Annotated in this window: 41 protein-coding genes and 1 riboswitch; of the genes, 19 read left to right on the forward strand and 22 right to left on the reverse strand. The window is 55.3% G+C overall.

Annotated elements, in window-relative coordinates; translation table 11 throughout:
- Window positions 1-235 precede the first annotated feature (235 nt).
- Window positions 236-922 carry a DUF4294 domain-containing protein gene (locus NG653_RS13980; protein WP_252742340.1) on the reverse strand — a complete coding sequence of 229 codons (687 nt, stop codon included), beginning with the start codon at window positions 920-922 and terminating at the stop codon, window positions 236-238.
- Window positions 923-1023: 101 nt separating this feature from the next.
- Between NG653_RS13980 and NG653_RS13985 the strand changes: the two genes are divergently transcribed.
- Window positions 1024-2112 (forward strand): M42 family metallopeptidase, encoded by a 1089-nt coding sequence (locus NG653_RS13985; protein WP_252742341.1) that lies wholly within the window; start codon window positions 1024-1026, stop codon window positions 2110-2112.
- A gap of 26 nt (window positions 2113-2138) precedes the next feature.
- The gene (locus NG653_RS13990; protein WP_252742342.1) at window positions 2139-2687 is read left to right on the forward strand and encodes an NUDIX hydrolase; all 549 of its coding nucleotides are present in this window, start codon (window positions 2139-2141) and stop codon (window positions 2685-2687) included.
- On the opposite strand, the gene hisS is transcribed toward NG653_RS13990, so the two are convergent.
- The 5 genes from hisS to rpsF form a co-directional block, all read right to left on the reverse strand.
- Complete coding sequence (gene hisS, locus NG653_RS13995) at window positions 2676-4058, reverse strand: histidine--tRNA ligase (RefSeq protein WP_252742343.1); 1383 nt, start codon at window positions 4056-4058, stop codon at window positions 2676-2678. The two genes, NG653_RS13990 and hisS, sit on opposite strands and share 12 nt — an antisense overlap.
- Before the next feature lie 58 nt (window positions 4059-4116).
- Entirely contained in the window at window positions 4117-4590 is a 474-nt protein-coding gene (locus NG653_RS14000) for a DUF6495 family protein (RefSeq protein WP_252742344.1), read from the reverse strand.
- Window positions 4591-4657: 67 nt separating this feature from the next.
- A complete protein-coding gene (rplI, locus tag NG653_RS14005; RefSeq protein WP_252742345.1) occupies window positions 4658-5110 on the reverse strand; it encodes a 50S ribosomal protein L9 in 453 nt (150 codons plus the stop codon).
- A gap of 12 nt (window positions 5111-5122) precedes the next feature.
- Window positions 5123-5419 carry a 30S ribosomal protein S18 gene (gene rpsR, locus NG653_RS14010; protein WP_252742346.1) on the reverse strand — a complete coding sequence of 99 codons (297 nt, stop codon included), beginning with the start codon at window positions 5417-5419 and terminating at the stop codon, window positions 5123-5125.
- Between the two features lie 3 nt (window positions 5420-5422).
- Window positions 5423-5761, reverse strand: coding sequence for a 30S ribosomal protein S6 (gene rpsF, locus NG653_RS14015; protein WP_252742347.1), 339 nt, complete (start codon window positions 5759-5761; stop codon window positions 5423-5425).
- A 258-nt stretch (window positions 5762-6019) separates the two neighbouring features.
- Between rpsF and NG653_RS14020 the strand changes: the two genes are divergently transcribed.
- On the forward strand, window positions 6020-6712 hold the full coding sequence (locus tag NG653_RS14020) for a LytR/AlgR family response regulator transcription factor (RefSeq protein WP_252742348.1): 693 nt from the start codon (window positions 6020-6022) through the stop codon (window positions 6710-6712).
- Here the strand turns inward: NG653_RS14020 and priA are convergent, their stop codons facing one another.
- The 3 genes from priA to nadC all read right to left on the reverse strand — a co-directional run bounded on the left by priA (window position 6713) and on the right by nadC (window position 11071).
- A complete protein-coding gene (gene priA / locus NG653_RS14025) occupies window positions 6713-9169 on the reverse strand; it encodes a replication restart helicase PriA (protein WP_252742349.1) in 2457 nt (818 codons plus the stop codon).
- Window positions 9170-9241: 72 nt separating this feature from the next.
- Window positions 9242-10213 carry a YihY/virulence factor BrkB family protein gene (locus NG653_RS14030; RefSeq protein ID WP_252742350.1) on the reverse strand — a complete coding sequence of 324 codons (972 nt, stop codon included), beginning with the start codon at window positions 10211-10213 and terminating at the stop codon, window positions 9242-9244.
- Window positions 10214-11071: a carboxylating nicotinate-nucleotide diphosphorylase gene (gene nadC / locus NG653_RS14035; protein ID WP_252742351.1), complete on the reverse strand. Its 858-nt coding sequence runs from the start codon at window positions 11069-11071 to the stop codon at window positions 10214-10216.
- Window positions 11072-11180: 109 nt separating this feature from the next.
- Here nadC and rlmH point away from each other — a divergent pair, with 109 nt between their 5' ends.
- Entirely contained in the window at window positions 11181-11654 is a 474-nt protein-coding gene (gene rlmH, locus NG653_RS14040; protein WP_252742352.1) for a 23S rRNA (pseudouridine(1915)-N(3))-methyltransferase RlmH, read from the forward strand.
- Between the two features lie 11 nt (window positions 11655-11665).
- Here rlmH and serA read toward each other — a convergent pair whose 3' ends face one another.
- The 3 genes from serA to NG653_RS14055 form a co-directional block, all read right to left on the reverse strand.
- Window positions 11666-13549 (reverse strand): phosphoglycerate dehydrogenase, encoded by a 1884-nt coding sequence (gene serA, locus NG653_RS14045; RefSeq protein WP_252742353.1) that lies wholly within the window; start codon window positions 13547-13549, stop codon window positions 11666-11668.
- Window positions 13550-13790: 241 nt separating this feature from the next.
- Window positions 13791-14273 (reverse strand): hypothetical protein, encoded by a 483-nt coding sequence (locus tag NG653_RS14050; protein ID WP_252742354.1) that lies wholly within the window; start codon window positions 14271-14273, stop codon window positions 13791-13793.
- A 145-nt stretch (window positions 14274-14418) separates the two neighbouring features.
- Entirely contained in the window at window positions 14419-14892 is a 474-nt protein-coding gene (locus NG653_RS14055; RefSeq protein ID WP_252742355.1) for a methyltransferase family protein, read from the reverse strand.
- 50 nt (window positions 14893-14942) lie between these two features.
- On the opposite strand from NG653_RS14055, the gene NG653_RS14060 reads away from it, so the two are divergent.
- From NG653_RS14060 to NG653_RS14080, 5 genes are all read left to right on the forward strand, one after another.
- Complete coding sequence (locus NG653_RS14060; RefSeq protein ID WP_252742356.1) at window positions 14943-15539, forward strand: non-canonical purine NTP diphosphatase; 597 nt, start codon at window positions 14943-14945, stop codon at window positions 15537-15539.
- Between the two features lie 136 nt (window positions 15540-15675).
- Window positions 15676-17421: a DEAD/DEAH box helicase gene (locus tag NG653_RS14065; protein ID WP_252742357.1), complete on the forward strand. Its 1746-nt coding sequence runs from the start codon at window positions 15676-15678 to the stop codon at window positions 17419-17421.
- Between the two features lie 78 nt (window positions 17422-17499).
- Window positions 17500-18279 (forward strand): carboxypeptidase-like regulatory domain-containing protein, encoded by a 780-nt coding sequence (locus NG653_RS14070; protein WP_252742358.1) that lies wholly within the window; start codon window positions 17500-17502, stop codon window positions 18277-18279.
- A 50-nt stretch (window positions 18280-18329) separates the two neighbouring features.
- On the forward strand, window positions 18330-20027 hold the full coding sequence (locus tag NG653_RS14075; RefSeq protein ID WP_252742359.1) for an alpha-amylase family glycosyl hydrolase: 1698 nt from the start codon (window positions 18330-18332) through the stop codon (window positions 20025-20027).
- Between the two features lie 344 nt (window positions 20028-20371).
- On the forward strand, window positions 20372-21775 hold the full coding sequence (locus tag NG653_RS14080) for a hypothetical protein (protein ID WP_252742360.1): 1404 nt from the start codon (window positions 20372-20374) through the stop codon (window positions 21773-21775).
- A 13-nt stretch (window positions 21776-21788) separates the two neighbouring features.
- Here the strand turns inward: NG653_RS14080 and NG653_RS14085 are convergent, their stop codons facing one another.
- Together NG653_RS14085 and NG653_RS14090 are read right to left on the reverse strand one after the other, a co-directional pair.
- On the reverse strand, window positions 21789-22169 hold the full coding sequence (locus NG653_RS14085) for a VOC family protein (RefSeq protein ID WP_252742361.1): 381 nt from the start codon (window positions 22167-22169) through the stop codon (window positions 21789-21791).
- Window positions 22170-22239: 70 nt separating this feature from the next.
- A complete protein-coding gene (locus NG653_RS14090; RefSeq protein ID WP_252742362.1) occupies window positions 22240-22911 on the reverse strand; it encodes a TrmH family RNA methyltransferase in 672 nt (223 codons plus the stop codon).
- 106 nt (window positions 22912-23017) lie between these two features.
- Between NG653_RS14090 and NG653_RS14095 the strand changes: the two genes are divergently transcribed.
- On the forward strand, window positions 23018-23731 hold the full coding sequence (locus NG653_RS14095) for an SIR2 family NAD-dependent protein deacylase (protein ID WP_252742363.1): 714 nt from the start codon (window positions 23018-23020) through the stop codon (window positions 23729-23731).
- Here NG653_RS14095 and NG653_RS14100 read toward each other — a convergent pair.
- Window positions 23673-24146: a heme-binding domain-containing protein gene (locus NG653_RS14100; protein WP_252742364.1), complete on the reverse strand. Its 474-nt coding sequence runs from the start codon at window positions 24144-24146 to the stop codon at window positions 23673-23675. The genes NG653_RS14095 and NG653_RS14100 overlap by 59 nt on opposite strands.
- A gap of 30 nt (window positions 24147-24176) precedes the next feature.
- Here NG653_RS14100 and NG653_RS14105 point away from each other — a divergent pair, with 30 nt between their 5' ends.
- Together NG653_RS14105 and purB are read left to right on the forward strand one after the other, a co-directional pair.
- Window positions 24177-24746: an adenylosuccinate lyase gene (locus tag NG653_RS14105; protein WP_252742365.1), complete on the forward strand. Its 570-nt coding sequence runs from the start codon at window positions 24177-24179 to the stop codon at window positions 24744-24746.
- A gap of 72 nt (window positions 24747-24818) precedes the next feature.
- Window positions 24819-26162 (forward strand): adenylosuccinate lyase, encoded by a 1344-nt coding sequence (gene purB / locus NG653_RS14110; RefSeq protein ID WP_252742366.1) that lies wholly within the window; start codon window positions 24819-24821, stop codon window positions 26160-26162.
- 267 nt (window positions 26163-26429) lie between these two features.
- Here purB and NG653_RS14115 read toward each other — a convergent pair whose 3' ends face one another.
- From NG653_RS14115 to NG653_RS14130, 4 genes are all read right to left on the reverse strand, one after another.
- Window positions 26430-26981, reverse strand: a complete 552-nt coding sequence (locus NG653_RS14115; protein WP_252742367.1) for a GFO_1091 family lipoprotein — start codon at window positions 26979-26981, stop codon at window positions 26430-26432.
- Window positions 26982-27048: 67 nt separating this feature from the next.
- Window positions 27049-27600: a GFO_1090 family protein gene (locus tag NG653_RS14120; protein WP_252742368.1), complete on the reverse strand. Its 552-nt coding sequence runs from the start codon at window positions 27598-27600 to the stop codon at window positions 27049-27051.
- Window positions 27601-27610: 10 nt separating this feature from the next.
- Window positions 27611-28030, reverse strand: a complete 420-nt coding sequence (locus NG653_RS14125; RefSeq protein WP_252742369.1) for a PG0215 family putative anti-sigma factor — start codon at window positions 28028-28030, stop codon at window positions 27611-27613.
- Window positions 28017-28526, reverse strand: coding sequence for a GFO_1088 family ECF-type sigma factor (locus tag NG653_RS14130; RefSeq protein WP_252742370.1), 510 nt, complete (start codon window positions 28524-28526; stop codon window positions 28017-28019). The genes NG653_RS14125 and NG653_RS14130 overlap by 14 nt, the downstream gene beginning before the upstream one ends.
- Window positions 28527-28764: 238 nt before the next feature.
- On the opposite strand from NG653_RS14130, the gene NG653_RS14135 reads away from it, so the two are divergent.
- Window positions 28765-30273, forward strand: coding sequence for a GFO_1087 family putative carboxy terminal peptidase (locus NG653_RS14135; protein ID WP_252742371.1), 1509 nt, complete (start codon window positions 28765-28767; stop codon window positions 30271-30273).
- Between the two features lie 29 nt (window positions 30274-30302).
- Here NG653_RS14135 and NG653_RS14140 read toward each other — a convergent pair whose 3' ends face one another.
- Window positions 30303-32165, reverse strand: a complete 1863-nt coding sequence (locus tag NG653_RS14140) for a TonB-dependent receptor plug domain-containing protein (protein WP_252742372.1) — start codon at window positions 32163-32165, stop codon at window positions 30303-30305.
- A gap of 68 nt (window positions 32166-32233) precedes the next feature.
- A riboswitch (cobalamin riboswitch) is annotated at window positions 32234-32456 on the reverse strand.
- Between the two features lie 20 nt (window positions 32457-32476).
- On the opposite strand from NG653_RS14140, the gene NG653_RS14145 reads away from it, so the two are divergent.
- The 5 genes from NG653_RS14145 (at window position 32477) to NG653_RS14165 (ending at window position 37421) form a co-directional block, all read left to right on the forward strand.
- Window positions 32477-33670 carry an ABC transporter substrate-binding protein gene (locus NG653_RS14145; RefSeq protein ID WP_252742373.1) on the forward strand — a complete coding sequence of 398 codons (1194 nt, stop codon included), beginning with the start codon at window positions 32477-32479 and terminating at the stop codon, window positions 33668-33670.
- Between the two features lie 26 nt (window positions 33671-33696).
- A complete protein-coding gene (locus NG653_RS14150) occupies window positions 33697-34698 on the forward strand; it encodes an iron chelate uptake ABC transporter family permease subunit (protein ID WP_252742374.1) in 1002 nt (333 codons plus the stop codon).
- A gap of 84 nt (window positions 34699-34782) precedes the next feature.
- Window positions 34783-35583, forward strand: a complete 801-nt coding sequence (locus NG653_RS14155; RefSeq protein ID WP_252742375.1) for an ABC transporter ATP-binding protein — start codon at window positions 34783-34785, stop codon at window positions 35581-35583.
- Window positions 35584-35644: 61 nt separating this feature from the next.
- A complete protein-coding gene (locus tag NG653_RS14160) occupies window positions 35645-36988 on the forward strand; it encodes a DNA recombination protein RmuC (RefSeq protein ID WP_252742376.1) in 1344 nt (447 codons plus the stop codon).
- 25 nt (window positions 36989-37013) lie between these two features.
- Window positions 37014-37421: a 6-phosphogluconate dehydrogenase gene (locus NG653_RS14165; protein ID WP_252742377.1), complete on the forward strand. Its 408-nt coding sequence runs from the start codon at window positions 37014-37016 to the stop codon at window positions 37419-37421.
- Here the strand turns inward: NG653_RS14165 and pgl are convergent.
- Both pgl and zwf read right to left on the reverse strand, forming a co-directional pair.
- Complete coding sequence (gene pgl / locus NG653_RS14170) at window positions 37418-38131, reverse strand: 6-phosphogluconolactonase (RefSeq protein WP_252742378.1); 714 nt, start codon at window positions 38129-38131, stop codon at window positions 37418-37420. The genes NG653_RS14165 and pgl overlap by 4 nt on opposite strands.
- Before the next feature lie 3 nt (window positions 38132-38134).
- Window positions 38135-39661: a glucose-6-phosphate dehydrogenase gene (gene zwf, locus NG653_RS14175; RefSeq protein WP_252742379.1), complete on the reverse strand. Its 1527-nt coding sequence runs from the start codon at window positions 39659-39661 to the stop codon at window positions 38135-38137.
- Between the two features lie 130 nt (window positions 39662-39791).
- Here zwf and gnd point away from each other — a divergent pair, with 130 nt between their 5' ends.
- The gene (gene gnd / locus NG653_RS14180) at window positions 39792-41225 is read left to right on the forward strand and encodes an NADP-dependent phosphogluconate dehydrogenase (protein WP_252742380.1); all 1434 of its coding nucleotides are present in this window, start codon (window positions 39792-39794) and stop codon (window positions 41223-41225) included.
- Window positions 41226-41607: the final 382 nt, after the last annotated feature.

Genomic DNA, 41607 nt, shown 5'->3' on the forward strand with positions numbered 1-41607 from the left:
TATGTCAATGAACTCCTTAATCCACGCTCCTGAAAAACCCCGCTCAATAACCCACAGTTCCTCTCAAAAGCGGGTGCAAATATAAGAGGGTTTTTTAGATATCCAACCAAAAAATGAGGATATTTTTTTTTCTTTTTTTGACACAAATGCTAACTTTATAGTCCTTAGTTTTTTGTCAAAAAACACCTCAGAAAAAGGACCCTAAATATAGTGCAAAACCTGTATTAACTCCAAGTTAATTTCCAGATTTTTTTTTCTGGTTCCACCGATCGGAAAGGGTTGCGTAATCGTACCCAAGGACGGACGGCTGGCGTTCCAGCTGCCCGGCTGCAAAAGCCCTTTGGAGGATATCCTCTATCAGATAGTCTTCGTGGACATCTTCCGGATGGAATTCTTCCTTGATGCTGATCTTGAACATACGGGCGGTAGTCTGATACCAGAACGCCCGCCAACCGCTTCGAAGCTCCTTAACCAGGTCGAAGGCCGTTTCCCCGGTCTGCCGGTAAATGAGCTTTACAAGGATCTGCCCTTCGGTACGGGTAAGCTTCTTGAGCTCTGCAGAAAACTCTTCCTCTATATAGCGCTGAACTACCTTGGTGTAGTCCTTGCGTTTTCGCCCTGATTCAATCCTGGCCAGCCTTTCATTGAGGGAGACCAGCCTTTCCGCCGCCAACTTGGCATAGGGATAAACCTTCAAGGTCTTCCGCCTGAGGATATAATACCGGAGCTTCTCGTCATAGGAATCAAACTTCAGCTTTCCAAAAAGGAACACCTCCTCGAGTTCGATGGAGCTTCTGAAAATAGAATCGCCTTCAATGATGATCATCTTTTCCTGCAGGGAATCCAGAGGCACTTCGGGCAACTGGGCAAAAACCCCCGGGGACAGGAAAAACAACAACACGATCAAACGGTGACCCGCCATGCGAAATTCGGATTTTATGCCCCCCAAAAGTACGGATAACCCGATTGAAAGGCTATTAAATAAAAGTGAATATTACTTAAGTTTGCATCAAACCAAAACTGATGAATACCTCAAAAATCCTTACTGAGGAATCCCTGGGATTCTTTGAAAAATACCTGAACAACGCCTCCCCCACCGGCTATGAATGGGAGGGTCAAAAAATCTGGATGTCATACCTGAAACCCTATGTGGACCATTTTATCACCGACACGTACGGGACAGCCGTGGGGGTCATCAACCCCGATGCCCCTTACCGGGTCGTGATAGAAGGTCACTCCGATGAAATTTCATGGTATGTGAATTACATCACCGATGAAGGGTTGATCTACGTGATCCGCAACGGGGGAAGCGACCATCAGATCGCCCCCTCCAAATGGGTGAATATCCATACCGACAACGGAATTGTGAAAGGGGTTTTCGGGTGGCCGGCCATCCATACCCGCGACAAGTCCAAGGAAGAACCCCCAAAGCTCGAAAACATTTTCATAGATATCGGGGCGAAGGATAAAAAGGAAGTGGAGAAAATGGGGGTGCACGTCGGGTGCGTCATCACCTATCCCGACACCTTCCAGGTCCTGAACAAAGACAAGTTTGTCTGCCGCGCCATCGATAACCGGGTCGGGGGGTTCATGATTGCCCAGGTGGCACGCCTGCTCCATGAAAACAAAATCAAACTCCCGTTTGGCCTGTATGTCACCAATTCGGTACAGGAAGAGATCGGCCTGAGGGGCGCTGAGATGATCACGCAGCGGATCAAACCCCATGTGGCCCTCATCACCGATGTCTGCCACGATACCACAACCCCGATGATCGAAAAAAAGAGCGAAGGGCATATCGAAATCGGGGCCGGGCCGGTGGTCTCCTATGCCCCGGCAGTTCAACACAAACTCAGGGAACGCATCCTGCAGACGGCCCGGGCCCATAAAATACCCTACCAGCGCCTTTCGGCCTCCCGGAGTACGGGAACAGATACAGATGCCTTCGCCTACAGCAACGGGGGGGTTGCAAGCGCCCTGATTTCCCTGCCCCTGAGGTATATGCATACCACGGTGGAAATGGTACACCGCGATGACGTGGCCAATGTTATCCGACTGATCTATGAGACCCTCCTGACTATAAAGGAAGGGGAAACCTTTAGTTATTTTGACTAAACCTTCTTAAAAAACCGCCTGCTTCAATGGAGGAACACCTGGAAATCTGGGACCCTTCGGGGGTCCCTACCGGAAAAACTGCCCCGAAATCGGAAGTACACCGGGAAGGCTGGTTCCACCCCACGGTGCATATCTGGTTCTACACCCCCACAGGAAAGGTGCTCCTCCAAAAACGGGGCCCTGGGAAGGAGACGTTCCCGGGGCTCTGGGATGTCTCGGTAGCCGGCCATGTGCAGGCGGGGGAAACTCCCATGGAAGCCGCTATCAGGGAGGTAAAGGAAGAAATAGGGCTGGAAATTGCCCCTACAGCCTTAGCCTTCCTGGGGCGGTTTAAATCGGAACAGGCCCACCCGGGCGGCATCGTGGACCGGGAATTCCAGTACAGTTACCTGAGCCAACTGACGGTGCCCCTGGACGCCCTGGTACCGCAGGCCGGGGAAGTGGAAGCCCTGGAAGTGAAACCCCTGATCCAATTTGCGGAAGAGGCCTGGGGGCTGGCGCGGCCTGGCCATTACGTGCCCCACTCCGGGGCGTATTACGGGGAGGTGGTCAGGGCGATAAAATCACGGCTTTAAGAGCCTGGAAAAAGACTCCCATTGCTCCAGGTCATAGGCCTGCTGTTCCCCGGTAGCCATATCCTTTACCATAAACGTGCCGGCCTGAAGTTCTTCGTTCCCGATCAGAACCACATAAGGGACCTTCTTGCGGTCTGCGTATTTGAATTGTTTGGGGATCTTGGCCTGATCAGGGTACAGGTCGGCCCGGATGCCGCGGCTGCGAAGCCGCAGGACCAGCCTCAGGGCGGCCCGGGCTTCCTCCTTCCCAAAATTCAGGCAGAAAACTTCCACCGCCTGTTCCAGGGAAGCAGGGAACAGGTCCAGTGCTTCCATGACAAGGTAAATCCGGTCGAGGCCAAAGGAAATACCCACCCCGCTCACCCCGGGGAGCCCGAAGATACCGGTGAGGTCATCATACCTTCCCCCACCCCCAATGGAACCCATGGGAACGGTCTCCGGGGCGGCCACCTCAAAGATCGCCCCCGTGTAATAGTTCAACCCGCGGGCCAGGGTAATGTCTACTTTGCAGGAAGCACTTTCCAGTCCAAGAGCCTCCGTAAGCGATAAGATTTCCTCGAGTTCAGCGACCCCTTCCATGCCGGTGGTGGATCGGGAAAGCAATTCCCTGAGGGCAGAAAACTGTTTTGACGCCGTGCCCCCCAGTTCGAACAGGGGCGCTGCTTTTTCTATCGCCTCTGCCGGGATCCCTTTTTCGAGCATTTCGGCCTCCACCTTCTCCCTTCCGATCTTATCGAGTTTATCCAGGGCCACGGTGAAGTCGGTCAGGTGGTTTCCCGCCCCTATGGTTTCCGCGATCCCCGAGAGGATTTTCCGGTGGTTTATTTTTATGGTCACCCCACCAAGGCCCAGGGCGGTAAAAACCCGGTCGTAGAGCTGGATGAATTCCAGTTCCTGTATGATCCCCCCTGCGCCAACCACATCGGCATCGCACTGGTAGAATTCACGAAACCTTCCGCGCTGTGGCCGGTCCGCACGCCAAACAGGCTGCACCTGATACCTTTTGAAGGGGAAATCGATTTCGTTCTGGTGCATGACCACATAGCGCGCAAAGGGGACGGTAAGGTCGTACCTGAGGGCCTTTTCGCTGATCAGGGGAGTCAATTCCCTGACGTCTTGCAGGCTTTTGGAACCGGGGGATACTTTTTTCAGGAAATCCCCGGAATTCAGGACTTTGAAAATAAGGCGATCGCCCTCCTCCCCGTACTTACCCATGAGGGTATCGTAGTTTTCCATGGCCGGAGTCTCGATGGGCTGGAACCCGAAAAGTTCAAATTGCTGCCGGATGATTCCAATGATGTAATTACGGCGGGCTACTTCGTGAGGGCTGAAATCCCTTGTCCCTTTGGGTATGGAAGGTTTTTGTGCCATGGTTCGCTGGGTAGTTGTGCAAATATAGCGGAAAGGGATGGTCCGGGGAGTCCTGCGGCTAGATTTCCAGGATTTCCTCAAACCAGCGGAAAAGCTCCCCTTTGGTAATACCCCCCCCTTGCTCGATCAGGCCGAATTTGTCCTGGTTGGGGTCAGCGGAATAAGCTTTTGAAGCGGTAAGGTACTCCACCCAATCGGACTGCCAGTTTTTTTTGAACCAGGCAAAGCCTTCCTCCTGCTGCAAATCCACCTCAGGGTTGTGCACGCGTACTGAGATGAGCTTCATTTCTTTTTCTGCACAATAAAACAGGTGCATATGCTGGGCGCTGATGTTTTCCAGGTATGTTACCCGGCTGAGGACCCCTTCCCAGATCAGGTCGCTGAACACATCGATCTCTGCCTCCGCCACTTCTGGCTTTGATGCCTTAAGGGCCTGCCATTCTGCTGCGGTAATGGACTGGGTAGCCAGGAAATTAATGAATTCCGGATGAAGTTCCTCCAGCTGTTCCCGGGTGAGCCTTCTGTATTTCATAGGATAGCGGTATCAAAAAAAATCCACCCTGCCGGCAGGGTGGATTTTCAGTTGTATCAGGGGCCGCTTATTTTTTTTCGGCGACCACTTCAAATCCGAACTCTACCTGCACCTCGCGGTGAAGGCGAATTTCAGCCTCATAGGGTCCGGCGCGTTTGATAGCCCCGCCCTTGATGAGGATGTATTTCTTGTCGATTTCATGTCCTTCCTTTTCCAGGGCCGCCGCCAGGTCGATGTTGGTTACCGAACCGAAGAGTTTGTCGGCTTCCCCGACTTTAGCCTCGATTTTTATTTCCAGCGTCTTCAGGGCCTCGGCCACTTTCCGGGCAGCTTCGACCACCTGTTTTTCCTTGTGGGCTTTTTGCCGCAGGTTTTCCGCCAGCACCTTGCGGGCAGAAGGCGTAGCCAGGATTGCCAGCCCCTGGGGAATCAGGTAGTTGCGGCCGTAGCCATTCTTTACAGATACCACGTCGTCCTTGAACCCAAGGTTTTCGACGTCTTGCTTTAAGATCAATTCCATGTTTCCCTCAGTTTATTTTAGTAAATCTCCCACGTAAGGCATCAGGGCCAGGTGGCGGGACCTTTTTATCGCCTGGGCAACTTTCCGCTGGTATTTCAGGGAAGTACCCGTGAGCCTGCGGGGCAGGATTTTACCTTGTTCGTTAACCAGCTTCATCAGGAAATCCGGGTCTTTGTAGTCGATATACTTGATTCCCGACTTCTTGAACCGGCAGTATTTTTTCTGCTTGCTGGTTTCTATGTTCAGCGGGGTTAGATACCGGATCTCCCCGTCTTTTTTGCCTTTTGCCTGTTGTTGTAGAGTGGCCATGTCTTACGCTTTTGCTTTTAGTTTGTTCCTACGTTTCTCCGCCCATTCGACGGCATGCTTGTCCAGTTTAACAGTAAGAAACCGCATAATGCGCTCATCTCGTTTGAATTCCTGCTCATAGGGGCCTATGGCTTCCCCGGGGGCGGTGAATTCAAAGAGGTGGTAGAATCCACTCTTTTTGTGTTGAATGGGATAGGCCAGTTTTTTCAGGCCCCAGTCTTCCTTAGACACCATTTTGGCGCCGTGTTTTTTCAGGAAATCCTCGAATTTCTTTACTGTTTCCTCTATCTGGGTCTCAGATAGAACGGGATTTAAAATGAAAACAGTTTCGTAATGGTTCATAAAATGAAGTGTTTAAAAAGGAGCGCAAAAGTAATAAATCTTTAATGCATTTACAAGAAATGGAAAAAAAGATCGTTATAGCTACAAGCATGCAAAAAACAGAGCTTAGCCTACAACCCAAAAATAGTGTTCAATTTAAATTAGTCTATGGTCATCGTCAACAGTACAGTTATTGACACCATGTTCACAACTTTACTTGTAGTTCATCGTGGTAATTAGGTACTTTGCCGATGATTTAACCCCACAAATCAACCATTTATGAAACTTAGGAGTATTGTCGTTGATGACTCATCAATGCAGCGAATGGCAGTCGCTAAATTGGTGAACAATCACCCAAATCTTGCTTTGGTCGCTGAGTATAGCAATGCTATCGAGGCGAAAAATGGCATCAAGAACAACGAAATCGACCTTATTTTCCTGGATGTCGAAATGCCCATCATCAGTGGCTTCGACCTTCTGGAATCTCTGGAAAACCCACCCCAGGTGATCCTGATTACCGGAAAACCGGACTACGCCCTGAAGGCCTTTGACTACGACGTTACCGATTACCTTCACAAACCCATCACCATGGCCCGCTTCGACGCTTCCGTAAAGCGTGCGGTAGCCAAGTTCGAACAAATGCACAAGGTGCACGAAGATGAGGAACATATTTTCGTGAAGAGCAACCTGAAGAAGCGCAAAGTGGTCCTCAGCGACATCAAATGGGTGGAGGCCCTTGGGGATTATATCAAGCTCGTTACTGACGAGGCCAACATCGTGATCCTCTCCACCATGAAGGCCTTTGAAAACCAGCTTCCCGCCGACAAGTTCCTCCGGATCCACAAATCTTACATCGTAAACCTGGAGCGCATCGAAAAATACAACAGCAAGAATGTAGAAGTAGGCGGGCGTTCCATCCCCCTGAGCCGGAACAAAAAATCGGAACTGGCGGAAGCCCTCAGCAACGTCTAATCAAATATAGTCTACATTATAGATCACACGAATACTTCTAAACCGGGAAATAGCATCGAAGGATTGTTCTATCCTTTTGATGCTATTTTTCGTTTTGGGCAGGGACTGGCCCGGTGGAATCTTTAATAAAATCTGCTTGTGGTACTGGTTCCTAATCCGGGCCACCGGAGGAAATTCAGGGCCCAGGACCTCCCTGTCGAACAGCATCCGCAAGGATTTGGCAAACCAGGATGCCCCTTCCTCCACCCTGCCCCATTCCCGGTGACGCAGGGTAATTTTGATCAGGCGCACCACGGGCGGGTAGCGGAACTGCTCACGCTCATAGAGCTGTTCCCCGAACATCCCCTGATAATCGCCTGTGGAAACCTGCTTCAGGATCTGGTGATGGGGATTGTAGGTCTGGATCAGTACCTTTCCCCTCGGGGCGGTACGGCCGGCCCGGCCTGCCACCTGGGTCAGGAGTTGAAAACACCGCTCGTGCGCCCTGAAATGGGGAAAATTGAGCAGGGAATCCGCATTCATGATCCCGACAAGGCCCACATTCCCAAAATCCAGGCCCTTGGTCACCATCTGGGTACCCACCAGGATGTCCACTTCCCGGGCCTCAAACTGTTCAATAATCCGTTCGAAGGCATACTTGCCGCGCGTGGTGTCGAGATCCATGCGGGCACTGGTGGCCCCGGGAAACAGTTCCTTTAATTCCTCTTCCACCTGTTCCGTGCCAAAGCCCTTGGTATCGAGGGTGGCATTTCCACAGGCCTGGCACCGGGCTTCCAGGGCGCGGTGATAGCCACAGTAATGGCAGCGAAGCTGCTGGAGGCCCTGATGGAAGGTCAGGGTTACATCGCAATGGGGACACCCCGGGGAATGCCCGCAGCTGAGGCATTCCACAACAGGAGCATAACCACGGCGGTTTTGAAAAAGGATCACCTGCCTGCCTTCCTGCAGGGCCAGGCTGATGCCTTCGCGGAGCCGCTGCGAAAAATGCCCTTTCATCTGCTTTTTCCGGTAGGCCTGCGAAAGGTCGACCAGCTCGATTTCGGGGAGGAGCACCCCGCCAAACCGCCTTTGCATCCGGGCGTAGCCGAATTTCCCCTTTTGGGCGTTATAATAGGTTTCCACACTGGGGGTTGCGGAACCCAGAACAACCGGGGCCCCGGCCATTGAAGCGAGCATAATGGCAGCATCCCTGGCGTGGTACCTGGGGGCCGGATCAAATTGTTTATAGGAGTTCTCGTGTTCTTCATCCACGATCACCAACCCGAGCCTCGCGAAAGGCAAAAACAGGGCCGACCTGGCGCCCAGGATAACCGCTGCCTTCTCGCCGCCCCGCTGCACATGTTGCCAGAGTTCGGCCCGTTCCTGCTGGCTTTGGCGCGAATGGAAAACCGCTACCCGGGCCCCGAAAAGGGCCTGGAGTCGATGCGTCAGCTGGGCGGTAAGGGCAATTTCCGGGACCAGGTACAACACTTGTTTGCCCCGGTCGAGGCATTCCCGGATCAGATGGTGGTAAACCTCTGTTTTACCCGAGGAGGTTACCCCGTGCAGCAATACCGGTTTCCCCTGCCCGAAGGCCTGCCTCACGGACGCCAGGGCCTCCTCCTGCTCTTCATTCAGGGCTGCGGGTTCCCCGGTTTCAGCGGGTCCTCCGTAAGAAATCCTGTCCTGCTGCAATTCGTATTCCTGCAGGATACCCTTGTCGATCATGGCGCGGATCACAGAGCGGGAAGTCCCTGCCCGATCTTCCATTTCACGACTGCGGACGGGCTTGTCCCTGCCCTGCTGCAGCTGGAACAGCTGCAGGATAACCTGGGTTTGTTTTGGGGCCCTGGTGAGGGATTCCAGCAACCTTTCCAGGGCTGGATCGCTTTCATACGTGGGGTGAAGGCGAACAAAGCGCGCTTTCTTCGGCTGGTAATCTTCCCGAAGGGCCTCCTGAAGGTCTATGGCGCCTTTCCGCAGCAGGCGATGCAACAGGGGGAGGACATTTTTGCGATCGGTCAGCTCGCTGATCTGCGAAACCTTAAGGACCCCCTGGTGTTCCAGGGCTTCCATCACCAGGGCCTCCTCCTCCGTCAGGCTATCGCCATCTTCCGCGACATCGGGGTTCCTGACCACGCGGGTCTCGCTTTCCAGGAGGAACGCCCCGGGGACTGCTGTTCGAAAAACTTCCCCCAGGGTGCACATATAGTAGGAAGCGATCCATTTCCACAAGCGCAGTTGAAGTTCCCCGACCAGCGGGGTTTCATCCAGCACCTGGTAGACTTCCCTGGCCTCGTACGCCACCGGCGGGGAATGATGAAGGCTGACCACAAGGCCGGTGTACAATTTGGCCTTGCCGAAAGGGATGGCCACCCGCATCCCGGGCTGCAAAATTCCAAACTGCCCCGGGGTAACCGAATAGGTGAAATTCCGCTCCAGGGGGATGGGCAACAATACCTCTATAAAATACTCCATCCGGCGCAGTTTTGATAAGCCCCGACTGCCTCCCGCCCCGCGGCAGAGCCATGGCCTGAAAATGAACATGCCCTAGTCATTCCTCCGGATACTTTTATGCAGGTAGGCCAGGGTGGCATTCAATTCAAACCCAAGCAGGAGGATATTGGAATTCAACCAGATATAGATCATAAAGATCAACAACCCGCCCAGGGCACCATAGAATTCATTGTACCGGGCAAAATTTTCGATGTAGATCCCAAACAGGTAGGAATTCAGCAGGATCAGCAGGGTGGTCATCAGCGCCCCATAGGAGAAGAACCGGGCCTTTTTCCCTTCCATGGTCCCGAAATAGTAAAGGATGGCCGTGGTCAGGTACGTCAGCAAAACAAAGAAGGCCAGCTTCCCGATCCGGGCCACGGCGAGCTGGCCTGCATCGAGGGCCGGCCCCCCGTCAGCCCGGGCATATTCCTGCAGGTACCCCAGCACATAAACCTCAAAATACAGGTAGAAAACAGCGCCGACCACCAGCAGGAGCGACAGGATGAGGCCGACCATGAGGGCGTAGGCATATTGCCTGAAAAAATTCCGGGTGAACTCAATGTGGTAGCTGGATTCAAACCCCCCGAATATGGCATTTACACCATTGGTCATCAGCACAATGGAGATGAGGAAGGAGGACGAAAGCCAACCCCCGTGTTTCTGGTCCTTGATCTGCTGGAAGACCTCCATAAAGTACTCCCCGGTGGCCTTGGGCAGCATGGTATCCAGGAAATGCAGGAATTGCACCTCAAAATCACCTTCTCCGATATGGATATACGGGATCAGGTATGGGATCAGGGTGACCAGGAAAATAATAAGAGGAAAAAGGGCTAAAAACAGGCTGAAGGCGATAGCACTGGCCCTGGTAGACAGGGCCCCCCGGATAATCCCCCGCAGGTAGAGTACAATAAGGTCAAAGAGGGACATCCCTTCAAACCCTTTGAGCCTCGCCCGTTTTAGAAGCTTAACCAGCCATCGGACCAGGGGAATCTCCTCTAATTTTTTTCCCAGGGAACCTTCCATCTAAAACGCCTTTAGGCTGAGGTCCATATTGGCCACGGAATGCGTGAGGGCCCCAGAAGAAATATAGGTAACCCCGCATTCCGCGTAGCTGCGCAGGGTCTTTTCGGTAATGCCGCCCGAGGATTCTGTCTGGCAGCGGCCTCCGATCAGTGCCACGGCCTCGCGGGTCTCCTTCAGGGTAAAATTATCGAGGAGGATACGATGCACCCCTTCCGACTTCAGGATTTCGGCCACCTCCTGCAAATCCCTCGCCTCTACGATAATCTTCAGGTCCAAACCCTTTTGGTCCAGATAAGCCCTTGTCTTGGCAATGGCCCGGGAAATCCCTCCGGCGAAATCGATGTGGTTGTCTTTAAGCATAATCATGTCATACAGGGCAAACCGGTGGTTTTCGCCGCCCCCAATCCGCACGGCCCATTTCTCAAGGGCCCTGATGCCCGGGGTGGTTTTGCGCGTATCGAGGATTTTGGTCCCTGTGCCCTCGACCAGATCCACATACTTCCGCGTTTTGGTCGCTATGGCGCTCATCCGCTGCATGGCATTGAGCACCAGCCTTTCGGCCTTCAGGATACTCAGGGAAGGGCCTTCCACCTCAAAGGCCACCTGCCCGCGTGTAACCGGGCTTCCGTCGGGGAGGAACACCTCCATGCGCAGCTGCGGATCTACCGTTTTAAATACCTGCCTGGCAAAATCCACCCCGGCCAGGATACCGGTATCCTTGACCAAAAGCCGGGCCCGGCCCATCGCCCCGTCAGGGATACAGGCCAGGGAACTATGGTCGCCTTCCCCGACATCCTCCCGCAGGGCGTTGGCAATAATGAGGTCAATTTCTTCCTGGAATTTTTCAGCAGAGATCATAGTGCTAAGGTACTAAAATGTTTGCTCAAAGCCCTGTAAATCGAAACCATATACCCCTTGCGAAGGCCAGTATCACGGCTGTTTGCCCCCAATGACTTACTTTTGGGGAATGAAGCTGCGATTACTGGCCATGGGAAAAACGGTTCCCGGCCCCATGGAGGAGTTGGTGGATGACTATTCCAGGCGCCTGGGCCGATATATCCCATTTGAATTGGAATGCCTGCCGGAAATTAAAACTACCGGCTCCCTACCCGTTGATGCCCTCAGGGAGAAGGAGGCAGACCAGTTGCTCAAAAAGATTTCCCCGACCGATGTGGTCTGGCTGCTCGATGAACGCGGGAAGGCCTACCGGTCTGTTGAATTCGCTGCACACCTTCAAAAATGCATGAACTCAGGGCCGCGAAACCTCGTTTTGGTCATCGGGGGCGCCTACGGCTTTTCCCCCCGGATGTATGGGCGCGCCCAGGAGAAAATCAGCCTCTCTAAGATGACCTTCAACCACCAGATGGTCAGGCTCTTTGCCATTGAACAACTCTACCGGGCCTTCTCTATCCTGAAGGGAGACCCCTACCACAACGAATAACCGGGTTTGGCCTAGTAAAGAACCCTGAATTTTATGGTGTGCTCAATGTCTTTGAGGGCACGGGTAACTTCCTTGTTATAATCGCGGTCCAAATCGGTGATGACATAGCCAACCTCGTTGTCGGTGGACAGGTACTGGCCCGTGATGTTCATGTCATAGGAGGCCAGGATTTTGTTGATATGCGCCATGATGCCCGGGACGTTGTCGTGGATATGCAGGAAGCGGTGGGCATTTTGCTGCTTGGGAAGGCGGATGTTCGGAAAATTGACCGCATCCACGGTGCTTCCTGAGTTGATGTATTCCATGATCTTGTTGGGGACAAAATCTGCAATATCGCGTTGGGCTTCCTCTGTACTCCCACCGATGTGCGGGGTGAGGATAAGGTTGTCCAGTCCCTGCAGGGGGGTGTGAAAGGGCCCGTTGGAAACCGGCTCCTCGGGATAGACATCCACTGCAGCCCCGGCAAGCCACCCCGTTTCCAGGGCTTCCTTAAGGGCGGGAATATCCACCACAAAGCCCCGCGAAAGGTTAATCAGGTAGCTGCCCTGCCGCATCTGCCTGAGCTCACGGGCGCCAATCAGATTGCGGTTGTGGGGGTTGTCGTCGACGTGCAGGGAAACCACGTCGGCAACATTCAGTAAATCTTCCAGGGTATTGCATCGGACAGCATTGCCCAGGGCCAGTTTGTCTTCCACATCGTAGTAATAGACCCGCATCCCCATGGCCTCCGACAGCACCGACAACTGCTTCCCGATATTGCCGTATCCCACAATGCCCAAATTCTTGCCGCGGATTTCCCTGGCATTGGCAGCCGTTTTATTCCAGAAGCCCGTGTGGAGCTCTGTGGAGCGGGGAAAAATACTGCGCATCAGCATGATAATCTCCCCCACCGCCAGTTCCACCACGGAACGGGTATTGCTATAGGGGGCGTTGAAGACCACCACCCCTTTCTTGCGGGCATGGTTCAGGTCAATCTGGGTGGTACCGATACAAAAGGCCCCGATCACCATAAGTTTGTTCGCGGCTTCCAGGACCCCGCGGGTTACCTGGGTTTTGGAGCGTATGCCGAGCACATGCACCCCCCTGATCTTTTCGATCAGTTCCTCCTCGGTGAGGCTATGGGCTACCAGTTCCACCGAAAACCCGTCTTCGGAGAGGTTTTCAAAGGCTGCCGGGTGGATGTTTTCCAATAACAGGATTTTGATCCGGTTTTTGGGATAGGACAGGTTTCTGGGTAAGTCGTTCACGAATAGGAATTCATCGAGGTTAGGGGTAATATGGTCTGCGTGCCGCGCCGCTTTCTCGCGGTGCACATTCTCGGTGTAGGCAAAAAACTTATGGGCTATGCCGGCCTCCCGCATCACATAGTCGGAGTAGCCATCCCCAATGACCTGGAGTTCCCCTTCCAGCCCCAGGGACTTCAGGCACTCGATCTTGCCATTGTGACGGGCCAGGACATTCTCGCGGTCAAACCCGACAATGTTCCCCTGGGCATCGTATTCAAAAGTGTTGGCAAAAACCCGTTCCCCGGGGACATTGTACTCCTCAACGATAGGGACGATAAACTCGCGGAACCCGGCGGAAATCACATAGATCTGCGGGGCAAACCGCTCAAAGAACTCGCGGTTGTCGGCTATGGACCTGGATATTTTTTTCCGAAGTTCGGCGATCAGGAGTGGCAGGTGGTCGCGATGGGCTTTGAGCAACCGGATTCGCCGCTCCAGGGACTCGGTAAAGGAAATATCCCCATCGATCCCCAGGTTGGTAATATGCTGGATTTCCCGGATGATCTCCGGCCGGTCCGGGCGGTCCTTCAGGGTGATTTCCGCAAGGACGTCCAGGGCCTCCACCCGGGTGAGGGTACTGTCAAAATCGAAGATGTATTTACGTTCCACGGCCAGGCGACTCCTTCTGTTTGAGGCCCCGAAGATAGAAAGAAATAAAAACCGGTCGAAACAGAGTTTTTAAAAGAAATAAACAGGGGCTCCCCATGGAGGGATGCTGTTCTGCAGCTTTGCGGCACGGGGATTCACAGGGGGATTTACCCTCCTGCTGAGGAGGCCGGATGCCCGACGATTCAACATAAAAAAACCGGCATCCCGAGGAAAGCCGGTTCAGATTATTTAGCGATCGGGATCAGAAGGCGTTCGCGCCGATATTGGCCTGGGCGATAACGGTTCCGTCTGTCGGGCTTTCATAAATGTTCAGGTGGCCGTCAAAGGTCATCATGCCGACGAAGGAAATCGCCGTTCCGTTGTCCAGTTGGGTGACCACCGTCTCGCTGATTTCACATTCGCATTCGTTCAGCGTGATGGCAATGGACCCGCCTTCCTCTAGGGTCCCAAAATTTACCGTGGCGGGATGGATGCCCTGGGAGGCATTTTCCAGTTTAATGTAAATGGTTGTGGATCCATCCTCATTGGGGATGAAAGAAGCCACCCCGGTCACCCCGGAATTATTTACGGTCAACAGGTCATAATCCACCCTTTCCGGATCATTCGGGATCCCCGCATCCGGGTTGGGGTTGTTGGGGTTGTTCACATCTGCATCTTCACTGTTGCTGCAACCCATGGTGAATACCAACAAGGCGAGGCTAAGGGATGTAAGAAAATACCGCATGGGGAAACTTGTTAAAGTTAGATAAGTTGTTTGATTTCCTTACAAAAGTATCATAAATGGGTCAGCGACTCCAAAACTTGTCGACCAAATACCAAAAACAGGGCTTCAACCCGAGTTGTTCACCTTCCGTTGCGGGTTCCCGCACTCAGAACCACCTTCGTACCAATTTGCAGTACTGCCGGTAGGCCGGGCCGAATTTCTGGTCCAGGATCCGTTCTTCAGGCCCGATCTGGAACCGGTTCATATAGGCGACAAAAAGGGCCGCCAGCAGGGTGTTGAAGGCATTGCCCAGGTACAGGCCCCAGGAAAGGAGCACCATGAGCAGCGCCAGGTACATCGGGTTCCGGCTAAGGTCATAGACCCCGCGCTCCACCAGGGTTTTGGTGCGTTCAGGGTGATGGGGGCTCAGCGAATTGCCAGCCCTGAGGACCTGTACCACAGCCAGCGCCCCGGTAAGGCCTCCAAGGCCCAGCATGGACCACATCAGGGCCTCCCTACCGGTAAAATCGAACTGCCCCACGGGCAAAAAGCGCCCCAGCAGGAACATAGCCGCGGCAAAAAGTCCAAAAACCAGGGCGGGCGGTACCCGGAGTTCGAGTTTTTCCAACAGTTGGCTCATAGGCTTCAAATGTACTACTTTTGGACTGCTTTCGCAGCAGGCCGGTACCCATGCAGAAAATTGTCTTTGCTTCGCACAACCCCAATAAAGTTGCCGAAATCAGGCAAATGCTCCCCCCGGGGGTTGAGGTCCTTTCCCTGGATGATATCGGTTGTACCCAAGACATCCCGGAAACCGCTGATACACTTGAGGGAAATGCGTATCTGAAGGCCTCCTATGTAAAGGAGCACTACGGATTCGATTGTTTTGCCGACGACACCGGCCTGGAGGTGGACGCCCTGGACGGGGCCCCGGGGGTATGGTCTGCCCGCTTTGCCGGCCCGGGAGGCGATGCGAGGGCCAACATGGAAAAATTGCTGCAACTCCTGGAAGGAAAAACCAACCGGAAAGCGCGTTTCAGGACCGTAATTGCCCTGGCCCTGGGGGAAAGCTACCACTATTTTGAAGGCGTGGCTGAAGGGGAAATCCTCGAACGGCGCACCGGGGATGGGGGGTTTGGGTACGACCCTGTTTTCAGGCCCCACGGACACACCGGCAGCTTCGCCCAGATGACCCCGCAGGAGAAGAACCTCATCAGCCACAGGGGACTGGCCTTCCGCAAGTTCAAAGCGTTTATGGATGAAATAGTTCCCCGCAAAGGCGGCTAATTCGTTTATTTCCGGTATCTTTGCACCGCATTTGTCTTTCTTTCCTGAATCCAGTGGCAAACCGGCACCTGATGCAAGCTCATGAAATCACAAGCCACTTGCTTCACTAATTTCCTATCATTGTTCACCAAGTTTTATGACAACATTTGAATCACTGGGGCTGTCAGCTCCCCTATGGGAAGCCGCGCGCTCCCTCGGATATGTAGAACCCACCTCCATCCAGGCCGAGGTTATCCCCCTGTTGCTGGAAACAGACACCGACCTGGTAGCCCTGGCCCAGACCGGCACGGGGAAAACGGCTGCCTTCGGGTTTCCGCTTCTCCAGAAAACGGACCCCGAACGGCGGGTCACCCAGGCGCTCATCCTCTCCCCTACCCGGGAACTCTGCATGCAGATTACCCAGGAATTGAAGAATTACTCCAAAAACCTCAAGGGCCTCGGAATTACCGCAGTCTATGGGGGCGCAAGCATACGGTACCAGGCCGACCAGATCCGCAGGAACCCACAGGTGATCGTGGCAACGCCAGGCCGGATCAAGGATATGATCGGCCGGGGGATGATCGACCTCTCCAACCTTTCCTATTGCGTATTGGATGAAGCTGATGAGATGCTCAATATGGGCTTCTACGACGACATCAAAGACATCCTTTCCCATTCGCCGGGGGATAAGTCCACCTGGCTGTTTTCGGCCACCATGCCCAGGGAGGTAGCCCGGATTTCCAGCGAATTCATGCACCACCCGAAAGAAGTCACGGTAGGGACGAAAAACAAGGCCGTCGACACTGTACGCCACGAGTATTTCACCGTTTCCGGCAGGGATCGCTACCCGGCCCTGCGCCGCCTGGTGGATGCCCATCCGGGCCTGTTCTGCGTGATCTTCTGCCGCACCAAGCGCGATACCCAGAAAGTGGCCGAAAAGCTGATTGAAGACGGGTATAGCGCCGGGGCCCTCCATGGCGACCTGAGCCAGAACCAAAGGGACCTGGTTATGGGTGCATTTCGCAAAAAACAAACCCAGCTCCTGGTGGCAACCGATGTGGCTGCACGTGGCATTGATGTGGAAGACATCACCCACGTGATCCATTACCAGCTCCCTGATGAGATCGAAACCTACACACACCGAAGCGGCCGTACCGGAAGGGCCGGCAAGTCAGGGGTTTCCATGGCCATCCTTACCCGTTCGGAACTCAGGAGGGTGCGCCAGCTCGAAAAGATGATCGGGCAGCCATTCCAGCAAAAACAGTTACCCGATGGGATGGATATCTGTGAGATCCAACTCTACCACCTGGCATCCAAAATAAGAGACACCGACATCAACCCCGATGTGGAAGGCTTTTTGCCTGCTATTCGGGACGTCCTTGAAGGCCTCAGCCGCGATGAACTGATTCAGAAAATTGTCTCCGTGGAGTTCAGCAGGTTTTACGACTTCTACAACAAGGCCCAAAAATTTGGGCAGGAGCCTTCGGCCGCGCCTATGGACCTGCCGGAATCCGGAGGTGGAACTACCCGGTATTTCATTAACCTCGGGGAAAAAGACGGTTTTGACTGGATGAGCCTGAAGGATATGCTTCGTTCCAGCATCGGCCTGGGCAAGGAAGATATTTTCCATGTGGACGTGATGGATACTTTTTCCTTTTTCACCACCGACGCAGTCATGGCACCCCTGGTCCTGGAGACCTTTGAAGGGTTTAAGCTGTCAGGAAGGCCTGTGCATATTGAAATATCCAGTGCGCCGTCCGGCGCCTCCAAACGGGGCGGGAAAAAAGGCCGTAAAGGTACCGGGCCCTACACGGGCGGGTTTCGGAAATCCGGTAAAGCCACGGGCTTTAAGAAAGGGAAGAAAACCAAAAAGACAGGGAAGGCCCGCAAGGGATCCTATTAGTTAAGGCTATCCCAAAAATTTGGAAATGACCTGGTTTTTTTGCTTTCTTCGTTGGCCTTGCTTTGGCGGATAGAACGCATGTCTCGACTCTTATTTTTACTGGCCCTCCTGGTTGCCGTGCCTTCATTGGCCCAGGAAACCGGAGGCGAAGCCCTGGATGGCACCTTCAGGGCGGTAGTGGTGAATGCCCAGACCGACAGGCCCCTGGAAAGCGTGCATGTGGTTAACCTGAACCAGGTGGTGGGTACGATTACCGACCAGAATGGGGAATTTTCGATCCGGGCAGCGGTCAATGACACCCTGTATTTTTCTTACCTCGGGTTTAAGTCCCAGAAAATCAGGGTAACCAATGACATGTTCCGGTTCGAGGACACCGAAATTGCCCTTACCGAGCTTGCCTATGCCCTGGAAGAAGTGATCGTCAGGCCCTATCAGCTCACGGGTTACCTCGAGATAGACGTCAAAAACCTCCCCATCAATACCGGCTACCAGTACAGCATTTCGGGCCTTCCGGTCAGTTATGAGGCGGGCAATAAGACCCCCGGGGCAGTGACCAAGGTTTTGGGGGCCATCATGAACCCGGCAGACCTGTTGCGAAACCTTTTCGGCAGGCAGCCCAACCAGATGCGGAAATTGCGAAAAATCAAGGAAGACGACCGCATCCGGGACCTGCTCGCTTCGAAATTCGACCGGGAAACCCTCATGGAGCTCCTGCAGCTCGAAAAGGTCGACATTGAAGATATCCTGACCAATTGCAACTATTCCAACTCCTTTATCAAAACGGCCAACGACCTCCAGATCCTCGATGCCCTGAGCAGTTGCTATGAGGAATTCAAGGTGTTGAACCGCGAAAAATAAATTTTCGATTTCAAGGGGCATTTTTTAGTTTTAGGGAAAATCTCCGACCGATGAACAAACCCCTGGTTTTGTTGCTGACCTGCCTGTTGCTTGCCAGTTGCAGGACAGACCCGAAAACCGCTTCCCGCCTTAATCCCGAACCCTCAAATACCCCTGTGGTAAAAAACGATACCATCCCTTTCCTTTGGGATGCGGCCAACGTCTATTTCCTGCTGACCGACCGTTTCCACAATGGGAACCCCGGGAATGACGTGAATTTTGGACGCACCAACCCCACAGGTCCCTTACGCGGGTTTATGGGAGGCGACCTGGCGGGGATCACCCAAAAGATCGAATCGGGGTATTTTACAGACCTGGGGGTCAACGCTATCTGGTTTACCCCGGTGGTCGAACAAATCCACGGGGATACGGACGAAGGGACGGGAAACAGTTATGGGTACCATGGCTACTGGGCGAGGGACTGGACAGCCCTGGATCCGAATTTCGGCACCTACGAAGACCTGAAAAACCTGGTGGAGGCCGCCCACAAACGGGGGATCCGCATCCTGATGGACGTGGTCCTCAACCATACCGGGCCGGTAACTGAGGCTGATCCGGCATGGCCGGAGGATTGGGTTCGGCTTGAGCCTACCTGCGGGTTTACCACATATGAAAATACGACAGCCTGCACCCTGGTGGACAACCTTCCCGACATCTACACCGAGTCGGACCAACCGGTGGAATTGCCAGATGCCCTCCTCGCCAAATGGAAGGCGGAAGGAAGACTGAGCAACGAGCTGGACGAACTTCAGGGCTTTTTCGAGCGCACCGGATATCCACGGGCCCCGCGCTTTTATCTCATCAAATGGCTTACCGATTATGTAAATGACCTTGGGATCGACGGGTTCCGGGTGGATACCGCGAAGCATGCCGATGAAAAAGCCTGGGCCGAACTTTACCGGGAAGCCGCCCACGCCTTCGAATCCTGGAAAAAAAGGAATCCCGCGAAGGTCCTGGACGACAATCCCTTCTTCATGGTTGGAGAAGTGTACAATTATGGGATTTCCGGGGGAAGGGACTTCGATTTCGGGGACAGGAAGGTGGATTATTTCTCCCATGGATTCCACAGCCTGATCAATTTCGAGCTCAAGGAAGATGCCCATAAAGATTACGAGCAGATATTCGGCAAATACCATAAATTACTCAACACCCAACTGAAAGGAAAGGGTGTTTTAAACTACCTGAGTTCCCACGATGACGGGTCGCCCTTTGACCCGGACCGCCTGCAACCGTACAGGGCGGCCAATGTACTGCTGCTGACCCCGGGAGCCTCTCAGGTCTACTACGGGGACGAAACTGCACGAAGCCTTAAGGCGGAAGGGGCTGTAGGGGACGCCAACCTCAGGTCATTTATGAACTGGGAAGCTGTCGACAGCCTGGAACAAACCAGGAGCATCCTTACGCACTGGCAGAAACTCGGGCAGTTTCGCCAGCGCCATCCCGCGATTGGGGCAGGACGACACAACCGGCTTTCGCGCAAGCCCTATGTCTTCAGTCGTACCTATACCGATGGCGATTACCGCGACAAGGTAGTGGTGGGACTCGACCTGCCCAAAGGAAAGAAAACCCTGGGCGTAAAAGGGTTTTTCGGGGATGGTACGAGCCTGTACGACGCGTACTCAGGCTCAAAGGTTGTCGTGAAAAACGGGCGGGTGGAACTCGATACTCCTTTTGACATTGCGCTGCTTGAACTGGCAGGCACCCAATAGGGGCAAATCAGCCGGATGGGCTGCCCCGCCTGGGGGTAGAAACCCGCCTGTACCAAAAGACAAAGCCGGAACCAAAAGAGAAAAAACCGAAATTTCAACCCTTAGTTCACTGGCCTGTAAACATGGTTTGGACTACCAGCCAACACAGGCCTATCGAATATTGAAATTTAACCCCGGGGCAACGTTGTTGTACCCCGGAAGGTGTACGCCATCTTCAGGCCAAACCACCCCAGGCTCAGGTTGGCCGTCAGGTTTGCCCGGAGCCCGGAACCGGGACATGATGGTTAGCGGCGGATTCCGTATATTTCCCTATTATGTTACGGGAAAGGTCCAAAATATTTCATTTGCTATCAGCCCTGCTGGCCTCCCTACCCATGATCCTCCTGGGGCAGGAAGGGAACTATAAATTCGAGAATTTCGGGAACCAGTCTGTGCTGCTTAACGGCAACGTTACCGGGAGCGTTTCCGACCTGGGGCTCACCTATTACAACCCTGCCCGCCTGGCGCTGATCGAACAACCTGCATTCACCATCGGGGGAAAAGCCTACCAATGGTCCCGGTACCAGTTCGACAACATCCTCCAAACGGAAAAAGGGTTAAGCTCAAATAGTTTCGGTGGCATCCCGGCGACCATTGCCGGCACCTTCAGTGTAAAGCGCCTCCCGAACCACAAATTCGCCTATTCCATCCTGTCAAGGCACCGGTCCGATATACAATTGGGGTATAATTCTGGCCTCCTGAAGGAGGACCCCATACAGATCCTTCCCGATATCCAAGGCAGCTTTACCGACCTCTCCTTTAAAGACCAGCTCCGGGAAGAGTGGTTCGGGGTAACCTGGGCCCATTCCCTCTCGGAACACTTCGCTGTAGGGGCGTCCCTGTTCGGAAGCATCTATGAGATACAGGGCCGGGCCGACATCCTCATCAATGAACAGCGGGAAAACAATTCGGTGATCGCGTACAACAACCGGCTTTCCTACCAGCAAAAAACCCATGGTTTGTTCCTCAGGCTCGGGGCGGCCTGGCAATGGTCAGGTATCGACCTTGGGATGAATGTGAGCCTGCCCTTCACCTCCCTTAGAAACAAGACCTCCTTTACCTACCTGGAATCGCTCAGCGGGTTTTCCGCCGAAGAAGACTTTATTGTAGCCGAAGAATTCGGCGGGTTGAAAGGGCAAAGAAAAACCCCTCTTGGAATTGCCCTGGGGGCAGGGGTTCCCTGGAAAAAAAACAAGTTGCACTTCAATATGGAATGGCATGGGGCCGTGCCATCTTATGAGCGCATTGCATTTCCGGTCCTTAACGGTGAGGCTTCCGTGGGGGAAAACCCTTTTCGGGAACAACTCAGGCAAGTCTTTAATTTTGGCGCCGGGGCCGAGGTATATCTTTCAGAATCCGTTAACCTGATCGGAAGCTTTTCCTCCGATTTTTCGGCCACAGAGCAGGGAACCAACCTTTTCGACCTGATTAACCAGAGCAGCGCTAATGTGAATTTACTCGATGACTTCTGGCACGTGGCCTTAGGAGTGGACCTCGACTTTCCGTGGGGCAACTTCACCCTGGGCAGCAGTTATGCGGCTACCAGCAGCCGGATCGACTCAAGCCCAGAGATCCCGGCAGAAGGCATAAACGCCCAGCCCCGCAATTTCACCACCAATATTTCCTTTGAACGTTGGCGGTTTATCGTAGGGCTGGAGATCCCGCTAATCAGGGATACCCTGAAAAACCTGCCCATCCCGATCCAATAATGCCCGGGGTGGCTTAAACACGCGAATGCAACGCAATGCGGTTTCCCTCTGAATCCCTGAACAGGGCCATAAAACCAATGTCTTCAGAGATCCGGGTCTTCGGCTGCAGGATGTGGCCCCCGGCGGCCTCCACCCGTTCCAGTTCCTGCTGCACATCCACCCTGGAAAAATAGATGACCGGGCCATGGGTTTCGCTGGTCTTGTAGGCTTCGCGGTGCAGGACCAGGGAACCGGAGGCGCCTTCCTTGCCCTGGGCATAGGGGAGCCAGCCCATTACCAGGTCCCCGAAGGGGTGCACTTCGATCTCCAACCGGAATACAGTTTCGTAAAATGCCTTTGCCCGATCCATGTCTGTAACGGGAATTTCCACCCAGCCAATCGGATTTTGCTCCATGGGTTTTGACTTTTTTAGGTTTGATGAGTAGTTGCTGTGGCACAAAGTGCCTGAATTAAGGTACGCATTTTCACGATGCCCCGCGGTAGCGGGCCAGGATTTCATCGACAGCCCGGATGCTCTTGCAGGTCCAGTCAAAGCGTTTCTCGAGGACTTCCTGTTCGCTGAGCTGCCATGGCAGCTCCGAACGATGCAGCTGTTCGCTTAAATGCCGGAGGATGATGGCGGCGGCAACGGAAATATTCAGGCTTTCCGTAAACCCGTGCATCGGGATATGGATGGCCTCATCGGCCTGTGCCAGGACCTCTGCGCTAAGCCCTTCCTTTTCTGTGCCAAATAAGAGGGCTACAGGGCTATCGAGCCGAAAAGCGTCCAGGGGGCAGCTTTCCTCCCGGGGGACTGTGGCTACAATCCGGTAGCCTTTTGCCCTCAGGGCTTCAAGACAAGCCATGTTGTCCTCGTACCGGTGCACATCGACCCACTGCTGGGCCCCCATGGCAATCCGCTTGTCGAGGCGGCGCCCAAAGCGTCCTTCGATCAGGTGGGCGTCCTGTATGCCAAAAACATCACACGAGCGGATCACCGCACTGGCATTATGCATCTGGTACACATCCTCAAGGGCCACCGTAAGGTACCTCGTGCGCCAGGACAGGACCTTCATAAAGCGCTCCCGGCGCTGCGGGGTGAGGTACCCCTCCAGGTAAGCCAACAATTCCGGGTCTGTCCTTGCCATTGCGCTCATTCCGGATTAAATTTAACAAATTTCTTCCCCGAAACGGAAATGCCCGGGTTGTGGTCACCCTTGAGGCCTCTGCAGGGAAGCCGGAAACCGGGGTAAAACAGCGGATATGAAAAAGGTAGTGGTACTTAGCGGTGCGGGAATCAGCGCCGACAGCGGGCTGCGGACTTTCAGGGATGCCGGGGGGCTATGGGAGGGGCACGACGTCATGGAGGTGGCTTCCCCGGAAGGATTTGCCAGGAACCCTGGCCTTGTGCTGGAGTTTTACAACCAGCGCCGCCGGCAACTCCTGGAGGTATCCCCGAACCCGGGCCACCTGGCCCTGGCAGCACTGGAAAAGCATTTTGAGGTCGATGTGGTTACCCAGAATGTAGATGACCTCCACGAGCGGGCGGGGAGCAGCCGCGTCCTCCATTTGCACGGGGAGTTGCTGAAAGCCAGAAGCACCGGGCCCGGCCAGCGGGTATATCCCTGGAGGGGCGATTTGCTGGCCTCAGACCGCTGCGGAGAAGGATACCCCCTGCGCCCGCATATCGTTTGGTTTGGAGAAGCAGTGCCCATGCTGGAACAGGCCGCTGCCCTGGCCATGCAGGCCGATATCCTGATTGTGGTGGGGACCTCCCTGCAGGTGTATCCGGCAGCGGGGCTGGTCCATTACCGGAAGGCAGGCAGCCGCATGTTCCTCGTCGACCCCCGTCCCAACCTTCGGGAGGGTGACCTGGAATCCCTTGAAATCATTGCAGAAAGAGCGGCTACGGGGCTCCCTATTTTGGTGCGTCGCCTAATTGATACAGGGCCCGGGTCTGACGGGCCCACTCCATGACCGCTTCCCGTTGGGCATCGGTAAGGCGTGCTTCCTCATGGGTCCAGGTGTATTCATTGAGGGGCATTTCGGAGGCTTCCACCATTTCGATTACCTCTTCCAGTTTGTGGTCCTTCTTTTTCGCGTTGTAGGAATCCCAGTCCGAAAAATTCAGGTGTTCCTTCCCTTCATCGACGTGGTCGGCCAGCCACCAGGATACCGGGGCTACCTGGTTGTACCAGGGATACACAGTGTTGTTGCTATGGCAGTCGTAACAACTGGTTTCCAAAATTCCCGCAACCTCGCCAGAGGGGTTGGTCTCCGCCAGGAAGGCCTGCAGGTGGGGTTCCGTGGAAACATTCTTTTCAGGCCTGAAGAATTGCATTCCCAGGAATACTGCCAACAAGGCCAGGGCTATTTTTTTACCTAATTTCATACCCGTTAAGTTTTGGCCTAAAGTAGTGCATTGGATCAAAAATCACAATTAAAATTACGCCTTGAAGGTATAAAGGCCACCCGGGCAGACCGCCTGGAAATGGCGGGCTTTTTCCTGGAGAATCCCAAGTTTATAGGCCCCTTGCTCGAAATCTGCCTGGGATGCGACGACGCCGCGGGGAGTCGGGCCTGCTGGGTGCTCGAATTCGTACACCAGGCACAACCGGACCTCCTGTATCCTTTCCTGGGGGAGTTTACCCGGGGGATCAGCGGGCCCCGGCGGGATTCCTCCATCCGGCCCCTGGCCAAAATCAGCGAACAACTCCTGAAGGCTTTCTATGCCAACGCGCCCAGGGATACCAGGCCCCCGCTAACCCCCGAACAGAAGGAGGCGCTGGCCGAAGCCTGCTTCGACTGGCTCCTGACCCCGGGGCAGGTGGCCCCTAAAATTTACAGCATGCATTCGCTGCTTTTGCTGGGAAAAGACTTCGGCTGGATCTGCGGGGAACTCAGGGCCATCCTCGAACAACAATATCCAACCGCATCCCCGGCCTACCAGGCACGGGCGAGAAGGGTACTCAGGGGACTGCAATGTCCCTGAAAGGCCCGGGGCCAACCTACCAGAAAACCCAGGGTTTCCGTATCTTTGGCCTTTTAAATTTACCCGCCGATCATGTCAAACCATACGCTGCTGGCCATTTCCCCCATAGATGGGAGGTACCGCGATAAAGTGAGCTCCCTGGAACACTACTTTTCAGAGGCAGCCCTGATCCGCTACCGGGTACGCGTGGAAGTGGAATATTTCATCGCCCTGTGCCACGTGCCCCTACCCCAGCTCCCTGCCCTGGATGAACCGCTTACCAGGAAGTTACGCGCTCTATACAAAGATTTTTCCCTTGATGATGCCCTGGAGGTAAAATCCATCGAGCAGACCACCAACCACGATGTAAAAGCCGTGGAATATTACCTGAAAAAGCGCTTTGACGCCCTCGGGCTGGGTTCCTGCAAGGAATTCATCCATTTCGGGCTCACTTCCCAGGACATAAACAATACGGCCATCCCCCTATCGTTAAAGGAAGCTATGGAGCAGGTATATGAACCGGCCCTGGAAGCGCTTTGCGAAAAACTGACGGCCCTGGCCCGGGAATGGGCGCAAGTTCCCATGCTGGCGCGCACCCATGGGCAACCGGCCTCCCCTACCCGACTGGGCAAGGAAATCGAGGTCTTCGCCCAGCGGTTGCGCGAACAGCGAAGCCTGTTGGCCATGGTCCCGTTCCCTGCCAAGTTCGGTGGGGCCACGGGAAATTTCAACGCCCACCATGCCGCCTATCCCGAAACCGACTGGAAGGCCTTTGGAATGCGTTTTGTCGAAGGCCAGCTCGGGCTGCATTATTCCTTTCCCACCACGCAAATTGAACATTACGACCACATGGCAGCCCTTTTTGACGGGCTTAAACGGATCAATACCATCCTGATCGACCTGGACCGCGATTTCTGGACCTACATCTCCATGGATTATTTCAAGCAACAGATCAAAAAAGGGGAAGTGGGGTCCTCGGCCATGCCGCACAAGGTGAACCCAATCGATTTTGAGAATTCAGAAGGGAACCTGGGCCTGGCCAATGCCCTCTTTGAACACCTCTCGGCCAAGCTGCCGGTCTCCCGCCTGCAACGCGACCTCACCGACAGTACGGTGCTCAGGAACATCGGGGTCCCCCTTGCCCATACCCTCATCGCCTTGCAGGCCTGCCAGAAAGGCCTGGGCAAACTCCTGCTCAATGAGGCGAAGATCCGGCAGGACCTGGAAGACAACTGGGCCGTGGTGGCCGAAGCCATCCAAACGGTTCTCCGAAGGGAAGGGTACCCGAATCCGTACGAGGCCCTCAAGGGGCTTACCCGAACCAATAGCCGGGTCACCGGGGAATCCATCAGGGCCTTTATCGATGGGCTGGACGTTTCGGAATCCCTTAGAGAAGAGCTCAAATCCTTCCGGCCCGAAACGTATACCGGCATCTGAACCGGGGTTACCCTTCTTTGTGGATTTCCACCGAATGGGGATACGGGATTTCGATACCGGCCTGGTCCGGGGAGGGCCTACAGCCATCCCGGGCGGCGAAATACACGTCCCCATGTTCCCGGGGTTTGCCAGGGATTCCCTGTTTCTGATTTGCATGGCATTTGGAACTTTATGCTTCCGGAAAAGCACTTAGAACGTCTGTCCAACAAAAATCCCATGGGCTTTTATTGAAAGCCCATGGGATTTTTTGTGACGTAAGGGAGAATTTCAACCCTTGAACAGCCCGGAGAGCTCCTTAAAAGCCTCCCCGTCCAGGTCGGATTTCTGAAGGGCCTGCATCAATTGCATCAAATGGGCCGGGTTCATGTCGTCGCCCAGTACCCGGATCAGGGCAAAACCCTGGTCCTTGCTGTCGCCGAAAATGACGACTTCATCGATGGCATCGCCTTCGCCCAGGTACTTCACCACCCCTTTGGCCATTTTGGAATTCAACTTCATCAGTTCCTTGAAATCGGGGTTCCCCAGGATCTCCTTTACCCGGGCACTCTCCTCAAGATAGGCCTGGGCATTTTCCGTGGTTTTGCGAAAGGCAAGGATGTTAAGCTTCTTCAGCGACCCCAGGGCTTCCTTCTGGGTTTCGCTCAGGTTGGCTGCATCGAGCTTTACGATATTTGCCGGCACGTCGAGGGCGAGGAAGTTCGGGTTCTCCGCATTGTCCACATAATACTCCTGCAGGCTCTGCGTGCCCGAGCACCCTGCCAGGAACAACAGGGAAAGGGCAAGACCCCGTATTCCCTTACTTATTTTCAGATCGTTCATCATTGGATTTTTTATGACGCCCGAAAAGGGGGTTTTGGCAGCCCCCTTTCCACGCATCACAGCTCAATTAGTTCTTTTTCTTCTCGGCCTTCTCGAGTTCTTCGGGAAGGTTCATCTTCCGGGTCAGGGAACCGATTTTTGTCAGGTCGATATCCCCGGTAAGGGTCAGCAATACGGTTTCGATCTTGCGGTTGTCGATCTCCACATTGCCGCCATTCTGTATCCCGGTGACCAGCATCAGCAATTCGCTCACGTGGTCGCTGTCCTTGCCGTTGCGGATATAGAATTTCACATTGGCTTCCTTGTCCTTCACCCGCATCAGCTCCTCCAGAGAAGCCGACTTGAGGTATTTGTCCACCGTGGCCTGCATGTCGGCGGATATGCCCTTGTCTTCCGTAACAAAGACCTTCAGCCCGCTCAGGCTCTTGGCGATCTCCATGAATTCCCGGGCTTCCGGGTCATCCACATCCACATCCATCTTGATCAGCAACTCGAACATGTTCTTGTTGACGATCACGGAACTGACCTGGTCCATATCCTCGTATTTGTCAAAGATGGATTGGGCGGCCCCGGCCAGGGGGGTCAGTACTAACAGGGCAATAGCGATATACTTTTTCATCATTTTTGTTTTAATCGTTGTTTAACAGTTTCTTTTTTGTTTGTTCAAACTGGCCCAGGTAGGCGACTTTTTCCGTCCCCCGGTCCAGGTTCTGCGCGATGAGCCCAAGGGCCTTTCGGGTTTCCTGATACGCAATTTCCGCTTCGCGCTGGTCGCGGGCCTGCTTCCCGAAATAGAGGCCGATCATGAGCACGGCTGCCGCTGCAATGGAAACCCACCCGTAGCTTCTGCTTCTGGTTTTTAGTGGGACCTGCTTGGTATAGCGCTCCTTTCCGGCCTCGGAAAAATAAGAGAACATGGGGGCGTACGCTTCATGGTACGGGGCAACCGGCCCTTTCGCAAAGTAATCCCTGAGTTCCCGTTCCTCGGCTTCCGTCGCGGTCGCCTCGAAATACTTTTCCAGTAGTTGATTTATCTTATCCAATTCCATAGCGATGTTTTTCTATAAGTTTTTCCCTGACGGCTTTTCGTGCCCTGGAAAGGGTTACGCGAACCGCTGTGGGTTTCATGTCGAGCAAGGCTTCGATCTCCTCGAATTCATAATCTTCAACGTCCCTGAGCTGAAGCACCATACGCTGTTGCTCGGGAAGCTCGTCCATAATCTGCCGCACCCATCCAAGGCTGTCTTTTGCTTCCACTTCCTTTTGGAGGGAAGCCGACGGGTCGGAATAATTGCTGTGAACCAGCTTAAGGTTGCCCGACTGCTTTGATTTGAGCCGGTCGAGGCAAAAATTCCGGGTCATCGTCATCGCGAAAGCCTCCACGCTGCGATAGGAACCTATTTTGTTTTTGGCCGACCACAGTTTGAGCATTACTTCCTGGGTGGCATCTTCCGCTTCTTCCGTGGAAATCAGCAGCCGTTTTGCCAGTCGGAAAACCTTGTCTTTAAACGGCGTGACCAATTCCATGAATTCGGAGGGTGTCATTATGGGCTTTGCTGTTAGGGTTGCCACCTGTTCATCTTCTGTTTATACCATCAAGACGAAATGAGGTTAAATTTGTTACAAATAATTTTTTTTTCCTGTAAGGGTATCTAATTTAGGGCTTTTAAAAGGAAAGAAAACCGCCCACCGGGGCGGGAATGCATGATTTTCGGCCAGGGTTCTGTTCTCCTGAAATTTTGGAACGATCTTTGTCGAAAGATAGGTATTTAAAAAAAAGCATATGAAAAAGTGGTTCTTGCTGATGGCAGGCCTGGTGGTCCTGTCGTGCAGCAATGATGACAATGGGATTGACGGGCCCAATGGCCCTGACCCCGATCCGTCCGCTGATGTCGTGGTACAGGATTTTATGTGGAAAGCCATGAACCTGTGGTACTTCTGGCAGGGCGAGATCCCCGATTTGGCCGATGAACGGTTCCAATCCGTACAGGAGTATACCGAATTCCTGGAAACGGAAAGCAACCCGGCCGCCTTTTTTGAAAACAAACTCCGGTTTTTCGACGACCGCTTCAGCTTCTATAGTGACGACTACACGGAGCTGACCCAAAGCCTGGCGGGGATTTCCCGCAGCAATGGCCTGGAATTTGGCCTGGTGCAGTTCAGCGGGAGCAATAATGTCTTCGGCTATGTCCGGTATATCCTCCCGGGCTCGGATGCCGCCTCCAAAGATATTTCCCGGGGGGAACTCTTTACCGGGGTAAACGGGGTTACCCTTACGATCGACAACTACCAAAGCCTTCTTTTCGGGGAAAACGCTACCTACACGCTGAATATGGCCGATATCTCGGGCACTGAAATTACCCCGAACGGCAAGGAAGTCACCCTCACCAAGGAAGAGGGGTTTCAGGAGGACCCTATTTTCCGCACCGAAGTCTTTGAGATCGGGGGGCAGACCATCGGCTACCTGATGTATAACGGGTTCCTCAATGAATTCGACCTGGAACTCAATGATGCCTTTGGGTTTTTTCAGTCACGGAATGTCACCGAACTGATTCTGGACCTGAGGTATAATTCCGGGGGGTCGGTAAATACGTCCCGCCTGCTTTCAAGCATGATCTACGGCACCCGGACCGAGGAACTCTACCTGCGCCAGCGCTGGAATGACAAAATTCAGGAAGCCTTTACCCGGGATGATCCGAAGGCCCTGGATGATTTTTTCGCCAGCTCGGTACGGTCCGGAGTGCCCGTCAACACCCTTAACCTGAGCCGCGTCTATATCCTGACTACGCGCAGCACGGCTTCAGCAAGCGAGTTAGTGATCAATGGACTCAATCCGTATATGGACGTTATAAAAATCGGCACCACCACACGGGGCAAGAATGAATTCTCCCTGACCATGGTAGACGACCCAAACCGTCCCGGCGCCCCCTTTATCTATACCCCTGAGCGGGTGAACAGCATCAACCCCGAAAACACCTGGGCCATCCAACCCCTGGTGGGGCGTAATGAAAATGTCCTGGAATTCTCCGACTATACCGCCGGGTTTGCCCCGGATATCGAATTGGCGGAAGACCTGGAAAACCTTGGCGTTTTGGGGGACCCGAACGAGCCGTTGCTGGCCCGGGCCCTGCAGGAGATCACCGGGGTAGCCGGAAAACGCACCCTGGATGCGGTAGGGATGCCGGCAGAGCCATTTACCCACAGCGGGATGTTCAAGCCCATGAAAGACAATATGGTCCTCGACAAAGAGATCGAGCTTCCGGCCTCCCTGCAGAAAGCCCTCTTCCAATAATCCTATTAACCTCCTTCGGGAGGTTTTTTTTATAGCTTGAGCGACCAGCCCACCAGCATATTGCGTCCGGGGGTGGCAAAACCCAGCACCTCGGTATAGGATTCCCCCAGCAGGTTGGATACCTGCAGGAAGCCTTCGAGCCGACCGGGGCAGATCTGGTAATCGACCCGCGCATCCACCAGGGAAAAAGCCGGGAGTTCCACGGGGGTAAAGCTCGTAAAATCCGTATCGGTGCGCGTACCGGTATAGGCGTACCGCACCAGGGCGGAGGCCCTTTTGGAAATAGGTGCCCGGGCAGTCAGGTTGAGTTTGTGCCGCGGGATGCGGATCGCCTCGCCCCCTTCCCGGTCCGTAAAGGCATAATTCACCTGCAGGCGGGCCCCCGCCGACCATTCCCAGTCCAGCTCCCCTTCCAGGCCGCGAACGGCCACTGCTTCCGAGCTGTTGAAGTACACAAAATCTGCATTGTTGAAAATCACGGTATTTTGCTCGGAGCGGTTATAATACAGGACACTAAGGCGCACCCCCCTGTCGAGGGTGAGTTCCAGCCCGCCCTCCAGGGTGCGGTTCGTTTCGGGTTCCAGGTCGGGGTTCGCCCCAAAGGCCCCGAATAACTGCGTGAGGGAAGGGGTAATGTAGGCCGTGGCCCATGACCCCATGGCCTTCAGGTACCCGCCTTTAAAGCGATGGCTGTATGAAGGGTTCAGGTGGTAGACCCCCCGTGTGCCGTAGGTAGAATGGGAATTAAGTCGGAGCCCGGCATTGAGGTTGCCACCACCCTTTCCGTTCCAGACCAGGTTCAGGTAGGGGTCCACCAGGCTGAACTGTTCCCGGGCTTCCAGGAGGGCCCGGTCCACCAGGACGTTCAGGCCCACCAGGCCATGGAGCTGCGCAGCCAGCCGGCGCTTGTACACCAGGTCCCCGGTCCAGCTTTCCCCTTCGAAAACACCGGGGAAATCACTCTGGTTCTCCGAGCGGTATTCGGTATAGGCCCCGCTGACCTCCACCTGTTGCAGGCTGTCTTTCCATTGCCACTGTAACCCCAGGCGCTGTTGCTGCGTTCGAAAAAAGTACGCGGCATCCACTCCGTTAAAGGCATCGTCATAAGCTGCGCGCATGCGCGTGTGGTTGGCCAGGATGCCCAGGCGGGAGTTCCTGCCCAACTGCCGGCCGGCTGCGAGGTCGGCCGACCAGTTGTTGTAGGGGTCCTCCTCCACCCCGTTTTCCAGGGAAGAAAGCCCGTTGGCGAAACTATGGGAAAAGGCTGCTTTGTAATCCCAGCCCTCCTGCCGGCCCCCGACTTCGGCATAATGGCTGAACTGGCCCAGGTCGGGCCTGGAGGCTCCTACCGGGTTTTGGGTGCCCATACTCCCCTGCACCAGGCCTTGGAGGGGGCTGTTGCCGGCCCTTCGGGTTCGGATGTCGATAACAGCGGTGGCCGCATTGGCCCCGTAAAGCACGCTGGCAGCCCCTTTTATGATCTCCACCGATTCAATAGCCGAAACGGGGAGTAGCCGCAGGTCATACTCCTGGGAAAAAGAGGAGGGGTCCGATACGCGCAGCCCGTCGATGAGCACCAGCACCTGCCGGCCCCGACCCCCGCGGGCAAAGACCCCGAGGACTTCCCCGGGCCTGCCCCGGCTGCCAGATACTTCAAACCCGGACTGCTGGTTCAGGAGCTGGGCCACCGAGGCCCCCTGATAATCGCGGAGTTCTTCCGGCCCGAGCCGGACTACGGTTTTGCCCGATTGCTCGCGCCGCAGGGGGAATCGGGAGTCAATCAGCACGACCTCCTCGAGTTGGCGTACAGGGGTGGAATCAGATGGCTGTTGGCAGTAACAGGTAAACCCTGCACACAGGAAGGCCAGCCAAAGCCTGTGCTTTGTTTCCATACGGAATTCGGTAATCCGGGATGTCTTCAGGCATTGCTGCTTGTTAACCTTTAGTCCCGAAGGTTAAACATTCGACGTTGGATAAGGCAGGTCTCCTGGCTCGCGTCCGGCTGCCTACCTTCCCACGCTCCCCGGGGGGTCGCGCAGTGGTATCGAAGTGGGCAGCAGGCATCCCGACCGCGGGTCGGGATAAAGCTTACAGTTGCGGGAACAGCCCCGGATTTTCACCGGATTCCCTTTTAATGCCCGGGCCCCAGCTGGGGGCGGGCAACCATTGATCCGGGCTAAAAGTATGCAAATTCCGGGTACTTTTGAATCCTGCCCTTAAAAAAGTACTTTTAGGGCCTGAAGGAACCTACATGCTGAACCGGACCCTCCTGCTTTGTCTTTTCGCCCTGTTGCCGGCCTGCAGGGAAACCCCGCCCCATGCCCGGCAGGAACCCCGGGAGTCGATGCAACCCCGCTATGCAAAAGGATTTTCCGCGGAGCATCGCCCCGATGGGGTTTCCATCCTGACCGTTCGCAATCCCTGGCCGGGGGCTTCCAGGGAGTTCCGGTATGCCCTGGTCCCCGGCCAGGAGGTCCCCCGCTATACCGGTATGGCCGATAGCCTCGATGCGGTAATCGGGGTCCCGGTACAACGGGTCGTCCTCACGTCAACCACCCATATTCCTTCTCTTGAAGCCCTGGGCCTGCAGGAGCGCCTGGTGGGCTTCCCCGGCATGGACTATGTCTCTTCCCCCCTGACCCGGCAGCGGATGGCTGATGGGCTTGTGGAAGAACTGGGGGCAAACGAACACCTGAACACCGAAAAGGTCCTTGCCCTGCAGCCCGACCTGGTGATGGGCTTTGGCGTATCCGGGATCCCCCGACACTACCAGGCCATCCAGGCCTCCGGCATCCCTTTGGTACTGAACGGCGACTGGATGGAGGAAGACCCCCTCGGCAAAGCGGAATGGATCCTCCTTTTTGGCCTGCTCTTCGGGCGCGAACAGGAGGCCGAAAAGGTCTTTAAAACCATTGAAACGGAGTATCTGGAGGCACGCAGGCTGGCCAGCGGCTCAGAAAACATGCCCACGGTGCTGAGCGGGTCCCTCTACCGCGACGTCTGGTACCTGCCCGGGGGAAACAGCTGGGCCGCAAGTTTTATCCGCGACTCCCATGCCCGTTACCTCTGGGGCGATACCGGGGAACGGGGAAGCCTTTCCCTTAGCCTGGAAGCCGTCCTGGAGCGCGCCACCGAAGCGGAGTTCTGGATCGCCCCCTCCCAGTTCGTTTCCTACGGGGAAATGGCAGCGGCAAATCCGCATTACCAACAATTCAGGGCGTTCCGGGAACGGAAGGTCCTTACCTATGCCCGCAGCCTGGGCCCCGGGAAAGGGATGCTCTATTTCGAACTGGGGCCCAACCGCCCCGACCTGGTCCTCAAAGACCTCATATACTGGTTCCACCCGGGCCTTTTACCCGACTACGAGCCGGTATTCTTTAAACCGCTAACCGAGTGAAGCCGTCCGGAAAAACCCCTTTGCTCATGGCCCTCCTGTTGGTGATGCTAGGGGTGGCCCTTCTGGCCAACCTCAGCCTGGGGTCGGTGTACATCCCGCTGAAAGCTACCCTGGAAATCCTCGCCGGGGGGGAGGCAGCAAGGGAAAGCTGGGGATACATCATCTGGAACTACCGATTGCCCAAAGCGCTAACCGCCCTGTTGGTCGGCTCCGGACTATCCCTGAGCGGCCTGCTTATGCAAACCCTCTTCAGGAACCCCCTGGCGGGCCCCTTTGTCCTCGGGGTGAGTTCCGGGGCAAGCCTGGGGGCGGCCCTTCTCATCATGGGCGCTTCCCTCCTGGCCGGGGGATCATCGGCCTGGCTGGTCAACGATGTTTCCCTGGCCCTGGCCAGCGGTTTTGGGAGCCTGGTGGTACTGCTAACCGTACTGCTGGTTTCGGCCCGGTTGAAGGATGCCATGGCCCTGCTGATTGTGGGCCTGATGTTTGGGAGCATTACGGCGGCACTGGTAACGGTACTTTCCTATTTCGCCCCGGCCGAGCAACTGCAACAATACATTTTCTGGTCCTACGGGAGCCTGGGGAACCTGGGGTGGGGCCAACTCGGCCTCCTCGGGGTTTTCTGCCTGGTGGGAACCGCAATTGGGCTGGGCCTGGTCAAAGCCCTCAATGCCCTGTTGCTGGGTGAAAAATACGCCCAAAGCCTTGGGATCTCACTTTCCCGGACACGGGCCTGGATCATCCTGGGCACGGGCCTGTTGGCCGGCGGGATCACTGCCTTTGCCGGCCCGATTGCGTTCATCGGCCTGGCGGTGCCGCACCTTACCCGACAGCTCCTCAGAAGCCAGGACCACCGTGTACTTTTGCCAGGGGTGCTCCTTTACGGGGGCATCCTGATGCTGTTCTGCGACCTGGTGGCCCAACTCCCCTTTTCGGCTTACGTGCTTCCGATCAATGCCATTACCTCCCTGGTTGGGGCCCCGGTGGTGATCTGGCTGCTCGTCAGGCGGAGGCGGATGATATTTTAAGCCCCGACGGGACCGGTATTAGGATTTTAGGCCTGCAGCGGCTACTTTCGCAAGATGCCACAGGGCTGCTACCATTCCCCATCCATGAATCAGGAACCCCATCCAAACGAACTCCCCCTTCAGGTGCTGGACCTGCAGATCGGCTACAGGGATAAACGGAGGGAGGTCAGGCTTTCCGGTGCCCTTCGCTTCGGGCTGCCCAGGGGAAGCCTCAATGCGGTGGTCGGGGTTAACGGGGTAGGGAAATCGACCCTGCTGCGGACCCTTTCCGGGATGCACCCCCCCCTCTCCGGGGAGCTCCTGATTGAGGGGACGCCTCTGGAGAAACTCCCCCTCGAAAGGAGGGCCCAGCTGCTGAGCATTGTGCTGACCGAACCCCTGGCCTCCCAGCACCTCCGCGTCAGGGAACTGGTAGGCCTGGGTAGGTATCCCTACACGAACTGGCTGGGCCAGCTAAGCCCCGAAGATTTGAAGGGGGTGGAAGAAGCCCTGCGAAAAATGGAGCTGGAGGCCATTGCAGGGCAACCCTGCCATACCCTGAGCGATGGCCAGCTGCAACGGGCACTGATCGCAAGGGCCCTGGCCCAGGACACGCCCCTGATGCTCCTCGACGAACCCACTACCCACCTCGACCTTTACCACAAGGTAAAAATCCTGAAGCTCCTGAAGGAAATCGCACACAGCACCCGGAAAACCATCCTTTTTTCGACGCATGAGATCGGGCTGGCCATTCAATTGTGCGATCAGATCCTGGTCCTGCAGCCGGCAACCGCCCGTTTCGGGACGCCTTGCGAACTTATTGAAGCGGGCTGTTTCGAAGCCCTGTTTCCGGCCGACACCATCCGTTTCGATGCCGAAAGCGGGTATTTCAGGGTAACGAAGTAAGGTGCCGTTGCTGCTTTTATTCTACGGTCTTCTTCCTATCTTTACACAAAGCATCCAGTTTATGAACGAGTATTGGATTATGGCCCTGCTATCCGCCGTCTTTCTGGCGGGGGGGTTCCTGCTTGGGTCCTATATCGCCCGCCTCAAGATCCAGTCTGCCCAGAGCACCCTGCGGGAGCGGGAACAGCAACTGGGGAAAAACCTGGAGCTGCTCGGAGAGGAACTGCATAAATCCAGGGAACAATGGCAGGCCGTTCAACTGGAAAAGGAGCGCCTGGGCCACGAATTGGTCCGTAAAGAGGCCGAGGTGGAAAAACTCCAGGAAAAACATAGGGAACAAAAGGAGGAAATCCTCCGGTTGCAGGAAACATTTACCAGGGAATTTGAAAACCTGGCCAATAAAATCCTCGAGGAGAAAAGTACCAGGTTCACCGAGCAGAACCAACACAACATAAAAAACATCCTGTTGCCCCTGCAGGAGCGCATCCAGCGATTCGAAAGCAAAGTGGAGGAGACCCGCAAGGAAAACTACGGCATCCACCAGGCCCTGAAGGAGCAGCTGATGAACCTGCAGAGCCAGAACCTCAAAATCACCCGGGAGGCCGAAAACCTGACCCGGGCCCTCAAAGGGGACAGCAAGATGCAGGGGAACTGGGGGGAACTGGTTTTAGAGCGCGTCCTGGAAAAATCGGGCCTTGAAAAAGACCGGGAATATTCGGTGCAGCAAAGCTTCCAGCGCGAGGACGGGGGTCGTTCCATGCCGGATGTAATCATCCACCTGCCCAACGGGAACAAGATGGTTGTGGACTCCAAAGTGTCGCTGACCGATTACGAACGCTTTGTCAACGCCGAGGAAACCCTTCGGGAAACGCACCTGAAAGACCATGTGAACTCCCTCAAAAGGCATGTGGAGCAGCTTTCTGCAAAAAAATACGAGGACCTCTACGAAATGGAGAGCCCCGATTTCGTACTTATGTTCGTCCCCATTGAAACAGCCTTTTCCATCGCCATCAACGCCGAACCGGATTTATACAACCGCGCTTTTGAACGAAACATCGTCATCGTTACCCCTTCCACCCTTTTGGCCACCCTGCGCACCATCGACAGCATGTGGAGCAATGAGAAACAACAGCGGAATGCCATTGAGATCGCCCGGCAGGCCGGGGCCCTGTACGACAAGTTCGAGGGGTTGGTCTCCGACCTCACCCGGGTGGGGAAAAAGATGGACGAAGCCAAAACCGAATACCGCGGGGCCATGAACAAGCTGGTGGAAGGTCGGGGTAACATAATTGTCAGCATTGAAAAACTGCGAAAAATGGGGGCGAAGGCCAAAAAGTCGCTCCCGGAACCCATCCTGAAACGCGCCGAGGAAACGGACGAAGAAGGAGAAAGGGAAGCCGAGTAGTAATCAACCTTTTAAAACCATTAGAATGTTCAAAAAAACCGTTCTCAAAATCGTTTTGATCCTGGCCGTCATGGTCGCAGGGGTCTTTGTTTTTTTGTATTACGCCACCTACAGCGAAGGGGTGCGTTCGGGCGAGCTGATCAAATTCAGCCGAAAGGGCGTCCTTATGAAAACCTGGGAAGGGGAAGTAAGCCAGGGGATTTCCGGCGCCCAGATTTTTTCCTTTTCCGTACTCGACCGGGACCAGGAGGTCATCCAGGCCCTGAAGGAAGCGGAAGGGAAGTATGTAAAACTCGATTACGAGGAACGCTTCGCCACCTTCCCGTGGTGGGGCGATTCCAAATACTTCATTACCGGGGTGCAGGTCACCCAGTCTCCCCACGTTCAAAAATTCGGCAATAATAAGGGGGAGCAGGACGGGGACAATAACTAAGGCAGCAGCGCGGCTGCATCGGCGTCCAGCAGCCACAGGAGCTTCCCGCTTTTGGGGGCCACCCGGGAAGCCGGATACTTTTCCGACCCCTCAAGGCCGCGGCTGATCTCCAGGACCCGTTCGGCCTTGTTTCGGCCGGTCACCAAAAAAACAACCCGGGTGGCCTGGTTGATCACGCCCCCGGTTAGGCTGATACGGTGCTGGCCGCTCCCGGGGTGGGTAGCCACGACACAGCAGTCCGGGGCATCCCACAAATGGGCCTCATGCGGGAAGATCGATGCCGTATGCCCGTCTTCGCCCAGGCCCAGGACCACAAGGTCCAGGACAGGCCATCCCCCGCTGGCCGGGAGAGTTTTCCTAAGTACCTGCCCGTAGCGCCCCGCTTCCTGCCCGGGGGGGGCCTCCCCACGGATCCTGTAGATCTGCCCCTCCGGAACCCCAACCTTTCGCAACAGGTGTTTATGGGTCATCCCGTAGTTGCTGTCGGGGTGGCCAGGGGGCACGCAGCGTTCGTCGCCCCAGTAGAAAGATAGTTCTTCCCAGGGCAAGGTGTCGCGATAGCTTTCGGAGAGGACGTCAAACCAGATTTTTGGGGTGCTGCCCCCGGAGAGTGCCAGGGACTTCAGGCCATCTTCCCGGTTCCAGGCCACCAGGCGGTCCGAAAGGGCCCTGGCAACTTCAAGTTTGGAATCGTAAACCGCTATTTCCATAGATCAGGATATCACACAGAAGGCCGGGTCGTCCCGCAGGTGTTCCCCGGGGTTACGCCACCCGAAATCCCCTTCGATAAGTTCGTCGGCATTCTTAGGGCCCCACATCCCGGAGGAATACCCGTAAGTGACCACATCTTCCCCATGCTGCCAGTATTTCAGGATGGGGTCCACAAACTTCCAGGCTGCCTCCACTTCATCAGCCCGGGCGTAAAGGGTGGCGTCTCCGTTCATGGCGTCGAGCAACAACCGTTCATAGGGCTCCATGACCGTCACCTGGCCGAGGTCGGAATAATAGAAATCCAGGTTGGCCCTGGCCACTTCAAAACCCTGGCCGGGAACCTTCACCCCAAATTTTATCGCCATCCCCTCGTTGGGCTGGATCCGGATGATCAGCTTATTGTCGTACTGCTCCATGCCGGAGCCCCGGAAAATCTGGTGGTGCGGGGTCTTGAAGTGGATCACCACTTCGGTCACCTTGGTCGGCATGCGTTTGGCCGTGCGGACGTAGAACGGGACGCCTGACCACCTCCAATTGTCGACGTAGAACTTGATGGCCGCATAGGTCTCAGTAGTCGATTGGGGGTCCACACCTTCTTCTTCCCGGTAGCCTACCGCCTGTTCCCCATTGCAGCTCCCGGCAAGGTACTGCCCCCGTATGGTATGGCTGAAGAGCACTTTGGGGTCAGTCATGACCCGAAGGGATTTGAGGGCCTTAACTTTTTCGTTGCGGATTTCCTCGGGCTGCGGCCCGATAGGGGGTTCCATAACCACCAGGGAGACGATCTGCAGGAGGTGGTTCTGAAACATATCGCGCAGCGCCCCCGACCTTTCGTAGTAACCGCCCCGCTTGCCCACCCCTTCGCTTTCCGCATTGGTGATTTCCACATGGCGGATGTAGTTGCGGTTCCATAGCGGTTCAAAAATACTGTTGGCAAATCGGGTCACCAACAAGTTTTGGACCGTTTCCTTCCCAAGGTAGTGGTCGATCCGGTAGATCTGGGATTCCTCGCAATACTGCTGGAGTTCCCTGTTGAGTTCCCGGGCCGATTCCAGGTCATACCCAAAGGGTTTTTCCACAATAAGCCGCCGGTATGAATCCAACTCCTCCAACAGGCCGCGGGCATGGAGGTTTTTCGCAATAGTTCCGTAAAGGGAGGGTGGGGTGGAAAAATAGAAGATCACATTTCCCGCGACACCCTGATCGGCATCCAGAGCAAGGATGCGGTCTTTCAGGGGGCCGTAATCCGTATCATAGGAATCCCCCAGGTCGTGGTAAAACACCCTTTCGGAGAATTCCTTTCGCAGGCCAAAGTTCCCGATGGTCTGCGGGATGAATTTGTTCTTTAAAACCATCCGTTCCCTGAAGGAGGCGTCATCGCCCGTACTGCGGCTCACCCCGAGCACCGTAAAACGCGGGGACAGGTGCTTCCCCTGGAACAGGTTGAAGAGGGCAGGAATCAGCTTGCGTTCGGTCAGGTCACCGGAAGCGCCGAAAATGACTAAAAGCTGGTTGGGGATTTTATTCATGCCTGTCACTGGTCCCTTCCGCCCGGGATACCTGAAACTAGATATTTTGAGCTATTTTTGGGGGATTCCTGGCGAAGATAGAATTAATTTGGCTGCGGAAAAAATCGATCTGAATAACCCATCACCACCTATGGACACCCATACACCACCCAGGGAACCTTTTTTTGAATTCGGCTTGATTGGCCTGGGGGTCATGGGCAGGAATTTTATCCTGAACGTAGCCGAAAACGGGTTTCGGGCCCTGGGCTACGACCTGGATCCGGAAAAGGCCGGGGCCCTTGAGCAAGAGGGGCAGCAGGTGGGCCAGGTTGCCGCTACCACTGACCTTTCAGAATTCGTCCAAAGGCTGGAACGCCCGCGGAAAATAATGCTGCTGGTTCCTGCCGGCGCGGTGGTGGACCAGGTCCTCGACCAGCTATTGCAGGTCCTGGAACCCGGCGATATCGTGGTGGATGGCGGAAATTCTTATTTTACCGATACGGACCGAAGGGAAGCCCGGCTCAGGGAGGCAGGCCTACATTATTTTGGGGCAGGGGTTTCAGGCGGGGCCGAAGGGGCCCGGCGGGGCCCGAGCATTATGCCGGGGGGGGCTCCCGGGGTATACGAAGCCCTGCGCCCGGTATTCGAGGCCGTCGCCGCCAAATTCAGGGGAGAACCCTGCGTGGCCTACCTCGGCCCGGGTTCCGCAGGAAATTATGTAAAAATGGTCCATAATGGGATCGAGTACGGGCTTATGCAGCTCACGGCAGAGTGCTACCAGGTCCTCACTGCGCTTGGGGGATTTTCCAACCGGGACCTCAGCAAACTCTTCCACCGCTGGAACCAGGGGCGGCTCCAATCGTTCCTGGTCGAAATTACCGCAGAAATCTTCCAACAGCCTGACCCGCTGGGTGATGGGGACCTCATTGACCGGATACTCGACAAAGCCCGGCAGAAAGGAACCGGGAAATGGACCTCCCAGAATGCCATGGACCTGGGCATCCCGGTGCCCACCATCGACATTGCTGTGACCACCCGCGCCATCTCGGCCCTCAAACCGGCGCGTCAGCAAGGCGAAGGGCAATACCCGAAACCAGAACCGCAGACCGTGCCGGCCGACCTCCTGGAAACCGACTGTGAGGCCGCCCTGTATTTCGGCTTCCTGATGACCTATGCCCAGGGCCTGCACCAGTTATCGGCAGCCTCGGCAGAATACGGATACGGGCTTAACCTGGCCACGGTTGCCCGGATCTGGCGGGCCGGGTGTATTATAAGGGCGGCTGCCCTGGATGCGATTTCAGGGGCCTATGAGGAGGACCCTGGCCTGGAAAACCTCCTGCTTTCGAAACGATTTGTACCGGAAATTATCGCCTGTCTTCCAGCGGCCCGGGCCCTGCTGGTGCGGGCCATCGCGCAGGGGATCCCCATGCCTGCCCTTTCAGCCTCCCTTTCTTATTTTGATGCCATGACCACGGCTAGGCTACCCATGAACCTGGTGCAGGCGCAGCGCGACTACTTCGGTTCCCACACCTATGAGCGGACCGACCGGGAAGGGGCCTTCCATACCCACTGGAAGAAAACCTAAGGTCCCGCCGGGGGCGGGATACATTCGATCGGCCGTATCCCCGGCGCAGCGCCGGGGGACACCCTGACCTGTTGAAAAAAAAGATCCCGCCGGGGGCGGGATAAATTCGATCGGCCGTATCCCCGGCTCAGCGCCGGGGGACACCCTGACCTGTTGAAAAAAAAGATCCCGCCGGGGGCGGGATACATTCGATCGGCCGTATCCCCGGCTCAGCGCCGGGGGACACCCTGACCTGTTGAAAAAAAAGATCCCGCCGGGGGCGGGATAAATTCGATCGGCCGTATCCACGGCTCAGCGCCGGGGGACACCCTGACCTGTTGAAAAAAAAAGATCCCGCCGGGGGCGGGATAAATTCGATCGGCCGTATCCCCGGCTCAGCGCC

Origin of the sequence: Robiginitalea marina (genome assembly GCF_024006985.1) — a bacterium.
Lineage (GTDB): Bacteria > Bacteroidota > Bacteroidia > Flavobacteriales > Flavobacteriaceae > Robiginitalea > Robiginitalea marina.

Coding starts and splice junctions, on each gene's coding strand:
- NG653_RS13980 (WP_252742340.1), bottom strand. CDS start 922: ATGGCGGGTCACCGTTTGATCGTGTTGTTGTTTTTCCTGTCCCCGGGG.
- NG653_RS13985 (WP_252742341.1), top strand. CDS start 1,024: ATGAATACCTCAAAAATCCTTACTGAGGAATCCCTGGGATTCTTTGAA.
- NG653_RS13990 (WP_252742342.1), top strand. CDS start 2,139: ATGGAGGAACACCTGGAAATCTGGGACCCTTCGGGGGTCCCTACCGGA.
- hisS (WP_252742343.1), bottom strand. CDS start 4,058: ATGGCACAAAAACCTTCCATACCCAAAGGGACAAGGGATTTCAGCCCT.
- NG653_RS14000 (WP_252742344.1), bottom strand. CDS start 4,590: ATGAAATACAGAAGGCTCACCCGGGAACAGCTGGAGGAACTTCATCCG.
- rplI (WP_252742345.1), bottom strand. CDS start 5,110: ATGGAATTGATCTTAAAGCAAGACGTCGAAAACCTTGGGTTCAAGGAC.
- rpsR (WP_252742346.1), bottom strand. CDS start 5,419: ATGGCCACTCTACAACAACAGGCAAAAGGCAAAAAAGACGGGGAGATC.
- rpsF (WP_252742347.1), bottom strand. CDS start 5,761: ATGAACCATTACGAAACTGTTTTCATTTTAAATCCCGTTCTATCTGAG.
- NG653_RS14020 (WP_252742348.1), top strand. CDS start 6,020: ATGAAACTTAGGAGTATTGTCGTTGATGACTCATCAATGCAGCGAATG.
- priA (WP_252742349.1), bottom strand. CDS start 9,169: ATGGAGTATTTTATAGAGGTATTGTTGCCCATCCCCCTGGAGCGGAAT.
- NG653_RS14030 (WP_252742350.1), bottom strand. CDS start 10,213: ATGGAAGGTTCCCTGGGAAAAAAATTAGAGGAGATTCCCCTGGTCCGA.
- nadC (WP_252742351.1), bottom strand. CDS start 11,071: ATGATCTCTGCTGAAAAATTCCAGGAAGAAATTGACCTCATTATTGCC.
- rlmH (WP_252742352.1), top strand. CDS start 11,181: ATGAAGCTGCGATTACTGGCCATGGGAAAAACGGTTCCCGGCCCCATG.
- NG653_RS14050 (WP_252742354.1), bottom strand. CDS start 14,273: ATGCGGTATTTTCTTACATCCCTTAGCCTCGCCTTGTTGGTATTCACC.
- NG653_RS14055 (WP_252742355.1), bottom strand. CDS start 14,892: ATGAGCCAACTGTTGGAAAAACTCGAACTCCGGGTACCGCCCGCCCTG.
- NG653_RS14060 (WP_252742356.1), top strand. CDS start 14,943: ATGCAGAAAATTGTCTTTGCTTCGCACAACCCCAATAAAGTTGCCGAA.
- NG653_RS14065 (WP_252742357.1), top strand. CDS start 15,676: ATGACAACATTTGAATCACTGGGGCTGTCAGCTCCCCTATGGGAAGCC.
- NG653_RS14070 (WP_252742358.1), top strand. CDS start 17,500: ATGTCTCGACTCTTATTTTTACTGGCCCTCCTGGTTGCCGTGCCTTCA.
- NG653_RS14075 (WP_252742359.1), top strand. CDS start 18,330: ATGAACAAACCCCTGGTTTTGTTGCTGACCTGCCTGTTGCTTGCCAGT.
- NG653_RS14085 (WP_252742361.1), bottom strand. CDS start 22,169: ATGGAGCAAAATCCGATTGGCTGGGTGGAAATTCCCGTTACAGACATG.
- NG653_RS14090 (WP_252742362.1), bottom strand. CDS start 22,911: ATGAGCGCAATGGCAAGGACAGACCCGGAATTGTTGGCTTACCTGGAG.
- NG653_RS14095 (WP_252742363.1), top strand. CDS start 23,018: ATGAAAAAGGTAGTGGTACTTAGCGGTGCGGGAATCAGCGCCGACAGC.
- NG653_RS14100 (WP_252742364.1), bottom strand. CDS start 24,146: ATGAAATTAGGTAAAAAAATAGCCCTGGCCTTGTTGGCAGTATTCCTG.
- purB (WP_252742366.1), top strand. CDS start 24,819: ATGTCAAACCATACGCTGCTGGCCATTTCCCCCATAGATGGGAGGTAC.
- NG653_RS14115 (WP_252742367.1), bottom strand. CDS start 26,981: ATGAACGATCTGAAAATAAGTAAGGGAATACGGGGTCTTGCCCTTTCC.
- NG653_RS14120 (WP_252742368.1), bottom strand. CDS start 27,600: ATGAAAAAGTATATCGCTATTGCCCTGTTAGTACTGACCCCCCTGGCC.
- NG653_RS14125 (WP_252742369.1), bottom strand. CDS start 28,030: ATGGAATTGGATAAGATAAATCAACTACTGGAAAAGTATTTCGAGGCG.
- NG653_RS14130 (WP_252742370.1), bottom strand. CDS start 28,526: ATGACACCCTCCGAATTCATGGAATTGGTCACGCCGTTTAAAGACAAG.
- NG653_RS14135 (WP_252742371.1), top strand. CDS start 28,765: ATGAAAAAGTGGTTCTTGCTGATGGCAGGCCTGGTGGTCCTGTCGTGC.
- NG653_RS14140 (WP_252742372.1), bottom strand. CDS start 32,165: ATGGAAACAAAGCACAGGCTTTGGCTGGCCTTCCTGTGTGCAGGGTTT.
- NG653_RS14150 (WP_252742374.1), top strand. CDS start 33,697: ATGGCCCTCCTGTTGGTGATGCTAGGGGTGGCCCTTCTGGCCAACCTC.
- NG653_RS14155 (WP_252742375.1), top strand. CDS start 34,783: ATGAATCAGGAACCCCATCCAAACGAACTCCCCCTTCAGGTGCTGGAC.
- NG653_RS14160 (WP_252742376.1), top strand. CDS start 35,645: ATGAACGAGTATTGGATTATGGCCCTGCTATCCGCCGTCTTTCTGGCG.
- NG653_RS14165 (WP_252742377.1), top strand. CDS start 37,014: ATGTTCAAAAAAACCGTTCTCAAAATCGTTTTGATCCTGGCCGTCATG.
- pgl (WP_252742378.1), bottom strand. CDS start 38,131: ATGGAAATAGCGGTTTACGATTCCAAACTTGAAGTTGCCAGGGCCCTT.
- zwf (WP_252742379.1), bottom strand. CDS start 39,661: ATGAATAAAATCCCCAACCAGCTTTTAGTCATTTTCGGCGCTTCCGGT.
- gnd (WP_252742380.1), top strand. CDS start 39,792: ATGGACACCCATACACCACCCAGGGAACCTTTTTTTGAATTCGGCTTG.